The sequence below is a fragment of the Vibrio qingdaonensis genome, assembly GCF_026191675.1.
GTDB classification, from domain to species: domain Bacteria; phylum Pseudomonadota; class Gammaproteobacteria; order Enterobacterales; family Vibrionaceae; genus Vibrio; species Vibrio qingdaonensis.
The window spans coordinates 115344-173014 of record NZ_JAKRRY010000003.1; the positions used below are offsets into that span (position 1 = coordinate 115344).

Consider the following 57671-nt stretch of genomic DNA (forward strand, 5'->3'; position numbering starts at 1 on the left):
CAATCATTAATGGCATTTGGTCGTGGTAACTTGATGGGGCAAGGGCTAGGTAACTCCATTCAAAAGTTGGAATATTTACCAGAAGCGCATACCGATTTTGTTTTTGCAGTCTTGGCTGAGGAGTTGGGCTATATCGGCGTAGTATTAGTCTTGATGTTAGTCTTTGGCTTGGTAATTAAAGCGCTATTTATTGGTAAGAGAGCCTTTGAAAAACAAGAACTTTTTGGTGGTTATCTCTCTTTTGCTATTGGTATCTGGTTTGCATTTCAAACCCTTGTTAATGTGGGAGCCGCCGCTGGCATGGTGCCGACGAAAGGCTTAACACTGCCGCTGATTAGTTATGGTGGTTCGAGTTTGATTATTATGTCCGTGGCAGTGTCAATTTTACTGAGAATTGACCACGAATGCCGTCTATTACCGGATAGTGTTGAGGCTAAGAAACCGCAAAAAGCGCCAGAAGAAAAAGTAGTGAATAATGAAGATAAATAAACGATTAATGGTGATGGCTGGTGGTACTGGCGGTCACGTCTTTCCTGGTCTCGCTGTAGCGACAAGACTTCAGGAGCAGGGATGGGATATTCGCTGGCTTGGTACGGCGGACAGAATGGAAGCCGAGCTTGTCCCGAAACATGGTATTGAAATTGATTTCATTAAAGTTAAAGGGTTACGTGGTCAAGGTATTGCAAAGTTGATCAAGGCCCCGTTCCAGATCTTTAGTGCGATTTTACAAGCCAGAGCTCATCTTAAAAACTGGCAGCCTGATGCGGTACTTGGCATGGGAGGATACGTCAGTGGTCCCGGGGGGATTGCCGCTTGGAGCTTAGGAATTCCGGTCGTATTACATGAACAAAATGGCGTAGCAGGTTTAACGAATAGCTGGTTATCCAAGATTGCTAAAAAGGTCTTTCAAGCGTTTCCTGGTGCATTTCCTAATGCAGAAGTGGTGGGAAATCCGGTCAGACAAGATTTATTGAATATTGAACCACCAGAGGCACGTCTTGCTCATCGAGAAGGGGATATTCGCGTTCTTGTAATGGGTGGTAGCCAAGGCGCTCAGATTCTCAACAAAACGCTTCCTCCAGTATTGCAAGCGTTGGGGGACGGTTATGAGGTTCGCCATCAAGCGGGCAAAGGAAATCAAGAGTCGGTGAGTCGTGAGTATCAACAATGTGGTGTATCGCGTGCGACCGTTAGCGATTTTATTGATGATGTATCCGCCGCGTACCAATGGGCCGATTTAGTGGTATGCCGTTCAGGTGCCTTAACGGTATCGGAATTGGCCGCAGTTGGCGTTGGTGCTATTTTTGTACCATTTATGCATAAAGATCGACAACAAGCGCTTAATGGCGATCATCTTGTGAATAGTGGTGCTGCGTATATGATTGAGCAACCTGATTTAACGGTGGACGCTCTCGCAGAACAAATTCGCGTTCTAGATCGAGTGCAGTTGGTTAGTTTGGCGATAAATGCTCGAAAAGCCGCTAAACTTGACGCAGATACGCGCGTAGCCAACGAAATTATAGAATTAACAAATTAGATTAATGAGACGTTTTTAATGACACAGCAGCACAAACAAGATTTAGCACAAATTCGTGCTTTAGTACCGGAAATGCGACGAGTGAAAACCATTCACTTCGTTGGTATCGGTGGCGCAGGAATGAGTGGGATTGCCGAGGTATTACTCAATGAGGGGTATCAAATTACCGGCTCTGACCTTGGAAGTAATGCCGTGACCGAACGCTTGCTCGAAAAAGGCGCAACGATCTATCTTGGTCATCAAGCAAGCAATATCGATCAGGCGAGTGTTGTTGTTGTATCAACGGCTATTAATGCCGATAACCCTGAGTTGATGGCGGCAAAAGAGTTGCGTATACCAGTAGTGCAGCGAGCGGAAATGTTGGCTGAACTGATGCGTTTCCGCCATGGTATCGCAGTCGCGGGGACACATGGTAAAACGACCACCACAGCCTTAGTGACACAGATCTATTCTGAAGCAGGCATGGATCCGACGTTTGTGAATGGTGGTTTGGTGAAAAGCGCTGGAACCAATGCACGCCTTGGTTCAAGCCGTATTTTAATTGCTGAAGCCGATGAAAGTGATGCGTCTTTCCTTCACCTTCAACCCATGGTCAGTATTGTCACTAATATTGAGGCAGACCACATGGATACCTACGGTGGAGATTTTGATACGCTGAAACAGACGTTTATCGATTTTCTGCATAATTTGCCATTTTATGGTCAAGCGGTGGTTTGTGTCGATGATCCCGTTGTGCGAGAGCTCATTCCTCGTATCAGCCGCCAAGTGATTACTTACGGGTTTTCTGATGATGCCGACGTTCGTATTGAAAATTACCGTCAAGAAGGGCAGCAAGGTAAGTTTACTGTTGTCAGAAAAGACCGAGATAACCTAGATATTACGCTCAATATACCTGGTGAGCATAATGCTCTGAACGCATCCGCGGCGATTGCAGTTGCAACGGAAGATAATATTTCTGACGAGGCGATAGTCAAAGCTATGCTGGGTACTGAGGGGACGGGTCGTCGCTTTGAGCACTTGGGTGAATTTGATACCGGTAATGGCAATGTCATGCTAGTGGATGACTATGGGCATCACCCTACAGAAGTTGACGTGACCATTAAAGCGGCACGCAATGGGTGGAGTGATAAGCGCCTTGTCATGGTATTTCAACCCCACCGTTACAGCCGGACTCGTGACTTGTATGAAGACTTTGCCAATGTACTGGAACAGGTCGATGTATTAGTGATGTTGGATGTGTATTCTGCGGGCGAAGCGCCAATTGTAGGTGCCGATGGTCGAGCCCTGTGTCGGACTATACGTACGCGAGGGAAATTAGATCCTGTTTTTGTTCCAGAAATTAACAGTTTACCCTCGGTTTTATCCAATCTTTTGCAAGATGGAGACTTAGTGCTGACGCAAGGTGCAGGTGATATCGGTAAAGTAGCGAAACAACTACAAGCGATGGAGCTAAGCATCAAAACGATGCAAAATAGCGATTGCTAGTTATTGTGTATTCTGTTAAATAAAAGTACGCTGTACGGCTTGGTTTTAACTTATAAAGTTGCCCAAGCCGATTTTTTACGGATTTCCAGCTCAAATCATCAGATTTATGTGGTTCAGTGTTTGATAGTTTGATATTCGTTAGTATAATCCTAAGGTTATAGACAATAGAATAGACGCTTACTCGGCAATCTTAAAAGGTGAAGAGACTAATTAGGGACCAATAGGTTTGACAGAAGCTTCTGCGAGCAGCGCAACATACAAAAAATCCGCCACTTTGCTAAAACAACCCGTCACGTTGTTGAAGCAAAACAGTTTAGGTTTGGCATTTTTGTTTATTGTCATTATTACTATCGGCTCTATGCTCTACGCCACTATAAGTTGGATGTGGGACGATCAACGACTTCCTTTGTCTAAAATTGTATTGCAGGGTGAACTGACTCACGTGTCGGCAAAAGACGTGCAAGATGCGTTTGCTCACCTTGATCATATAGGTACATTCATGTCTCAGGACATTAATGTATTGCAAGCCAGTGTTGAGAATATCGAGTGGGTATCTCAAGCTTCCGTAAGAAAGCAGTGGCCAGATACTGTTAAAGTATTCTTAACGGAATATCAAGCCAGTGCTATTTGGAATGGCATTGAAATGCTGGATGCTTCCGGTGTGATCTTTAATGGCGATGTTTCGCAAATTGAAGAAGAAAAAGTGAAACTGTATGGGCCGGCAGGAACACAGCTCAAAGTGTTGAACGCTTATAGAGAAAGCAATAAAAAATTGTCGGCATTAGGGCTATCGATTTCATCTTTAGTATTAAATGAGCGCCGTGCTTGGCAGGTGATTTTAGATAATGGAATTCGAGTCGAGCTCGGTAAAGATGCACTGAACGACCGTTTGCAGCGATTTATTTTCTTATATCAACGACTCGGTGAGAAGGTATCTCAAGTGAGTTATATTGATTTGCGATACGATACCGGTGCGGCTGTGGGTTGGTTTCCTGATGCTGAAGTGATGGAAAGCAATGGTAGCGCCAAGAATATAGCAAGTTAACGACTGACATTATGTATCGATATTTTGAGTGTTGATACATAAATTCAGTCTTGCGATTAAGTCTCTTTATCGGTGAAATTATTGATCTGGTGGAGAAACTTAAATGGTAATTGAAACTTTACAATAAGAGAGTACAGATGACTAAGACCATGGATGACAATTTAATTGTCGGTCTTGATATAGGCACTGCTACCGTGTCGGCCTTGGTAGGAGAGATTTTACCAGACGGTCAGGTGAATATTATTGGTGCTGGATCCAGTCCATCTAGAGGGATGGATAAGGGTGGTGTCAACGATCTTGAGTCTGTCGTTAAGTCAGTCCAGCGTGCGATTGATCAAGCCGAATTAATGGCTGAATGTAAGATCACCAATGTCTTTATCTCTCTGTCAGGTCGTCATATTGCCAGCCGTATCGAAAAAGGTATGGGAACCATTTCTGAAGAAGAAGTGTCACAAGATGATATGGACCGAGCGATTCATACCGCTAAATCTATAAAAATTGGTGATGAACAACGTATTCTGCATGTAATTCCGCAAGAATTTACCATAGACTATCAAGAAGGTATAAAAAACCCTCTCGGTTTATCCGGTGTTCGAATGGAGGTCAGTGTCCATTTGATTTCTTGCCATAACGATATGGCACGGAATATCATTAAGGCAGTAGAGCGTTGTGACTTAAAAGTCGAGCAGCTTGTTTTTTCTGGCTTGGCATCAAGTAATGCTGTCATTACTGAAGATGAGCGAGAGCTTGGCGTTTGTGTGGTTGATATCGGTGCTGGCACGATGGATGTGTCTATCTGGACTGGCGGAGCGTTACGACACACAGAAGTGTTTTCATACGCAGGTAACGCCGTGACTAGCGATATCGCGTTTGCGTTCGGTACACCATTAAGTGATGCTGAAGAGATTAAAGTTAAACACGGCTGCGCATTAAGTGAGTTAGTCAGTAAAGACGACACGGTTAATGTCCCAAGTGTTGGTGGACGTCCTTCTCGTAGTTTACAGCGTCAAACGCTGGCGGAAGTGATTGAACCACGCTATACAGAGTTAATGGGGTTGGTAAATCAGACCATTGATAATGTACAGGTTAAATTAAGAGAGAGTGGTGTTAAACACCATCTCGCTGCCGGAGTCGTCTTAACAGGTGGCGCCGCGCAAATTGAAGGGGTTGTTGAATGCGCAGAACGTGTTTTTCGCAACCAGGTCCGTGTTGGCAAACCTCTCGAGGTTAGTGGCCTTACGGACTACGTTAAAGAGCCGTATCATTCGACGGCTGTAGGATTACTTCATTACGCAAGAGATAGTCAGATTAATGACGACAATGATTATAACGAACCAAAACGTCAATCGGTGTCGACACTATTCGGAAAATTGCGTAATTGGATACAAAAAGAGTTTTAACCTGAGTTGCAGGGAAACGGAGATAACAAATGTTTGAACCGATGATGGAAATGTCTGACGAAGCGGTAATCAAGGTAGTTGGAGTTGGCGGTGGCGGTGGTAACGCTGTTGAACACATGGTGCGCGAATCAATCGAAGGGGTTGATTTCATCAGTGTAAATACAGACGCACAAGCGCTTCGCAAAACGAGTATTAACCACGTCATTCAAATTGGTGGTGATATCACAAAAGGCTTGGGTGCGGGTGCAAACCCACAAGTTGGACGTGATGCAGCTCTAGAAGATAAAGAAAGAATTAAAGAAAGCATTACTGGCGCCGATATGGTGTTTATCGCAGCAGGTATGGGCGGTGGCACAGGTACTGGTGCGGCGCCTGTGATTGCTGAAGTGGCGAAAGAACTGGGCATCTTAACCGTTGCCGTAGTAACGAAACCATTTAGCTTTGAAGGTAAAAAACGTTTGGCGTTTGCTGAGCAAGGAATTGAAGAGCTTTCTAAGCATGTTGATTCTTTGATTACAATCCCGAACGAAAAGCTTCTCAAGGTGCTAGGTCGCGGTGTGACTTTACTTGAAGCCTTTGCAAGTGCGAACGACGTACTTAAAAACGCGGTTCAAGGTATTGCTGAGTTGATTACTCGCCCTGGTATGATTAACGTCGATTTCGCCGATGTTCGTACCGTGATGTCTGAAATGGGACATGCAATGATGGGTAGTGGTGTCGCGAAAGGTGAAGACCGAGCGGAAGAGGCGGCTGAAATGGCCATTTCTAGCCCACTTCTTGAAGACATTGATCTTGCTGGTGCTCGTGGTGTTCTTGTGAACATTACTGCTGGTCTAGACATGCGCTTGGACGAGTTTGAAACGGTTGGTAACACGGTTAAGGCATTTGCTTCTGATAATGCAACGGTTGTTATTGGTACGTCTCTTGACCCAGATATGAGCGATGAAATTCGAGTAACGGTTGTTGCTACAGGTATTGGCAATGAACGTAAACCTGATATTACTTTAGTTGCTGGTGGTAAAGCCCCCGTTGCAACTGCTCAGCCACAGTCGGCACCACAAACTCAAGCTGCGAAAGTTGAAGAGAAAGTGGCACCAAATGTGCATGTAAATACTCAGAAGCCAGAGGTTAAACAGCAACCTGCACCATCGGCAAGCGCGCCGGCGAGTTCAGCAAACAACGCTGTACCAAAACCTGAAAAGGAAAATGGCTACTTAGATATTCCAGCATTTTTGCGTCGTCAAGCGGACTAATAAATCCGCTTGAATTTGACATAGCTCAAAATTCTGGTAGGATTCGCGGTTGCTTACATTATCAACAGTGATATGTAACGTAGATTAAGAGGTTTGCAGATGATCAAACAACGTACGCTGAAAGAAATAGTGACTACAGTGGGGGTGGGCCTCCACTCTGGCCGTAAAGTAACACTAACTCTACGACCAGCTGCGGCTAACACTGGTGTGATTTACCGTCGTACAGACGTAAACCCTCCTGTTGATTTTCCTGCAGACCCATTGTCAGTGCGCGACACAATGCTTTGTACCGCACTGGTGAACGACGAAGGTATCCGTATCTCTACTGTTGAGCACCTTAGTGCTGCGTTAGCGGGTATGGGTATTGATAACATTATTGTTGAAGTTGATGCGCCTGAGATTCCAATTATGGATGGCAGTGCAAGTCCGTTTGTTTACCTACTTCAACAAGCGGGTATTGAAGTGCAAAATGCACCGAAGCGTTTTATTCGCATCAAAAAGCCAGTGCGCTTTGAAGATGAAGATAAATGGGCAGAACTACGCCCATACAACGGTTTCCGCATGGACTTTGAAATTGAGTTCAACCACCCTGCAATTGATTCAGATGAGCAGCGACTGAAGTTTGATTTCTCATCTCAAGGTTTTGTGAAAGAAATTTCACGTGCTCGTACTTTTGGTTTTATGCGTGATATTGAGTACCTTCAATCTCAAAATCTATGCTTAGGCGGTAGTTTCAACTGCGCCATCGTACTTGATGAGTACCGAATCTTAAATGAAGAAGGTCTTCGTTTTGAGAATGAATTTGTCACTCATAAAGTACTGGATGCCATTGGTGACTTATACATGGCAGGACATGCCATTGTTGGTGAGTTCTCTGCTTATAAGTCAGGACACGGCCTCAATAACCAGTTATTGCGTGCGGTTCTAGCGGACCAAGAAGCCTGGGAGTGGGCAACATTCGAAGAAGAAGTTGGATCACCGGTTGCTTTTGCTGACCCGGCAATGGTTCTAGCATAATAAGAATCTAAATGAAAAATCAGGCCTAGCGCCTGATTTTTTTCGTTTAAGCGACTCACTTTTTCCACTTCTCACTAAACGTGACATGACTAAGCTCTCTTGCCTATCTATCAATAACCACGGCAAATTCTTGCCCTTTGTTAACCTATTTTTCGTAAACTCTAATCGATATTGCCGTGTTATGGCGTTTGTAGGTGACTCGGATGAGACTGGGGAGCGTATTGCTGCATGTTTAGATTGCATTTTTAACCGAGACTACCGGTATCCTCATCGCGCTATTTCGGCGACAATTTTGTTTTTTAAACACTCAAATTGCAAAAACTTCCAAATACATCAAACAAATTGAGGTTAGTTTGCCTAGTTACTTGGTTGTTAGGACAAAAATTCCTTACACTATGGCCATTAATTGGTAAGTCTGCCTTGAAATTTTTAAGTTTGAACTCAATATCAGCTTATATAGATTTTATCTCTGTTAGGTCAATAGACCCTAGTCGAGACGGAAGGCAATTTTAATAGGTCAGTATGATCTAATGGTAGAGAGAAAAAATTCACAATGATTACTAAGCTACTGACGAAGGTCATTGGTAGTCGCAATGATAGAACATTGCGTCGACTAAAAAAAATTGTTAAACAGATTAACGACTTTGAACCTCAATTTGAGTCACTATCGGATGAAGATTTAAAAGCGAAAACGATAGAGTTCCGTGAGAGACTGGATAAAGGTGAAGACCTAGACCGCATCTTGCCAGAAGCATTTGCAACGGTACGTGAAGCATCGAAACGTGTATTCGGCATGCGTCACTTTGATGTGCAGCTCATTGGTGGCATGGTACTGAACTCAGGTCAAATCGCTGAAATGAGAACAGGTGAAGGTAAAACACTGACAGCAACACTCCCAGCTTACTTGAATGCTCTGCCAGGCAAAGGTGTTCATATCGTTACCGTCAACGATTACCTAGCAAAACGTGATGCTGAAACAAACCGAGCGTTGTTTGAATTCCTGGGCATGACCGTTGGTGTCAACGTTCCCAATATGCATCCCCAAGAGAAAAAAGAAGCCTACCAAGCGGACATTTTGTACGGAACAAATAACGAATTTGGTTTCGACTACCTACGCGACAATATGGCGTTCCGCGAAGAAGATCGCGTACAACGCGCTCGTTTCTTTGCTGTTGTCGATGAAGTGGATTCTATCTTGATTGATGAAGCGCGTACGCCGCTTATCATTTCAGGTCCAGCAGAAGATAGCTCAGAGCTTTATACTCGCATCAACACGTTAATCCCACACCTTCAGGTGCAAGAGCAGGAAGACTCGGAAGAGTACCGCGGCGACGGCCACTATACTGTTGATGAAAAATCAAAACAGGTTCATTTGACTGAGACTGGTCAGGAGTTCGTTGAAGAACTACTGATTAAAAATGGCATGATGGAAGAAGGAGATACTCTGTATTCTCCAACCAACATTAGCTTACTGCATCACGTGAATGCCGCGTTGCGTGCTCATGTGTTGTTTGAAGTTAACGTTGACTATATCGTTACCGAAGAAGGTGAGGTCGTCATTGTTGATGAGCACACTGGCCGTACTATGCCGGGTCGTCGTTGGTCTGAAGGTCTCCACCAAGCTGTGGAAGCCAAAGAAGGCGTTAAGATTCAAAATGAAAACCAAACGCTGGCTTCGATTACTTTCCAAAACTTCTTCCGTTTGTATGAAAAACTGTCAGGCATGACAGGTACTGCTGATACGGAAGCGTTTGAATTCCAGTCTATCTATGGATTGGAAACAGTCGTTATCCCAACCAATAAACCAATGGTTCGTGATGACATGCCAGATGTGGTTTATCGTACTGAAGCAGAAAAATTCAACGCTATCATTGAAGATATCAAAGTACGTGCTGCGAATGGTCAACCGATTCTTGTGGGTACTGTGTCGATTGAAAAATCGGAATTGCTGTCTAATGCTTTGAAAGAAGCAAAAGTAAAACACAATGTACTGAATGCGAAATTCCATGAAAGAGAAGCTGAAATTGTTGCCGAAGCGGGTACACCAGGCGCGGTAACTATTGCAACTAACATGGCAGGTCGTGGTACGGATATTGTGTTAGGCGGCAGCTGGCAATCTCAAGTTGAAGCGCTAGGTAATGCGACGCAAGAACAAATTGATGCGATCAAAGCAGACTGGCGAGTAGTGCACGATAAAGTATTAGAGTCAGGTGGTTTGCACATTATTGGTACGGAACGTCACGAATCACGTCGTATCGATAACCAATTACGTGGTCGTTCTGGTCGTCAGGGCGATGCAGGTTCTTCACGTTTCTATCTCTCTATGGAAGATCAGCTACTGCGTATCTTCACTTCTGATCGTATGGCGGGCTTGATTCAAAGTGGTATGGATGAAGGTGAGGCTATTGAAAGTAAGATGTTGTCTCGCTCGATTGAAAAAGCGCAACGTAAAGTGGAAGGACGCAACTTCGATATTCGTAAGCAACTACTTGAATTCGATGATGTTGCCAACGATCAACGTAAAGTCGTTTACGAGCTTCGTGATGAGTTAATGACGGCGGAAGATATTCGCGAAATGCTTGAGCATAATCGCGCAGATGTCTTTACGTCGGTCATTGATGAGTATATCGCCCCGCAATCTCTGGAAGATATGTGGGATGTGAAAGGTCTTCAAGAGCGCCTGAAAAACGACTTCGACTTAGATCTTCCTCTTACTACATGGCTAGAAGAAGATGACAAGCTGTATGAAGAAGCACTTCGAGAGAAGATTCTAGAGACCGCCGTTACGGTTTATAACCAAAAAGAAGAAACGGTTGGAGCTTCTGTACTGCGCAATTTCGAAAAGTCAGTCATGTTGCAAACGCTCGATACATTGTGGAAAGAGCACTTGGCTGCAATGGATCATCTACGTCAAGGTATCCATTTACGTGGTTACGCACAGAAGAACCCGAAACAAGAGTATAAGCGTGAATCATTTGAACTGTTTGAACAGTTACTTGAGTCACTTAAGCTGGATGTGATTACCATCTTGTCTAAAGTTCGAGTTCAGCAGCAAGAAGAAGTTGAGCGTATGGAAGCTCAGCGTCAAGCTCAAGCAGAAGAAGCGGCGCGCCGTGCTAAGCCTCAACATGCAAGTGCTGAAAATCAACTCGCTGACCACAGTGACGAAGAGCAAAACGATGCTCACCAGCCAGTTGTTCGTGAAGAGCGTAAAGTTGGCCGTAATGAGCCTTGTCCATGCGGATCGGGTAAGAAGTACAAGCAGTGTCATGGTCAGATTAATTAAATAATGATGTAATTAAAAAGAGCCGCTTTCGCGGCTCTTTTTTTAAGGAAAATTTACAATGAAACGGGTACATATTGTCGCTGCTATTATATTTAACGCTGACAAATCACAAATCTACATTACTAAGCGTCCCGACAAAGCACATCAAGGTGGGCTGTGGGAGTTTCCTGGTGGTAAAGTTGAAATTGATGAGCAGGCAGAAGATGCGCTAAAGCGTGAGCTTTATGAAGAGATTGATATTGAGGTGACAGAGCTAGCGTTGTTTGAGCATTTACTTCATGACTACACCGATAAATCATTGTCGTTCGATTTTTTTGAAGTGACGGCATTTGATCGCCAACCTTACGGTAAGGAAGGGCAGCAAGGTGCTTGGGTTAACATTACTGAGCTTGCCGACTATGCTTTCCCTGAAGCAAATGTACCAATATTAAATAAAGTCATCGAAAAATACCGCTAACCAGAGTTAGCCTATAGCGAGTAGAAATACTTTACGTTACATTGGTAGCAAATAATCAACGGAGAATGACGCAATGGTTAGAATTGCGATTGCAGGAGCAGCGGGCCGCATGGGTCGCAACTTAGTAAAAGCAACATTTCATAATGAAGGGGCGACAGTAGGTGCGGGTTCAGAAAGACCAGAATCATCACTGGTCGGCGTCGATGTCGGTGAATTGTGTGGTGAAGGGCGCTTTGATGTCGCGTTAGTCGATGACTTAACGAAGTCGATTGATAAGTTTGATGTCATTATCGATTTTACGGCACCGAAAAGTACCCTAGCAAATCTTGCGTTATGCCAGCAATATGGCAAAAAAATGATTATCGGTACGACTGGATTCTCAGATGAAGAGAAACTACAAATCGATGAAGCTGCGAAAGTGGTTCCGTTAGTGATGGCACCAAACTATAGCGTAGGTGTAAACCTCGTTTTCAAGTTGCTTGAAAAGGCGGCGAAAGTGATGGGTGACTATTGTGATGTTGAGATCGTCGAGGCTCACCACCGCCACAAAGTTGATGCCCCTTCTGGTACGGCTATTGGTATGGGTGAGGCGATTGCCGGCGCGATGGGTAACGAGTTAAGTGATGTGGCTGTTTATGCTCGTGAAGGGATTACTGGCGAACGTAGCCGAGATGAAATTGGCTTTGCCACGATTCGAGCCGGTGACATTATAGGTGAGCATACTGCAATGTTTGCTGATATCGGTGAGCGAGTTGAGATCACGCATAAGGCGACCGATAGGATGACCTTTGCGAATGGTGCTGTGAGAGCGGCGGTTTGGTTAGATGATAAACCCGCGGGGCTTTATACCATGACCGAAGTTTTGGGATTAGACCAAATTTAAATGAAAAAGCACTTCATAATGAAGTGCTTTTTTTTCGTTTAAAAAAGGCGATATTAGAGTGAGCTAAGCTACATAGTTATGCTCAAATGCAGACTTAGTACTAAGTGTGGATATTCAGCGCGATAAAAATGTGTAATGAGTGAATTTTAGCCGCAATTTAAGTTTTTTAATGGTGTTAATGACCATCTTGTTGGGTTTGCGTTGTTTTTGCGTTGTTTTTGCAAGTTAACCTTGCTTGGTTAACGTTTGCTTTCCTATATGTAAAATAATGATAACTCAGATAGGAAAATGTGGTCTATCAAATAAATGCAATTCGCTAACCGATTGAATTTTGATCTTTAAATGTACTTTTTTGAGGCTTTAGCTTAAAAACGTGCTCAGATGCAATAAAAGTTAGCTTATTTTTTATCTTGTTGTTGACACTCGTCACAGTGCTAATTAGAATACCGCCAATTTGTCTGTACTACCTCATGGTGCTTTTAAGCCGTATGTAGGGTGTCAGCATTGATATTTTATTTATATTTTTTGCATCTTTATTCTGGAGGTTATCTTGAGTAAACCAGCACTGTTAGTCCTAGAAGATGGGACTGTGTTCCACGGTATTTCCATTGGAGCAGACGGGTTGTCCGTTGGTGAAGTTGTTTTTAATACCTCGATGACGGGGTACCAAGAAATCCTCACTGATCCTTCCTATTCTCAGCAAATCGTTACTCTTACTTACCCTCACATTGGCAATACCGGAACCAATTCCGAAGATGAAGAATCTTCTTCAATCCACGCTCAAGGCCTTGTGATTCGCGATCTTCCTCTTATCGCTTCTAACTTCCGTAATGAACAATCTCTTTCTGATTATCTAAAATCGCAAAATATTGTGGGTATCGCCGATATCGATACACGTAAGCTGACACGTATTTTACGTGAGAAAGGCGCTCAAAACGGTTGTGTTGTTGCGGGTCACAATATTGATGAAGCTCTAGCGCTAGCTAAAGCAAAAGAATTCCCAGGCCTAAAAGGTATGGATCTTGCGAAAGAAGTGACGACAAAAGAAGCGTATCAATGGAAACAAGGTTCGTGGACGCTCACGGGTGGACTTCCTGAGGCGAAAGCAGACAGTGAATTGCCATTCCACGTTGTTGCTTATGACTTCGGTGCAAAAAGAAACATCCTACGCATGCTGGTTGACCGTGGTTGCCGCTTAACCGTAGTTCCTGCTGAAACGTCTGCAGAAGAAGTGCTTGCACTTAACCCTGACGGCGTATTCCTTTCAAATGGCCCTGGTGACCCGGAACCGTGTACTTACGCTATCGAAGCGACAAAAGTGTTCCTAGAGAAAGGTCTACCAATCTTTGGCATTTGTTTAGGTCACCAAATTCTAGCTTTAGCATCCGGTGCTAAAACGGTAAAAATGAAATTTGGTCACCATGGTGCTAACCACCCTGTAAAAGATTTGGATCGTGATGTTGTGATGATTACCTCACAAAACCACGGCTTTGCGGCTGATGAAGCGACGCTTCCAGAGAATCTACGTGCGACGCACAAGTCACTGTTTGACGGTTCTCTACAAGGTATTCACCGTACCGACAAGCCAGCATTTAGCTTCCAGGGGCACCCTGAAGCAAGCCCAGGTCCTGAAGACGCAGCGCCGTTATTCGACCACTTCATTGAACTAATTAAACAGCACAACGCTTAATCCGGAGTAGTAGAGAATGCCAAAACGTACTGACATTAAAAGTATTCTAATTTTAGGTGCTGGCCCGATCGTAATCGGTCAAGCATGTGAGTTTGATTACTCTGGTGCTCAAGCTTGTAAAGCGCTTCGCGAAGAAGGTTACCGAGTTATTCTTGTTAACTCTAACCCAGCGACAATCATGACTGACCCTGACATGGCCGATGCCACTTACATCGAACCAATCCAGTGGGAAGTCGTTCGCAACATTATTGCGAAAGAAAAGCCAGATGCGGTTCTCCCAACGATGGGTGGTCAAACGGCGCTTAACTGTGCACTAGACCTAGAAAAGCACGGCGTTCTTGAAGAGTTCGGCGTAGAAATGATTGGTGCAACGGCAGACGCGATTGATAAAGCAGAAGACCGTTCACGCTTTGATAAAGCAATGAAGTCGATTGGTCTTGAGTGTCCTACCGCGGATACGGCGAAAACGATGGAAGAAGCTTACAAAGTTTTAGACATGGTTGGCTTCCCTTGTATCATTCGTCCATCGTTTACGATGGGTGGTACGGGCGGCGGTATCGCTTACAACAAAGAAGAATTTGAAGAAATCTGTCGTCGTGGTTTGGACTTATCTCCAACTAATGAACTTCTTATCGATGAATCACTTATCGGTTGGAAAGAATACGAGATGGAAGTGGTTCGTGACAAAAACGACAACTGCATCATCGTATGTGCGATTGAAAACTTTGACCCAATGGGTATTCACACAGGTGACTCAATCACTGTGGCGCCAGCTCAAACGCTGACAGACAAAGAATACCAACTCATGCGTAACGCATCTCTAGCAGTACTGCGTGAGATTGGTGTTGAAACAGGTGGTTCAAACGTACAGTTTGGTATCAACCCGAAAGATGGCCGTATGGTTATCATCGAGATGAACCCACGTGTATCTCGCTCTTCTGCACTAGCATCTAAAGCAACAGGTTTCCCAATCGCTAAGATTGCAGCGAAACTGGCTGTTGGCTTCACGCTAGACGAGCTAATGAATGACATCACTGGCGGCGCAACGCCAGCATCGTTCGAACCAACAATCGACTACGTAGTCACTAAGATTCCTCGTTTTAACTTCGAGAAATTTGCCGGTGCTAACGACCGTCTAACGACACAAATGAAGTCGGTTGGTGAAGTAATGGCGATCGGCCGTAACCAACAAGAATCGCTACAAAAAGCACTTCGCGGCCTAGAAGTAGGCGCAACGGGTTTTGACGAAATGGTAGACCTAGATGCACCTGATGCGCTAACCACTATCCGTCATGAGCTGAAAGAAGCGGGCGCAGAGCGCATTTGGTACATCGCTGACGCATTCCGTGCTGGTATGTCGGTAGATGGTGTATTCAACCTAACGCAAATCGACCGTTGGTTCCTCGTTCAAATCGAAGACATTGTTAAGTTAGAGCAAGAACTGAAAGCGAAAGGTTTTGCTGGTCTAAACAAAGACGAGTTAAACAAGCTCAAACGTAAAGGTTTTGCCGATGCGCGCCTATCTAAGATTCTAGGTGTAGCGGAAAGCGAAATTCGTCGTCTACGTGACCAATACGATATCCACCCGGTATACAAGCGTGTGGATACGTGTGCCGCTGAGTTCTCATCAGATACGGCTTACATGTACTCATCTTACGATGATGAGTGTGAAGCGAACCCAACAGACAAAGAAAAAATCATGATTCTAGGCGGCGGTCCAAACCGTATCGGCCAAGGTATTGAATTTGACTACTGTTGTGTACACGCATCACTAGCACTACGTGAAGATGGCTACGAAACTATCATGGTTAACTGTAACCCTGAGACTGTTTCTACAGACTACGATACGTCTGACCGTTTGTACTTCGAGCCAGTAACACTGGAAGACGTACTTGCAATCGCTCGCGTTGAGAAGCCAAAAGGCGTTATCGTTCAGTACGGTGGTCAAACGCCACTTAAACTGGCTCGCGCTCTTGAAGCGGCTGGCGTACCTATTATCGGTACTAGCCCTGACGCCATCGACCGTGCAGAAGACCGTGAGCGTTTCCAAGTGGCAGTAGACCGTCTAGGTCTGCTTCAGCCAGAGAACGCGACAGTGACTACCATGGAGCAAGCAGTAGAGAAATCTCGCGAAATCGGCTTCCCATTGGTTGTACGTCCTTCTTACGTACTTGGTGGTCGTGCGATGGAAATCGTATACGATGAGCAAGACTTACGCCGCTACTTCAACGAAGCAGTAAGCGTATCAAACGAATCTCCAGTACTACTTGATAGCTTCTTAGATGACGCGATTGAAGTGGACGTTGATGCGATTTGTGATGGTGAGCGTGTTGTTATCGGCGGTATCATGGAGCACATTGAGCAAGCGGGTGTTCACTCAGGTGACTCAGCATGTTCTCTTCCTGCCTACACGCTAAGCCAAGAAATCCAAGACGTCATGCGCGAGCAAGTTGAAAAGCTAGCATTTGAGTTAGGTGTCCGTGGCCTGATGAATACGCAGTTTGCTGTTAAGAACAACGAAGTGTACCTCATCGAGGTGAACCCTCGTGCAGCGCGTACGGTTCCGTTTGTATCGAAAGCAACAGGCGCACCAATCGCTAAGATTGCGGCACGTGTCATGGCGGGTCAATCTCTAGAGTCTCAAGGCTTCACTAAAGAGATCATTCCGCCATACTACTCAGTGAAAGAAGTAGTACTGCCATTCAACAAGTTCCCTGGCGTTGACCCACTATTAGGCCCAGAAATGCGCTCTACTGGTGAAGTTATGGGTGTTGGGGCAACATTTGCTGAAGCTTACTCAAAAGCTGAATTAGGTTGTGGTCACATCTACCCTGAGGGTGGTCGTGCACTACTTTCTGTTCGTGAAGGCGATAAAGAGCGCGTCGTTGACCTTGCTTCTAAGCTAACGAAACTGGGTTACCAGTTGGATGCGACTCACGGTACGGCAGTGATTCTGGGCGAAGCGGGCATCAATCCACGTCTAGTGAACAAAGTGCATGAAGGCCGTCCTCACATTCTTGACCGTATCAAGAACAATGAGTACACCTACATTGTGAACACGGCGGCTGGTCGTCAAGCGATTGAAGATTCTAAAGTCCTTCGTCGCGGCGCTTTGGCTGAGAAAGTGAACTACACCACTACGCTAAATGCAGCGTTTGCAACGTGTATGGCTCACACGGCTGATGCGAAAACATCAGTGACCTCAGTTCAAGAACTGCATGCTCAAGTGAACGCAGCGAAAGCTTAAAGCTCACGAAGCACCAGTTACTAGCTAAGTTCTAATGGATAACTAAGCTCTAGTTCTAGCTGAGCTCTAGTTTAAAAAATCCCGCTTTCGAGCGGGATTTTTTTATTTGTAATATAAGTAAGAATCACGTTCCACACTGTTTCCTAATTGGAATAGGTTGTTATCCATTGTTTCGCTTTAATTTATGGTATGAACCCGTACAATTTTGTTTAATTTGATGCAGGTGAGTGGAGTTCATGGACGTTACTTTCGACATATTGATGATGCTATTTTTTGTAGCTGGTTTGGCTGGTTTTATTGATGCAATGGCAGGAGGGGGCGGACTCTTAACGTTGCCAGCACTTTTGTCTGTTGGGGTGCCCCCAACACAAGCGTTAGCGACCAACAAATTGCAAAGCTCATTTGGGAGCTTTTCAGCCACGTGGTATTTCGTTCGAAACGGTATTGTTGATATTAAAGAAATGCGCTTAGCGATTGCGTGTACTTTTATTGGCTCAGCGGTGGGGGCTGAGCTGGTTCAACATATTGATGCTGGTATCTTGACGAGTCTTATTCCGGTCTTACTACTGGGTATTTCGTTATACTTTTTGCTAGCACCTCAAGCTGGAGAGGGCGGGGGTAAGCCAAAGCTGTCTGAGACCATGTTTGCCTTTTCTGTTGGGACTGGTGTCGGGTTTTATGATGGTTTTTTTGGTCCAGGAACGGGTTCTATTTTTACGATTTGTTTTGTCGCCATTGCCCAACTTTCTATTGTGCACGCCACGGCGCGAACCAAGGTTCTGAACTTTACCTCAAATATAGCCGCGTTATTATTCTTTGTTTTGGCTGGCCTCCCTGTGTGGGAAATCGGTTTAGTGATGGCCATAGGCGGCTTCATTGGCGCGCGTATGGGAGCCAAAATGGTGGTCACAAAGGGCAAGAAGTTCATCCGCCCGTTGGTGGTCATCATGTCAATGGTGATGGCGATAAAACTACTCTTGGAACAGCATCCTCAATGGTTTCAATCACTGTTTTAGCTCGATTATTCTTTAATGCCGTTGGTCGGTAAATCAGGTGTATTGGCCGAGTAAGAGCGGATAAAAAGGCAAAGTCAAAACACAGCGCCTCATCAATATGTAATGTCTTAATAATGGACATCGGTACGAGAGCCGGTCCCGCCCCTTTGATCGCAAGCTGGGCGGCGGCCGTGTACGAATCCATTTGCATGCAAGGAACAATTTGGGATTGCTGCAGTAAGGCGGCTTGGTATGTGTTAGCTGGGTTATTGAGATCGTTGGTGATTAGAGTTTTTGGCGCACAGTTTAAAGGTTGATGACTAACAATTTTAAACGGTTCATCAAATAAGTGAGTCGCGTGTAGTCCTAATTTTGCACTGAGGTGCCCCGCACAGAAACCAATCATGGCATCACCCGAACGGACATGCTCAACAATTCTTGGAGTGTGATTAGTCGTGATGGTGAGGTATGGGTCTTGAGCCAGTAATGGGCTAATAAACTCGCTAAGGTAGCCAGCAACGAGCGTTTCAGAGCAGTCAATACGAATCAGGGTTTGATCGCTATGTTGCTGCTCTTCTGATATCAGTCCTTTCAGTTCATTAACGCTGGTGCCAATGCGCTCAATGAGATCTAACGCATCTGGTGTGAGCTTTATCTGTCGACCGTCCGGTTCGATGAGCTTCTTTCCTAAACGTTTTTCTAAGTTAGCAATACGCTTACTCACCGCAGACTGGCCGATGTAAAGTCGGCTGCCTGTACGGCTCATGGTTTTTTCTTGCGACAAGACCAAGAGTGTTTCAATACCTTCAAGTAGCATGGCTATCAATGAAATATGGGAATGGATAATGTCTAGGTTATCACGATTTTAGTGGTTGTGTAGTGAAAGGCAGTGTGCGAGACGTTGGCCAAAGTAGTAAGCGGTGGCAAGGTCGTTGTCATCAACTAAACTGGAGTCGGGTAAGGTACTGGCAACGAGTCCAATAGACGAACCTGTTCTATTAAGCTTAAGTTGGTCGTTGTGCTGTGAGGTGTCTAAACCCGCCCAAAGCATGGCATGCTGGCAGGCTAGGGTGAAAAAGCTAAGCAAGGTTTGCTGTTGCTCTCCATTGAGGCTTCCTCCAACAGTGAAGCCTGCTGCCAACTTATTTCGCCATGCCAGGTCGACGTAATCATTGCTACTGGCATCCATGAATGCTTTAAATTGCGCTGCGGCAGACCCCATATAAGTGGGGCTACCAAACACAATGGCGTCTTGCTGCTGCAAGACGTTAAAGATGTCCTGACGGATATAGCGACCTTCAACAATGTCGCTAGATAGAATCTCAATCTGAGTAGTGGTCACTCCGGCAGCAGTGGATCCCGCGGATATTCTTTCTGCCAGCATTCTCGTTGCGCCAGTGTGAGAAAAATACACGATAGCCATTTTCTTACTCATCAGTGACCTTAGCCTTGTTGGTGATTTTTATTTGATAGCCATCTTCTTGGAGGTTAGGAATAAAATCAACAAAGTTCTGGATACTGTCTAGCGTATCTTCGGTGTAATGCGAGACGTATAACAGTTGGCTAAGGTTCTCTTTGGCAATCATGTTGAGCGCGTTCATAACCAGTTTTCTACCAAGGTAATCAAGTCCTTGATACGGTTCATCTAGAATGAGAATAGTCGGTTGTTTTATAATGGCTCGGGCAATTAATAGTAGCCGTTGTTGGCTGTATTCAAGCGCCTTAAATGAGGATTGGGCAAGGTGTGCCATGTGCAGTAAGGTCAACCATTCTTTTGCGGTATCAATTTGTTTTTTTGTGGGCTTATCGTAGAGCCCTATCGAGTCAAAAAAGCCAGAGAGCAATACATCAAGCGCATTGCAACTGACTCGATATTGCAAGTGTAGTGAGGATGACACCATCCCAGTATGTTGTTTGATGTCCCACACGGTTTCACCACTGCCGCGTTTCATGCCATAAATTTGAATATCGTTGCTGTAACACTGTGGGTGGTCGCCAAAAATCAGACCCAGCAGGGTACTTTTCCCACATCCATTAGGGCCTCGGACTTGCCAGTGCTCACCATGATTGATCTGCCAATTAACATTGGAAAATATCTTTTGGTCAACGTATTCGACACAACCATTGGTAATTTGAATGAGCGGGTCACTAAATGCAGAGGTATGTTGGTGCTTACGGATTAATTCCATCCACTGTTCACTCTGAATCGCGGATTGAGACAGCAATTGGGCGATCAGGGGATGGCAGGCCCATTGCTGGTAACTGAGTTCTTCTTTTAGTGTCCCGTTTTCAAATAAGGCAATATGATTAACCCACGTTGGAATTTCATCTTCTCGTGAGGTAATGAGAATGAGTTGTACATGAGCGGAGAGATCGTAAAGGTAGTCGGCGAGTATTTTTCTGTGGGCATGATCGAGACCAACAAAAGGCTCATCAAGGACGAGGACTTGTGGCGAAGAGGAGAGTGCACGAGCCAACATCACGCGACGAGTTTCACCGGTTGAAAGCTGTTTGAAGCCGCGGTCCTTTAAGTGCAGTAAGTCTAACTCCTGCAGCAGCTGCTCTATGATCACGGGGTTGTCGCACTGTTCAGAAATCAGCTGTATCACACTCCGGCCATGATCGATTCTGTCTAAGAAGTCAGTGTCATCGTTGGCATGTTCTAATTCGAGCAGTCGTTGTTGTTCGGCCAGTGAGACCTGAGCAATGTGGCAGTGGTTGGTATCGACACTGCCCGTATTAGGCTCGATTTCTTGACAGAGTAGATCTCCAATCACGGACCCAACATTACCTTGGGTCTCAAAGACACCCCAGTGCTCTTTATGCTTAAGTTGCCAAAAAGGAATACATAGCGTTTGAGATTGATTGAATTGAACTTGATTGAACGTGATCGCCATGAGATCTCCTTATCTCGAATAAATCCATCTTTCCGCATTACTTGAATAAAAAACGGTCAGGTATTCAACATACTAGAGCAATAAGGAAAATTGAAGTATGAATGTCAGAGAATGGCGCAACTCTGACATTCATATTGTGAGAACGGGCTATTTATCGAGTGCAAACGTTGGTAGAGAGAGTTGCCAGCGAATGGCACCAAGCCGAATGATGAGCGTGGTAATGACACAACTTAAAAAGGCACTTTCTGGCGTCGCACCGAGCATGAGCGTCGTGGTGTAAAAGGCTCCGCCAATAATACAGGCAGTCGCGTAGACTTCGCGGCGTAAAATCATCGGAATTTCTCGGGCGAGGACATCTCGAATAATACCGCCGCCACAGCCTGTTATCACCCCCATAATAATGGCGACTAAGGCCGAGTCTTGATAATTCAGTGCTTTCTCTACTCCGATACCAACAAAAACGGCCAGTCCGATAGCATCTGAGACAGGGAGTACCCACCATGGCAGTCGGCGAGGGTGTCTGATGAGCATCATCGTGAGTAAGCATGTGACAATAATGACCCATAGGTAGGTGGTATCGGTGATCCAGAAGACGGGTGTCGCGCCCAACGACATATCTCGGATGGTGCCACCACCGATTGCAGTGACGCTGCCCAATACCATAACGCCAAAAGGATCCATCCTTAGTCTTCCTGCGAGAATCACGCCTGATATCGCAAATACCATTGTGCCGAATAGATCGACTAAATAGAGCATGGAGTCCACGTTAAATACTCATTGAAAAATGTCTTATTAAAAGTGCGGCAATTTTACGGTAATTATAGACGCTTCGCACCTGATCTTGTCATAGTGCGAGCGAATTCTTATTGAGACTGCCTAACGGTATCGAAATGCTGGCAAACTTGTTCGATGGCCAACAAAGTACGGGGGGTTGGTCGGTTGAGCCAGTCAGACGTCAGTGTCCACATATGCTTTTTCTCGACAGCGGGGAGTTCTGCAGACCACTTCTGCCACATACCGCCATCTTTAATGGCGTGCTCTGACGTGAAAATAGCGTCTGGTTGGCGAACAATAATTTGCTCTGGGCTGACCTGAGGGTAAGGTGCTTTACTGTTGGCAAAGATATTTTCCCCGCCGCAGAAGCGAAAGACTTCACTTGGCCAGCTGCCTTGTGCCAGAGTAATGATTGGTTTTTCACTCAGTTGATAAAAATAACGAACGGGTTTATCGGTTTGTGAGGCTGATTTTAGCGAGTCTAATCGTTGTCGAAAATCGGCGGCAGCGCTTTGGCCGATAGTAGGGTCGTTAGCATAAGCACTGAGCGCTTCGATATTATCAGCGATATTCTCAAGTGTTTTGGTTTTTGAATAGACAAGGTTAAAGCCAAGTTGGCGAAGTTTATCTAACTCACGGGCAGGGTTCCCTGCTGGCCAAACGAGTATTAAGTCAGGTTGCAGTGCGACGATACGTTCGAGTTTAATGCCTTGATAGTTAGCCACACGCTCGAGTTTTTTTGCCGCTTCCGGATAGTCACTGTATTCACTAACAGCAATGAGTTGTTCGCCTAAGCCTGCCGCATAAGCCAGTTCAGTGGCGTGAGGGGCAAGGCTAATGACTCGCTGTGCTGTGGCTAGTGCAGGTGAGGAAAGGCACGCCATAATCATGACTGCCAGAATATGTTTCATCGATTAAAATCCTTTATGAATCATCATCATGATGGTGCTTTGTAGCATTAACCAAATATAGATCCGCCACGCGATATCTTTCTGTAAGACGGCGAGGTGATACGCCGATGGGACTATTTTCCCGCCAATTCGGGCGCGTTGATACTTCGTTGAGTCGTACATCGCAGGCCCACCGAACGAAAGCCCAAACTTGTTTGCGTACCCACATAGCAGCCAATTGGTGATTGGGTTGTGCCAAGTCCGGCTTTGTTCTATGGCTGAAGTAATACTTTGTCGTGATGCGCCTATCATGATAAGCAGTGCGAACAGTTTTTGTGGTGCGGCATCAAGCAAGGAAAAGGCGACAAGAGCAGGCTTACCAAAATGTTGATAGTGAGGTTGAGCAGGGCTCCAACTGCGGGCTAATTCCATCGCCAATCGGTAGATGAGCGCGCCGATTCCACCAAGCAGACCATACCAAAACAGCACGCCAATGACGCGTCGAGAGTAGCCCAATATGAGTGTTTCTGCGGAGGCTTTACCTAATCCAATCAAAGACAAAGGTGATGTTTCTCTATTTACACTCGTTTGTAATGTGGTGCGCACATAGGCTTTATCTTCTTTGGATAAACCGCGTATGAGCAGCTGCGTTAAGGTCTCATTGCCTCGCCAGTCCAATGCTAAAAGTAGCAGTGCTAGTTGATAAAACTGCGCTTGCCAAGCCAATGATTGCATGGCGAGTAATACTGCAATGGTAGGAAGGATAAAAAGTGCCCATGCTAGCAATCCGGAAAACGCTTGTTGGGGCGCGGTGCTAGTTGGCTGATTGACTTTACCTGCGACGGCTATCGCTAAGCGCCGCCAGTAATAAATAGGGTGAGCACTTTGGGGAATAGGAATCAACAGGTGAAAAATAAGTGCGCCCCACATCACGAGAAGCGCACCATTGGCATAGAAACTCTCTAGAAAAGAGTTCATTAACGAATCCTTGTTATTCTAATTAACTCGTCCTTGCAATTTGGTTCTTGTTATCAAATCTTTGTTGACAGCAGAACCCAAGATCAAGCTTGAGCTTATTTGAGTAAGCTGACCATTTTCACAACCATTTCAGATGAGCTTTGTGCTGCTAATGGTAGAAATTCTTCAAAGCTCATTGGTGATTCTTTATCGGCAACATCAGAAATCGCACGAACAACCACAAACGGCGTGTTGAATTGATGACAAGTTTGAGCAATCGCAGACGCTTCCATCTCAACCGCAATGACGCCAGGGAAGTTAGCGCGGATCGCTGCTTGGCGCTCTGGGCGACATACAAATTCGTCACCAGTACAGATAAGACCACGTACCGCGTGTTTATCTTGCATCTGAGCCAGCGCTTGTTCAGCAATGTCCATTAGCTTTTTATCAGCAGTGAATGCCGCTGGTTGACCTGCCATTTGTCCGATTTCGTAGCCAAAAGCCGTGACGTCAGCATCGTGGTGACGAACTTCAGTTGAGATAACCACATCACCTAGGTTAAGCGATGATTCAAAGCCACCTGCAGAACCGGTGTTGATAACGACGTCAGGTTGATAGTCACTAAGAAGAACCGTGGTGCCAACCGCTGCTGCCACTTTACCGATACCCGATTGAAGTAACACAACGTCTGCACCATTGAGTTGTCCCGTGAAAAAGGTACAGCCGCCTTTTTTCACTTCGACTAAATTTTCTAGAGCAGATTTAAGGATAGAAACTTCTTGTTCCATTGCGCCAATTACGCCGATTTTCATAGAGACTCTCTCAAGTTGGAAAACGTATTCGGCGTGCAGTATAGCAATAGTCTTGGTTCACCCCAACTATCTTCTATCAGCCTATTTACCTTCGCTTACCTCTTACAATCAAGGTTGTACTATGAGACCCGTTTCGATGAGTTTGGCTCTAAATGCTTCGACTCGCTTTCTATTCACCTTGAAATCGTAGTAGCCGATACGAGCTTCTGAGCGCACGAGTAGCTGGCCGTCTTCGATTTTTAATTCCATATCGTCAACATAGCGAAAGACTTTCGATTTATATTCTATGCGTAGGTAGTTACCTTCTTTTGCGGCCACGCTTGAACGAGGAAAGCTTAACGCGACGGTTTCTATTTGGTCAATATTCGTGCCGTTGGTGAGTTCAAATGGCGCAATATTGAAGTCTTCACGGTCATCTTGAGTGGAGACACAGCGAGGGCTGTCACCACATGGTAGATGGGAACGGTCGGTCATAGTAGTAGTCCCTGCACCGCATGCGGTGAGTAATAAAAGAGAGAGGGAGACGATAGTGATGTTGTTCATTAATCTTCCTTGTCATGCATGGTCTTTCGTGAGTGCACGTTGAGTGTATAGACACTGCCAATACTCACTTTATGTCGTGATGGTTAACACTGACAAGTCGCAACGTTAAGGTCACCCTTGCTTTCAAGGGTGACGACAGTAGTACGTGTTAACAAAGCATTTAGACTTCTAAGAAGTCTAGTATACCTTCTGCGCCCTTACGTCCTTCATCTATTGCTGTGACAACCAAATCGGATCCTCTTACGGCATCGCCGCCAGCAAAGATCTTTTTATTCGTCGTTTGATACATAAACTCTTGTGTCGACGGGGCTTTAATTCGTCCCCATTGGTCAAGCTCGACACCAAAAGGTTCCAACCATGTCATTTGGTGAGGCTGAAAACCAAACGCCATTATTACAACCTCAGCGGCTAACACATGTTCGCTGCCTTCAACTGGTTCAGGTCGGCGTCTGCCAGCTTCATCCGGCTCGCCTAGCGCAGTTTTGACAACCTTGACGCCGCAGGTATTGCCGTTGCTATCGATCTCTATGCCGAGCGGTTGTAGGTTGAACATGAAGTTAACACCTTCTTCTTTGGCGTTTTTCACTTCGCGTCGGGAGCCTGGCATGTTTATTTCGTCACGGCGGTAGGCACAGACGACGTTGTTCGCTCCTTGGCGAATGGAGGTTCGTACACAGTCCATCGCAGTATCACCGCCGCCTAACACCACGACATTTTTCCCGGCCATGTTCATAAACGGCTGAGTAGTGGGAAGGTCCATGACCTTGTAGGTGTTGGATATCAAAAAGGGCAGCGCATCGTAAACGCCGGGCGCATTCTCATTGTCCAACCCAGCGCGCATGTTTTTGTAAGTCCCCACCCCTAAGAACACGGCGTCATAGTCGCTGACTAACTCTGACATTTTAACGTCTTTTCCTACTTCAGTATTGAGTCTAAATTCGACCCCCATGTCGCTAAAAATTCGGCGACGATTGGTCATGACGTCTTTCTCTAGTTTGAATGACGGGATGCCGAAGGTAAGGAGTCCGCCAATTTCAGGGTAGCGGTCGAAGACAACGGGTGTGACGCCATTGCGAACGAGTACGTCTGCCGCGGCGAGGCCGGCAGGTCCTGCACCAATGATGGCGACTTTTTTATCCGTCCATTCAACGTGAGAAATATCCGGCTTCCACCCCATTTCAAACGCTTTATCGGTGATGTATTTTTCCACATTGCCAATCGTTACTGCACCAAAGTCATCATTTAAGGTACAGGCGCCTTCACATAGCCTATCTTGTGGGCATACCCTTCCACACACTTCCGGTAGACTATTCGTTTGGTGAGAGAGCTCGACGGCTTCAATAATTCGCCCTTCATTGGCAAGCTTTAACCATTGAGGAATATAATTGTGGACCGGGCATTTCCATTCACAATAAGGATTCCCACAGTCTAGACATCGATCGGCTTGAGCGGTGGCTTGCTGCTTGGTAAAGGGTTCGTAAATTTCAACAAATTCAATTTTACGAATCTTGATCGGTTTCTTTGCCGGATCCACACGACTGACATCGATAAATTGGTAAACGTTCTGGCTCATAATTTTAGCTCCTTGCCATTATTGGGCTTGAACGCGCAGTTCGGCGGCGCTTCGGCTTTGGTGACCCAGCAGCGTACGCAAATCCGCAGCTTTTGGTTTAACTAGGTAGAATTTCGGAATCCATTCATCAAAATTCGCTAGAATATTCTCGGCGTGCACCGACCCCGTTTCTTCAAGGTGCTCTGCAATTAGACCTCTTAAATGTTCTTGGTGAATGTAAAGGTCAGCCAGAGCAAGCGCTTCAACAGATTCTTCGTTGACGCGACCATTGAAGTCTTCATTCGCGTCAAGAACATAAGCAAATCCGCCGGTCATACCAGCACCAAAGTTCACGCCTGTTGATCCTAAGATAGCGACAATACCTCCAGTCATGTATTCACAGGCATTATCTCCCGCCCCTTCTATTACCGTGATGGTGCCAGAATTACGTACACCAAAACGTTCGCCGGCTGTACCTGCCGCAAACAGTTTACCGCCAGTGGCGCCATACAGGCAGGTGTTACCAATGATAGTGGCTTCGTTACAGATAAAGGTGGTGCCGACATGAGGCTTAATGACAATTTTGCCACCCGCCATGCCTTTTCCTACGTAGTCATTCGCATCCCCAGTTAGGGTAATATCCACCCCGCCCGCATTCCAAACCCCTAGAGACTGGCCCGCCGTTCCATCTAGGTGAAGTTGAATGGGGCTGCTTGCCATTCCTTGGTTGCCATAACGCTTGGCAATTTCACCCGACAAGCGTGCACCGAGGGAGCGGTCTGTATTTCGTACGTTGTAAAATAAGCGGGTGGATTGTCTTTTTTCCACGGCTGTGAGTGCATCTTCTACAATTTTGCTATTGAGTTCGGCTTTATCAAACGGGTTGTTGGGTTGAGTCCAGTACAATGGGAAATTCTGTGGCGATATCGGGGCTTCCAATATTGGCGATAAATCCAGTTTACTTTGCTTGGCTGTTAACCCTTCCACTGCTTGCAGTAGGTCCGTACGTCCGATGAGATCGGTGAGTTTTTCGACACCCAGCTGCGCTAGGAGCGAACGTACTTCATCGGCTAAGCCTGTGAAGTAGTTAACCACCATGTCTGGCAGCCCTTTAAAGTACTCTTTTCGCAAGGTTTCGTCTTGAGTCGCCACCCCTGTAGCGCAGTTGTTTAAGTGACAGATTCTTAAAAATTTACAGCCCATTGCCACCATGGGAGCTGTGCCAAACCCAAAGCTTTCCGCGCCTAAAATAGCCGCCTTCACCACATCAAGCCCTGTCTTTAATCCGCCATCAACTTGTAGGCGAATCTTATGACGTAAACTATTGGCGACTAACGCTTGTTGCGTTTCTGCAAGCCCTAACTCCCACGGGCAACCAGCGTATTTAACCGAGGTCAGCGGACTGGCTGCGGTGCCACCATCATAGCCTGAAATGGTAATAAGATCGGCGTAGGCTTTGGCAACTCCAGTGGCAATGGTCCCGACACCGGGTTCAGAAACCAGCTTGACTGAAACCAGTGCATTCGGGTTCACTTGCTTAAGGTCGAAAATAAGCTGAGCAAGATCCTCAATGGAGTAAATGTCATGATGAGGGGGAGGGGAAATTAACGTCACCCCTTGTACGGAGTAACGTAGCTTAGCGATTTCTGCGGTGACTTTATGGCCCGGTAGTTGCCCGCCTTCTCCCGGCTTGGCTCCTTGTGCCACTTTGATTTGTAGTACGTCTGCATTACATAAATAATGCGGAGTCACCCCAAATCGCCCAGAGGCAATTTGCTTGATTCTTGAGTTTCGGTTGGTACCAAAGCGTCTTGGATCTTCTCCCCCTTCGCCTGAGTTAGAATACCCACCAAGTTGATTCATCGCCATGGCGAGCGCTTCATGTGCCTCAGGGCTTAGCGCACCAATAGACATGGCAGCAGAATCAAAACGTTTGAATAGATCGCTAGCAGGCTCAACTTGCGATAAGGAAAGTGGAGACACAGATGTTTTCAAAGTCATGAGATCGCGCAACATGGCGACTGGGCGAGTATTCACTTGCGTGGCAAAGGATTGATAGTCTTGTGTGTCACCCGTCTTAACGGCTTGTTGTAAGGTGCCAACCACGTCAGGGTTATAGGCATGATACTCTCCGCCGTGGACATATTTTAATAGACCACCGTGTTCGGTTGGTTTGCGTTTTGTCCAAGCTTTGCGTGATAAATTGAAAATATCTTGCTGGAAATCTTCAAAGCTCGCGCCTTGAATTCGGGCCGTCACGCCTTTGAAGCAGAGCTCAACCACGTCATCATGGAGTCCGACGGCTTCGAAAAGCTGTGAGCATCGATAGGAGGCGATGGTTGAAATGCCCATTTTCGACATGATTTTATACAGGCCTTTATTAATGCCGTTTTGATAGTTTTGCATGGCAACGCGATAGCTTTTGTCGAGTACGCCATCTTCGACCATTTTACTGAGTGTTTCATAGGCAAGGTAAGGGTAGACCGCCGTTGCCCCAAAGCCTAATAGAACAGCAAATTGATGAGGATCCCTTGCCGTGGCGGTTTCCACTAATAGATTGGTGTCGCAACGTACGTTGGCGTTTATCAGTTGTGTTTGTACTGCGCCAACCGCCATAGCCGCGGGAATCGGTAAGCGGCCTTTCGTGAGTTCTCGATCAGAAAGCACCAGCAACACAGTTCCGGCTTTAACCACTTCTTCCGCTCGGACACATAAATCGACAATGGCTTGCTTAAGGTCTTTTTGCTGCGGGTCAAAGTTGATGTCCAGAACGGTGTGTCGATAATGCTCTTTACTTAGGTTAAGGAGTTGCTGCATGTCTGAGTAAAGCAGAACTGGTGAGTTAAAAGCGACGCGGTAGGCATGTCCATCTGTTTCACAAAAAACATTCATCTCTTGCCCTACGCTGGTAGCCAGTGACATGACATGCTTTTCGCGTAGCGGATCGATGGGTGGGTTGGTGACTTGAGCAAACTTCTGCCTGAAGTAGTCAGTAATGAGACGCTCTTTTGAGGACAGGACTGCCATCGGCGTATCATCACCCATGGACCCCACCGCCTCTTGACCCATATCACCTAATACCCGTAGTACTTGATCGGTTTCTTCATTGCTCATGGCAAATTGTTTCTGATACGTACTTAATTGTGTAGCATCGAAACTGCGTTTACCCACTTCATCGTCCGACAACTCAGAAAAAGGCGTTAACTTATGGACATTATTCTCCATCCACTCTCGATAAGGGTGGCGACTTTTTAGATCGTCATCAATTTCATTTGAATGCCATAATTTGCCATCTTGAGTATCGACAACTAATAGTTCTCCGGGTCCGACTCGTCCTTTTTCTGCAACTTCATCTGGGGCGTAATCCCAAATGCCCACTTCAGAAGCAAGAGTAATAAGGTTGTCTTTAGTGATGACATAGCGGGCAGGTCTTAACCCGTTGCGGTCAAGGTTACACGCTGCGTAGCGTCCATCAGAAAGTACAATACCTGCAGGACCGTCCCACGGTTCCATATGTTTTGAATTAAAATCATAAAATGCGCGAAGGTCGGGATCCATATCAGGGTGGTTTTGCCACGCGGGTGGCACGAGCATTCGCATCGCTCTGAATATATCCATCCCTCCCGATAAAAATAGATCGAGCATATTATCTAGGCTTGAAGAGTCTGAACCTGTTTCGTTAACAAATGGTGCGGCGGTTTGTAAATCAGGCAGCAGAGGAGAAGCAAATTTGTATGCGCGCGCTTTTGCCCATTGACGGTTACCTTCAATAGTGTTGATTTCACCATTATGAGCAAGATAGCGAAAGGGTTGTGCCAGTGGCCAACGAGGCTGGGTATTCGTAGAAAATCGCTGGTGGAATAAACAGATCGCTGACTCCATTCTAAGATCGGCAAGATCAAGGTAGAAGCGCGGAAGATCCGCAGGCATACAGAGGCCTTTGTAGACAATAACCTGTGTGGATAAGCTACAAATATAGAACTCTGAGTCGTCAGCGGTGGCTTGCTCAATGCGTCTTCTAGCAATGTAAAGGCGACGCTCAACATCTTGCTCACGCCAGCCTGCTGGTGCTGAGACAAAACATTGCACTATGTTAGGCAGTGATTCTGCTGCGATGGGGCCTAGCACGTCCGGGTTGACTGGAACTGTGCGCCATCCTGAAATAGTTAAGGTTTCTTGCGCGAGTTCTTTGGTGATAGTGTCTTTGGTTGCCTGTGCTTTGACAGGATCATTGGATAGAAACAGCATGCCGACAGCGTATTGTTTACTCAGATTCCATTGATTTTCTTGTGCGAGAAGACGAAAGTAAGTGTCTGGTTTTTGCAGTAGTAGACCGCAACCATCGCCTGTTTTTCCATCGGCAGCGATACCACCACGGTGTGTCATGCGATCGAGCGCAGAGATGGCGGTACGAACTAATTTGTGGCTGGGCTGGCCTTGCATATGTGCGATAAGGCCAAATCCGCAGTTGTCCTTCTCAAGACTTGGGTCATAAAGAGCCATTGCCTTTCTCCCTTTGAGCGTGCTGTCTTCCTGACAGTAAATTGATGCTTTTTAATGATTTTTCTTTTTATAAGAATCAAAAATCCATGAGTTATATTTTTAACAAATAGTGCGAATTTTATTTGCACCAACTTCACAACGTATAGCTTATGGTTGTAAACGTCAAGTATTCAGCATGTCATCATGTAGAACTGAGAAAAACCATGCATTTACCTGAATCGTCAGGTGGTGTTGCAGCGAATATTGAAACATGGCAGGAAAAATGACGGGGAATGCATAGGAAAAAGCGACAAAAAAGGCCAGCAAGTGCTGGCCAAATTAGGAAGGAATGTGCTGGCTGCTTATTGATGCAGCCATGCATTTATTGCTAAGCGGAAAGCATTAATGAATTAGCCTTCGCTTCAAGGTTGGTGTTACCCATTAGGTATTCATCGATAGAACGTGCACACTCACGTCCTTCGTTGATACAACGTACCACTAAAGATTGACCGGTACGCATGTCCCCAGCAGCAAACACGCCTTGTTGATTCGTTTGGAAGTCTTGCGTTGCCACATTGCCACGATCATCAAGTTTCACGTCCAATTGTGCCAGTACGCCTGTTGGTTCAGGGTGTAGGAAGCCCATAGCAAGGAACGCTAAATCACATGGAATAACACGCTCGCTGCCCGCGACTTCATCAAAGCCAGGACGCTCGCCTGGTTTTGCGTCTTGCCATACGATGTCGGCAATACGTAAACCCGTGACTTCGCCTTTATCATTACCAATAAATTCTTTGGTTAAGATATTCCAATGACGCTCACAGCCTTCTTCATGCGAGGTCGTGGTTTTCATGATCATTGGGTATTGAGGCCAAGGCATATTTGCAGGACGCTTCTCTGGTGGAATCGGCATGATTTCCACTTGAGTGATGCTGCTGGCTTTGTGGCGGTTAGAAGTACCAACACAGTCGGAACCAGTGTCACCACCACCGATAACCACAACATGCTTATCTTTTGCATGAATTTCTTTGGTTTTCAAATCCATATCGTTAGCACGACGGTTGTTCTGACCTAAGAATTCCATGGCAAAATGGACGCCTTGTAGCTCGCGGCCGGGGATAGGTAAATCGCGAGGTACCGTTGAGCCACCTGTGAGCAGAACCACATCGAAGTCTTGGCGTAGCTGTTGTGCATTGATGTCGACACCGATATGCGCATTGACTTCAAATTTAACGCCAGCATCGGCCATTAAGTTGATCTTACGATCAATGATGTCCATGCCCAGTTTGAAGTCAGGGATACCAAAGCGAAGTAAACCACCGACTTTTTCATCACGCTCAAAAACCGTCACAGAGTGACCTGCGCTATTAAGCTGTTCGGCTGCAGCAAGTCCTGCAGGGCCTGAGCCAATGATCGCGACCGTTTTTCCACTGCGAATGCGCGGTTTTTTCGGCTTGGCGTAGCCTTCGCGATACGCTGTTTCAACGATGGTTTTTTCGATATTACAAATGGTAATAGGGTCTTGGTTGATCCCCAGTACACAAGCACTTTCGCAAGGAGCAGGGCAGACACGGCCAGTAAACTCCGGGAAGTTATTGGTCGAGCTTAGAATGTTCCATGCTTCTTCCCAGCTGTCACGAAAAACCGCGTCATTGAACTCTGGGATGATGTTACCGATTGGGCAACCGTTATGACAAAACGGCACGCCACAATCCATACAACGAGATGCTTGAGTATTGATTTTTGAACCAAACTCTTCATTGAGAACAAATTCTTTGTTGTTTTCAATACGAACCGACGGGTCAAGCTTGTTTGGCAGCTCGCGACCGTGCTCTAAAAATCCAGTAGGCTTACCCATTATACTGCCTCCACTTCTTCCGATTGTGCTTGTTGTGCTTCAGCTTTGCGCTTTTGAAGAACCGCTTTGTAGTCACGCGGCATCACCTTAACCAAAGAGGTTAGGCTGGTTTCAAAATTAGCAAGGAAAGACTGAGCAACTTCACTTCCTGTGAATTCAACGTGCTTAGTTAGCATATCAAGTAGAAGATCTTTATCTTCTTGCTCGATTGGATCGAGGTCGACCAATTCTGGGTTAAGCTTGGTTTCAAAATCACCCGCTCTATCCCAAACGTAAGCCACACCACCACTCATACCCGCCGCAAAGTTGCGGCCTGTTGAGCCGAGGATAATAGCCACACCGCCAGTCATGTATTCACAACCGTGGTCACCGACACCCTCAACAACAACCTTCGCACCTGAGTTACGAACACAGAAACGTTCGCCAGCCAACCCGCGAATGAAGGATTCGCCTGAGGTGGCACCGTAGAAACAGACGTTGCCCACCACGATGTTATCTTCAGCAACGATAGATGATTTCGCATCTGGATACAGCACTAGCGTACCGCCAGATAGACCTTTACCCCAGTAATCGTTCGCGTCGCCTTCGACTTCGAATTTCACGCCTTTCGCAAGGAAGGCACCGAAAGATTGGCCAGCACTACCGTGGAACTTGACGTTCATTGGTTGTGGTAAACCTTGGTCTTTGTAAACCTTCGAGATTTCGTTCGACAGCATGGTACCCGCAGAGCGGTCTGTGTTGATGATAGGGAAGGTCGCGTTAACGGCTTCGCCTTTCTCAAGCGCTGGAATAGCGGCTTGAATCAACTTGCGGTCTAGAACCTCTTCTAGGTTATGGTTTTGTTGTGTCTGGTTATAGATCCCGTCTTCTGCACGAGCCTGTTCAATATGCAGAACTGGTGTGAGATCGAGGTTCTTGTATTTCCAGTGACCGATGTCATCACGAACTTTAAGTTTGTGAGATTGCCCCACCATTTCGTTAATAGAACGGTAACCTAGCTCAGCCATGACTTCACGTAGACCTTCCGCCATGTACTGGAAGAACGTCACGACGTCTTCTACGCGGCCGTCGAAACGCTCACGCAGTGTTTTGTTCTGTGTTGCGATACCAACAGGACAAGTATTCTTGTGACACTTACGCATCATGATACAGCCTTCAACAACCAGTGCTGCGGTTGCTACGCCCCATTCTTCTGCGCCAAGTAACGTCGCTACTGCAAGGTCACGTGGGGTTTTCATCTGACCATCAGACTGAACCACGATACGGTTACGTAGGCCGTTTTTCAGTAGTGTTTGGTGAGTTTCTGCTAGACCAAGTTCCCAAGGCAGGCCTGTGTGACGGATAGAAGACATTGGAGACGCGCCCGTACCGCCATCAAAACCAGCGATAAGTACCACGTCCGCTTTCGCTTTCGCTACACCTGATGCAATCGTACCTACGCCGGCTTCTGAAACGAGCTTCACGTTTACACGGCCATTACGGTTGGCATTTTTCAGATCGTAGATCAGCTGAGCCAAATCTTCGATTGAGTAGATATCGTGATGTGGCGGTGGCGAGATAAGACCGACGCCCGGAGTCGAGTGACGTGTTGCACCAATCCAATCATCGACCTTATCACCCGGTAGTTGACCACCTTCACCAGGCTTCGCGCCTTGAGCCATCTTAATTTGTAGCTCATCAGCGTTAGATAGGTAGTAAGACGTGACACCAAAGCGACCAGAAGCCACTTGTTTGATAGCCGAGCGTTCCCAGTCACCGTTTTCTTTGCGTTCGAATCGAGCTGGATCTTCACCACCTTCACCCGAGTTTGATTTCGCGCCAATGCGGTTCATGGCAACAGCCAGTGTTGAGTGAGCCTCGTGCGAGATGGAACCAAAGCTCATTGCGCCAGTGGCAAAACGCTTAAGGATGTTCTCGATCGGTTCAACTTCTTCCAGAGGAATAGAGCCTGCTGGATTCTTGATGAAATCCAGTTGACTACGTAGCGTTGCTGCGTTGTCGCCTTGGTCATCAACCGCTTTAGCGTACTTCTTGAACTGACCGTAATCTTTGTTACGCGTTGATTCTTGAAGTAGAGAAATGGTTTCTGGATTGAAGAGGTGCTTCTCACCACGTTGTTTCCACTGGTAAACACCGCCAACATCAAGGATTTGAGCTGGGATTTCACGAGCAGGGTAACCAACGCGGTGACGAACTAGAACTTCACGTGCGATATCGTCAATCGTTAGACCTTGGATACGAGATACAGTACCAGTGAAGTATTTCTCAACCACTGATTTGCTGATACCAAGTGCTTCAAAGATTTGTGCACCGTGGTAAGACTGCAGCGTAGAGATGCCCATCTTAGAGAAAATTTTCAGTAGACCGCCATTGACGCCTTTACGGTAGTTGTCGAACAACTCGCGAGGGTGAAGGCTTGGGTCTAGCTTTTTAGTGCGCTGCAACTCAACGATGGTTTCAATAACCAAGTATGGGTTGACGGCATTCGCACCGTAGCCAATTAATGTTGCAAAGTGGTGCGTTTCACGAGCATCGCCCGTTTCAACCACGATGTCACACTTAGCACGTAAGCCTTTACGGATCAGGTGGTGGTGAACAGCACCAACAGCCAGCATAGCTGGAATAGCGGCGTGGTTAGAGTTCACCGCACGGTCTGTCAGTAGAATAATGGAGTAACCATCAATCACTGCGTCTTCGGCATACTGGCAAATACGTTTCAGTGCACGTTCTAACTTACCTGGCTCTTCGTTTGCTTGGAATACGATATCCAACGTCTTCGCTTGCAGGTGCTCATTATCAATAGCACGTAGCTTTTCTAGCTCAGAGTTAGAAAGAACCGGTGACTCAAGCTCTACTTTTTGACAGTGTTCAGGGGTTTCAGCAAGGAGGTTCTGATCTTTACCTAGGTAAGTGTTCAGAGACATGACCATGCGTTCACGAATCGGGTCGATTGGTGGGTTAGTTACCTGAGCAAAAAGTTGCTTGAAGTAGTTTGAAAGGTGCTGCGATTGATGAGAAAGAATCGCGAGCGGCCAGTCAGCACCCATGGCAGAAAGTGGCTCGTAGCCTGTTTTCGCCAGAGGGAGAATGATTTCGTTCACTTCTTCAGAGCTGACACCAAACGATTGTTGTTTGTGTAGCAGTTTTTCTGGAGAAGGTTGGCTAAATTCGTTGCTCGCATCGGGTAGCTTTTTCAAGCTCAGTAGGTTTTCTTCAACCCACTTTTCGTAAGGCTGTGCTTTAGCGATACCATCTTTCACTTCTTCATCCGAAATGATGCGGCCTTGCTCAAGATCAGCAACGAAGATACGACCAGGTTGTAGACGACCACGGTACTCTACGTTTTCTGGTGCGATTTCAACAACGCCAGATTCAGATGCCATGACTAGGAAGTCATCTTTAGTCACGGTGTAGCGAGATGGGCGCAGACCGTTACGGTCTAGTGTCGCACCTACTTGAACGCCATCAGTGAAACACACAGAAGCCGGACCATCCCATGGTTCCATGACGTTGGCATGATATTGATAAAATGCGCGACGTGTTGGGTCCATGTTTTTGTTTTCTTGCCATGCTTCCGGAATCATCATCATTAATGCATGTGGCAAAGTGCGACCAGACAGAACTAGCAGCTCTAACGCCATATCAAAGTTTGATGAATCTGAGCTACCTTCCTGACAGATAGGCAACAGCATGTCGATTTCAGCTTGTGTAAACAGATCCGATTCAAGGATCGCTTCACGTGCTTTCATCCAGTTTAGGTTGCCTCGTACCGTATTGATTTCACCATTGTGGGCGATGTAACGGAAAGGCTGTGCTAAACGCCAGCGAGGGAAAGTATTGGTAGAGAAGCGAGAGTGCACGAGTGCAAGCGCAGTTACCATGGTTGGGTTTTGTAGATCTAAGAAGTACTGAGGGACTTGCTCGGTGGTTAGTTGACCTTTATAGACCAATGTCTTGTATGACATTGAGTTGATGTAAAAGTCATCACCGATGTTAGAAATACTTTCTAAACATACACGTACCGTGTAGTTACGCAGTACATAAAGCTTACGCTCTAATTCTTCAGGTGTGCAACCTGGACCGCCTGATACAAATACATGCTCAAATTGCGGCTCTGTGCTTAGAGGGTCTGCACCAATCATGGAGTTATCTGTTGGCAATACGCGGTAGCCAATGACTTCAAGGTCAAGGCGTTGAGCATTACGCTCTAAGATATCGCGACATTGTGCGCGTTTGTGCTCGTCCTTAGGGAATAGAACAACACCAACACCGTATTTTTCAAAAGAAGGTAACTTGATACCAAGTTTTACCGCTTCTTCTAAAAGAAATTCATGGGGCTTTTGCAGTAAGATGCCAGCGCCGTCGCCACTGCATGGATCGCAGCCTTGACCGCCACGGTGTTCCATACGCGCAAGCATATCGAGGGCTTGTGTGACTACATCATGCGATTTACGGTTTTTAAGGTGAGCAACAAAACCGATACCACAAGCGTCATGCTCCAGTTCTGGAGTATACAGACCTTGTGTATTCTGCTCTCTATCTACCATAGATACTTCCTTCCAGTTAAATCCAGGCACAACAAAAGTGTGTGGTTGTGCCTTGTCCTTTGTAATTTTGATTCTTGACTGCCAGAGGGGGCAGTGTCGATTCCATTCTGCATCTCGCAGGAAAAGTATTGCGAGAAAAACAATCCGTGGTGATATTCCGCAACGTCTACTCACTTTCTAGTGAATTATTTTGGTGGGAAAGGAATATCGCCTTTATTCTACTAATCTGAGCTGTAATCCTAACAGCAGAATCAGAAGAATTGTGTAAGTATCCTACAATTTTGTTCTCGGTAATTCCAACTAAAGTTTCTTCTGTAACCCATTTTTTTTATTTGAAATTGAATACAATTGGTAACATAACGCTAACATTCGGCGCTTTTTTCTTGTTTTTGTGCATATTTATTGATTTTGATTAAGTTGAAAGTAGGCGGGTATTGCTACTGTGCCTGGTTTTATTTTGCAGGGATGTAATTTAGTTTCAAAAATTAGAGTGATAGTCATTCTTATTTAATCGAGTTTGTTTGATATGCAGTTACACGAATTAGTTAATACCATTGGTCAAGATCTTCAGCGTCGCTATGGCGAAAAAGTCCATAAGCTGACGTTACATGGTGGATTTAGCTGCCCAAATAGAGACGGTACTATTGGGCGCGGTGGGTGCACTTTTTGTAATGTTGCCTCGTTTGCCAATGAAAATACCAGAATACAATCTATCCATGAGCAATTGACCGATCGAGCTGGCGAGGTCAAACGAGCAAAAAAATATCTGGCTTACTTCCAAGCCTATACAAACACCTACGCCGAAGTGCAAGTCCTTAAAAGCATGTATGAAGAGGCATTAAAATATGCCGACATCGTCGGGTTATGCGTGGGCACTCGTCCAGATTGTGTCCCTGATGCTGTACTAGATTTATTGGCCGATTATGTCAAGCAAGGCTATGAAATATGGTTAGAGCTGGGTCTGCAAACCGCAAACAATCAGACGTTAAAGCGTATTAATCGTGGTCATGACTTTGAGGTATATGATGCTATTACCAAACGCGCACGGGCGCTAGGTATTAAGGTTTGTACTCACCTTATTGTTGGGCTGCCGAAAGAAAGTAAGCAAGACAACCTCGATACGCTAGATAAAGTATTGCTAACGGGGACGGACGGGATAAAACTGCATGGTTTGCATATTGTTGAAGGCAGTACCATGGCTAAAGCATGGCATGCTGGTCGGCTAGAAGCGCCAACATTAGATTTTTATCTCGATGTCGCAGGTGAAATGATTCGCCGCACGCCATCAGACATTGTTTTCCATCGTGTGGCATCTTCTGCGCGAAGACCAACACTGCTAGCGCCGCTATGGTGTGAAAATCGCTGGTTAGCGATGACGGAATTAGGGAGAAAACTGTGTCTTGAGGGACCACAAGGCTCACTGCTTGATAATCCTTTCGTTTATCACAAACCTATACTCAAATAGTCGAGCATTCGTGCATGGCAACTAGGCGAAGTGATACACTTAGCTGAGTAACCATGCACGGAGTGCTGAATGAAACCCATCAAAAACCTCGCTCAATATTATGTCGATCTCTTAGTGAGACTTGGCATTGTTCGTTTCTCTATTCTACTCGCTCTTGCGCTCGTGGCTCTAGCCGTGGTTGTGCAGGTCGGTATTACCTTAGTATTAAATGGTCGAGTGGATGATATCGATATCGTTCGCTCGGTATTCTTTGGTCTCATCATCACCCCTTGGGCGGTCTATTTCTTGTCAGTGGTCGTCGATCAGTTGGAAGAGTCGCGACAACGATTAGCTAAAATGGTATCCAAACTTAAGGATATGCGTTCTCGTGACCAAGAGATGAACATCAAGCTGCAGCAAAACATCAGTAAGCTGAACTTAGAAATTGAAGAACGGGAAAAAGCTGAAGATGCACGCAAAGAGGCGATGAAGGACCTTGAGAATGAGGTGTATCAGCGTGAGCGAACTCAGCTAGAACTTGCTGAACGAACAGCACTGCTTCGGTCGTTTATTGATGCTTCTCCGGATTTGATCTATTACCGAAATGCAGAAGGCGTGTTCTCTGGCTGCAACAAAGCGATGGAAGACCTAACCGGTAAAAAAGAAAAAGAGTTGGTGGGGTTAACTCCGTGGGATGTTTACTCGGAAGAAATTGCTGAGCAAGTGGTTGAAACCGACCATAAAGTCATGAGCAATAACCAAGCACTGACGTATGAACAATGGTTAGAGTACCCCGATGGTAAGAAATGTTACTACGAGCTGCGTAAAGTCCCCTTCTACAGTAAAGATGGACGCCACCTTGGCCTCGTTGGTTTTGGACGCGACATCACCGAACGCAAACGCCATCAAGAGTCACTAGAGAAAGCCAGTCGAGATAAAACGACGTTTATCTCGACAATTAGCCATGAATTGAGAACGCCGCTAAATGGTATTGTGGGCCTTAGCCGCATGTTACTCGAGAGTCCACTCGACAAAGAACAGCGTAGTCACATGCAAACGATCAATGTGAGTGCAATAACGCTGGGTCATATCTTTAATGACATTATCGATATGGATAAATTTGACCGACGTAAACTGGAGCTCTATCCAGAGCCACTTAAATTTGATGATTTCATTGTTGAAATTGAGAGCATTTCAGCATTAATGGCAGAGCAAAAAGGCTTACGCTTTGATTTAGAAAGATTAACGGAACTGCCTGAAGGGATCTGCGTGGATGCGACGCGATTACGGCAGGTGATATGGAACCTTGTTAGTAATGCGATGAAATTTACTAAGCAAGGTGGCGTAGTGATGACGGTCAGTGCTGATGTCATCGATGGTATTGCTCACATCGTTATTGAGGTGGAAGATACTGGTGTGGGTATCCCACAAACTGAGGTCGATAAGATTTTTGCCATGTATTACCAGGTAAAATCGAAAACGGACAATTTGCATGCTGTCGGTACTGGTATTGGGTTAGCGGTGTCTCAACAGTTAATTCACATGATGGATGGAGAGATCACCGTTGATAGTGAAGAAGGGTTCGGTAGCACCTTTACTATCTCGATCAATGTGCCTTGTGCTGACGAAGGACAATTGGTTGTCGAGCCAGTACGTTCCCCACAGGGGCTACGAATATTCATGCTTGAGGATATTGAATTAAATATTACCGTGGCACGTAGTCTACTGGAGAGCCTAGGGCATACCGTGACGGTGGCAATGACAGGTAAAGAAGCGATAAGTGTTTTTCAGCCACAAGACTACGATTTAGCATTATTGGATATTCAGTTACCTGATATGACGGGTTTTGACGTCGCCCAGTATTATCGAAACCATTACGAACAACTGCCTCCGCTTGTTGCATTGACAGCGAATGTGGTTAAGAACAAGCAAGATTACCTTGAGCAAGGAATGGATGATGCGCTCAGCAAGCCACTCAATGTGAAGGCTCTGACCGAAGTGATCAATGACTTCTCATCTTCGATGGAACCGAAGTCAGTCATGATACCTAATGAAAAGGATGAAGAGTTAATGAATGCTAATCGTGATTTATACGAACGCTTACTTGATATTGGGATGCTAGACTCGTACGTTGATATCGTGGGAACGAAGCCAGTACTCGATAGTATCACCATGTTTGAAGACATGATGCCGGATTACATGGAGATCCTTCAATCCAACATGACGGCCCGGGATCAGCCAGGAATTACGTCTGAAGCTCATAAAATTAAAGGCGCGGCAGGGTCTATCGGTCTGAAGCGAATTCAATCTGTGGCGCAACAAGCACAATCTCCAGATTTACCGGCGTGGTGGGAAAATATAGAAGACTGGATTGAAGAAATAGAGAACGAATATCGTAACGATATCCAAGTCTTAAAATCTTGGTTAGAAAGTAAGGGTTCATAATGAAAAGAATGATCACAACAATGGCATTGGCTATTGCGCTTGGTGGGTGCGTTACATCATCGAATAACCACCTCGATGCATGGAGTGCAAGTGACACCGCGGCTGTTGAGCAACAATCGATCTTATTGGCATCAAATTTGTGGATCGATATGATGCCAAAGGTGGGTGAAACGTTGCCATTGATGAAGGAACAAACGATCCATGGGGCGCTGAATCTTAGCAGCAAGGGTCAGCTACCGGCGGATATGGACGCATTGAAAGTGGTCTTAAAGCAAGGTGATGAGGTATGGGAGCTAAGTGCTGATGACTTTGAGCTACGTAACCATAGTGAACAGCAGTGGGAAGTGGCCTTTCAGTGGCAACTAGAGTTCAATAACTCAGAACCGATGGATGTGGCACTATTGCTGGTGAATCAAGGTAAAGAAACATGGTTGCTCAATAAGCAGGTACCGGTAGATACCGTTTACTAAGCGAACTGAGGCAATAAAAATGATAATCAATAAAAAGGGACGCTGATGCGTCCCTTTTTTACAATCATGTTGTGATTATTCTTCTAGATCGCCACAGAAGCGGTAGCCTTCACCGTGAATAGTCGCGATGATCTCTGGCGTACCAGAGACAGACTCAAAGTGCTTACGGATACGACGAATAGTCACATCAACAGTACGATCGTGAGGCTTAAGCTCACGGCCTGTCATTTTTTTCAAAAGGTCGGCGCGAGTTTGAATCTTGCCTGGGTTTTCACAGAAGTGAAGCAGGGCACGGAACTCTGAGCGTGGTAGTTTGTAACCTTCACCGCTAGGGCTTACAAGTGAACGGCTGTTGATATCAAGTACCCAACCATTAAACTCGTACTTCTCAACACTGCGTTTCTCTTCTTGAGATACGTTGCTGCTCATAGAGCGAGTAAGAAGGTTGCGCGCACGAATCGTTAGTTCACGTGGGTTAAATGGCTTAGTGATGTAATCATCTGCGCCGATCTCTAAACCAAGAATTTTATCCACTTCATTGTCACGTCCCGTCAAGAACATAAGGGCAACATTTGCCTGCTCTCTAAGTTCACGAGCGAGAAGTAGACCGTTCTTACCTGGAAGGTTGATATCCATGATAACAAGGTTTACTGAGTTGTCAGACAAGACCTGATGCATTTCTTGACCATCGCTGGCCTCAAATACAGCATATCCTTCTGCTTCAAAAATGCTCTTAAGAGTGTTACGTGTTACTTGCTCATCTTCAACAATAAGAATTTGCGGGCTTTGCATTGGCTGTACCTAAATTAAACTTGTGATAAATCGGGCTGTAGTAGAATAAATTCTAGGCAATAAGTTAACATATAGGTAATGTTTCTTGGATGTTCTGCTTACAATCAGAGAAACAGTTACGATATGCGTCGCCATCCATGAAGCTGCCAGCTAACGAGAAATCCCTTAAATCTCTTATTATTCCGCTAGGTCATTGAGGCGAATTCTAATATGTTAACAGCATGCTAACAATGGTCAAATGTTAATTCCTTGCAGTTTGTTGATTTAAATCAATAGCTGACTTGTAACAAATATTAATAGTAATAGGTAAATCGGGAGCGGTAATCAATATGTGTGTTAATGCGCAGTTATGGGCTTCTTATGCAAATGCTTGCTTTAGGTTTGAACGAGCATGGTCAGTTGAACAGTACGCGATTATCACGGCATGGAACCCTAGAAGCGTTTGGGTGTCTAATGAACGTAACCTTATTAAAAACAAAGAGTTAAATTTAGATCTTGGCCATAAATTAAGATTAAAGGTTATCGTTGGCGACGCCACTTTTGATTGGTATGAAGAGAGCTATGCTGTTGAAATGACGCTTTCTGAAGCGTGTGACTTAGGACAAAAATATCATCAAAATGCCATTTATTTTGTCGACAATGGTGTACTGTTTTTGGTGCCTTGTGATGGTGATCGCCAACCAAAAAATTTAGGTTTATTGGGTGAGTATGTGGCTGATTAGCTACAAACTGCTGGGTAGATGAAAAGGATTTTTAATTTAATGCTCTCTAAAGGTACGCCTATTGAGTAGAATTCATGGAGGAAAGATGAGAGATATCACACCTGATATTTGTGACCAACACGAAGATAAAGTGATGCTGCTGAATGTACCGCTGCAAAACTTTGGTCAAAGGGCCGCTTTTTGGGGAGAGATAGTGACGATTCGTTGCTATCACGATAACTCAAAAGTGCGTGAAATACTGGCGACAAATGGCGCAGGAAAAGTCCTTTTCGTTGACGGTAACGGTTCTTGCCAAAAAGCGTTGCTCGGTGACCAGCTTGCTATCATGGCGATAGAAAACGGTTGGGAGGGCGTTATTGTCAATGGTGCCATTCGAGATGTTGCAGCAATGTCTGAAATGGACTTAGGCGTTAAGGCGTTGGGGGCGTGCCCGTTTAAGACCGAAAAGCGTGGCGCAGGGGAAGTGAATGTTACCCTTACGATGAACAACCAGATAGTTCAGCCGGGACATTATATTTACTCAGATTGGAATGGTATATTAATCGCCAAGGAAGCATTGTCGTTTTAATTACACGCTAAAAACGAAAGCCTAGACCGACTTCGATGCCTTGTTGAACTTTCTCAAAGTCAAAGGTGGCGTGTACGTCTAGGTTTTCTGTTAGCCGCATTCGGCTTGATATTTCCGCCGCCATCCCCGCTTGTTTCACATCATTTTCTTCATACTGGTAGCCGCGTAGTATACTTTTTACCGAAATTCGTTCGGAAATTTGATAGCTCATGCCGCTGAGAAACCCTCTATCGCTTGATTCTAGAGAATTATTAAGGCGCGCACCGATATAGACATCGACGGAGTCGAAGACTGAGTAGGCGTACCCACTGTCGACATTCCACTGATCTAAATTATTACCTGATGACTTACTGTCAGACGAAAGGAAAAAATTATGGGGTGAGGCGTCATGCTGAGAGGGCAATGTAGGGAGCTCAGCCGCTCGTGCGGTGTTTAATGACAATAATACGAACAAAGTAGACACAATTATTGCCTTCATAGCACCACTCCTTGTTCATTATTATTGTTTTTTATTTGTCCACTAATTAAAGCACAATATCTAAGCAAAAAGTTGTAAATCGATATAGCATTTAACGATTTACTCATAACCTAATGACATATATCTACAATAAATGTCATTTTTCGGTGATTGACCCGAATAACGCTCTTGATTTAAGAAAAGTACAAATTTTGATTGACTAGTCTACAAGAAGTGCGGTAAACGTATGGGTAAGCACATAAGAAAGTTTGTAGATAACCCTATGTATAGAAGCCAGCTAGTAGTAATGACCACCACGATTATTATTACCGACATGACCAATGTTGGAGCAGGCTGGTAGACGGAAGAAATTCAAAAAACAAGGCCTGTATCACCAAGATACGGGCCTTTTTTTTTACCTGTTTTGAGTATTTCGGGAGGAAAGGATGCGAGTACTAAAATTTGGCGGCTCATCATTAGCCGATGCAGATCGCTTTTTACGAGCGGCAGATATCATTGCCAACAACGCCCAACAAGAAAATTTAGCCGTGGTGCTATCTGCGCCAGGGAAGACAACCAATAAGCTCGTTGCTGTCATTGATGCGGCACTAAAAAATAGTGAAGTCGAACTGCAGATTTCGGAGCTGGAGGCATCATTCAAAGCATTGTTTGCCAGTATCCAATCGGTTCTTCCCAATATTCAAAGTACAGACTTTGACAATCAGGTAAAAACCTCTTTGTTTCAACTGCACCAATTTGTACATGGTATCCGTTTACTTGGCACCTGCCCTGATCATGTGAATGCTCGCATCATCTCGAAGGGTGAACGCATCTCTATTCAATTGATGAAGGCGGTACTTGAAGCCAAAGGCCAAGCGGCGGCATTAATTGACCCTGTGAAATACCTGTATGCAAATGGTGACTATCTTGAAGCGATGGTTGATGTGGGTGTGTCTACTCAAAATTTTCAAGCTAGCCCATTAGAGGAAGGCGTTGTTCACATCATGCCAGGCTTTACGGCAGGCAATGCAAAAGGTGAGTTGGTCACATTGGGTCGTAATGGCTCTGATTACTCTGCAGCAGTACTTGCTGCCTGTTTACGAGCGGACTGCTGCGAAATTTGGACAGATGTAGATGGCGTTTACAACTGTGACCCGCGTTTAGTTGATGATGCGCGTTTGCTCAAATCATTGAGTTATCAAGAAGCAATGGAGCTATCGTATTTCGGTGCCTCAGTTCTTCACCCTAAAACAATTGCACCTATTGCTCAATTCCATATTCCATGCCTTATCAAAAACTCATTTAACCCTCAGGGGGCGGGTACTTTGATTGGGCAAGATACCGGTGAAGACAACCTACCAATTAAAGGCATTACCACGTTATCTAACTTAATCATGGTTAACGTATCCGGTCCAGGCATGAAGGGCATGGTCGGCATGGCGAGCCGTGTGTTTGGGGCTATGTCTTCGGCTGGGGTTTCAATTGTGCTAATCACTCAATCATCTTCGGAATACAGCATTAGTTTCTGTATTGAAGAAGAAGACCGAGTAAAAGCGGCGTTGATTTTAGAAGAAACCTTTGAGCTAGAACTGAAAAATGGCTTACTTGAGCCAGTAGAGTTTATGGATGATGTGGCGATTGTAACGCTAGTGGGTGATGGAATGAGAACATCACGCGGTGTGGCATCTCAGTTCTTCCTATCGTTGGCGGAAGTGAATGTCAACATTGTAGCGATCGCACAAGGCTCTTCAGAGCGCGCTATTTCTGCTGTGATTCCGGAAGATAAAATCTCAGAAGCGATCAAGGCTTGCCATGAAAACCTGTTCAACTCTAAGCACTTCTTGGATGTGTTTGTGGTTGGTGTTGGTGGTGTTGGTGGTGAACTGGTCGATCAAATTCAACGTCAGCAAGTAAAGTTGGCGGAAAAAGGCATCATCATTCGTGTTTGTGGTCTTGCGAATAGTAAAGGGGTACTTCTCGACGGTCAGGGCTTACCTCTTGAGCAATGGCGAGATCGCATGAATGATGTCACGGAACGGTTCAGTGTCGCTGGATTAGCGGCATTGGTTCAACGTAATCACATCATTAACCCTGTACTCGTAGACTGTACATCGAGTGAAACTATCGCGAACCAGTACGCTGAGTTTTTAGCGGCCGGATTCCATGTGGTGACCCCGAATAAAAAGGCCAACACCTCCAGCATGGCTTATTACCATCAGCTTCGTGATGTGGCGCGTAGCTCACGTCGTAAACTGATGTATGAAACAACGGTAGGTGCAGGTCTACCTGTTATTGAAAACCTACAGAACTTAATTTCTGCCGGTGACGAATTGGAAAAATTCAACGGTATTTTATCCGGTTCCTTGTCATTTATTTTTGGTAAATTAGATGAAGGTCTTACGCTGAGTCAGGCGACGAATGTTGCCAAAGACAAAGGGTTTACGGAACCAGATCCACGAGATGACTTATCCGGAATGGATGTGGCTCGGAAGCTGCTAATATTGGCTCGAGAAGCTGGCATGGCGCTGGAGCTTGAAGATGTGGAAGTGGATCAAGCATTGCCACCTGGCTTTGATGATTCCGGTTCAATTGAAGACTTTATGGCTCGCTTACCTGAAGCCGATGCGCACTTCTCTAAACTTGTTGCTGACGCAGCAGAAGAAGGTAAAGTGCTGCGTTATGTTGGTGAAATTGCCGATGGTAAGTGTCGAGTTCGTATCGCGTCTGTTGATGAAAATGACCCTATGTTTAAGATCAAAGATGGTGAAAATGCGCTGGCTTTCTACAGTCGTTATTATCAACCAATCCCTCTTGTACTACGTGGCTACGGCGCTGGTACGGAAGTGACCGCTGCTGGTGTCTTCTCTGATGTGATGCGTACACTTGGATGGAAATTAGGAGTATAAAATGAGTCAAAAAGTCGTGGTTTATGCTCCCGCGTCTATCGGCAACGTGAGCGTTGGTTTTGATGTGTTAGGGGCAGCAGTGTCGCCTATTGATGGCACATTACTGGGTGATTGTGTGGAAATTAAAGCCAGTGATGTCGCTTTCGAGCTCACAACGAAAGGCCGATTTGTCGATAAGTTACCATCCGATCCACAAGAAAATATTGTTTATGATTGTTGGAAAGTGTTTGCTAGAGAGCTAGATAAAAAAGGCGTACCACTTAAGCCGATTCATATGACGCTTGAAAAGAACATGCCAATTGGCTCAGGGCTAGGCTCAAGTGCTTGCTCTATTGTGGCTGCATTGGACGCGCTCAATCAATATCATGGTAATCCACTGGATGAAATGGCCCTGCTCGCTCTAATGGGTGAAATGGAAGGGCAAATTTCTGGTGGTATCCATTATGACAATGTGGCACCTTGCTATCTAGGCGGCGTGCAACTGATGCTTGAAGAGCTTGGTATTATTAGCCAAGAGGTCCCTTGTTTTGATGATTGGTACTGGGTCATGGCGTATCCAGGAATCAAAGTTTCGACGGCGGAAGCAAGAGAAATTTTACCTTCTCAATATCGTCGACAAGATATCATCGCCCATGGTCGTCATCTTGCTGGCTTCATTCATGCGTGCCACTCTGGTCAGCCTGAATTAGCCGCGAAGATGATCAAAGATGTGATCGCTGAACCCTATCGCGCCAAATTGCTACCTGGCTTTAGCCAAGCAAGAGAGTATGCAAAGGCGGCGGGTGCGTTAGCAACCGGTATCTCCGGTAGTGGACCAACGCTGTTTAGTATCTGCAAAGAAAAAGACGTGGCAGAGCGCGTTGCTCGATGGTTAGAAGAAAATTACGTACAGAATAACGAAGGATTCGTGCATGTTTGTCGTTTGGACAAGCAAGGCTCGAAAGTAACAGGAAGTGAGCAATGAAGCTTTACAATATCAAAGAAAACGATGAACAAGTCTCTTTTGGTCAGGCCGTCCGTCAAGGGCTAGGCCGTAACCAAGGGCTATTCTTTCCCTCTGAACTACCAAAGTTTGAGGATATCGATGCGCTATTAGCGGAAGATTTTGTATCCCGCAGCGCAAAAATTCTCTCGGCACTGATTGGGGATGAGCTTCCAAAAGAGAAAGTGACGGAAATGGTGGATGCCGCGTTCCAATTCTCTGCACCAATCAAAGAAGTGAAAGAGGGCGTGTATGCGTTAGAGCTTTTTCACGGCCCGACGCTAGCGTTTAAAGATTTTGGTGGCCGCTTTATGGCTAACTCCCTTGCTGCGGTATCGGATGGCGGAAAAATCACGATCTTAACGGCAACGTCTGGTGATACTGGCGCTGCTGTTGCTCATGCTTTTTATGGTATGGAAGACATTAATGTCGTCATTTTGTATCCAAAAGGGAAAATCAGCCCACTGCAAGAGAAGCTATTTTGCACGCTAGGTAAAAACATCCACACCGTGGCGATTGATGGCGATTTTGATGCCTGTCAGGCGTTAGTGAAGCAAGCCTTTGATGATGCGGAGTTGCGAAAAGAAATTGGTCTTAACTCGGCAAACTCAATCAACATTAGCCGATTAATGGCGCAGATTTGTTACTACTTTGAAGCGGCGTCACAGCTAAGCAAAGCACAGCGTGAAAACCTGGTTATCTCAGTGCCAAGTGGTAACTTTGGTAACTTGACCGCGGGTTTGCTTGCCAAAGCACTGGGTCTGCCAATTAAACGCTTTATTGCGGCAACCAACGCCAATGATACCGTACCACGTTACCTAGAAACGGGGCAGTGGGATCCTAAACCGACCGTGGCGACAACATCTAATGCCATGGATGTGAGTCAGCCGAATAACTGGCCACGTATTGAAGAGCTATGTCAGCTGAAAGGCTGGGGGCTTGATACGCTAGGCAAAGGCGCAGTGACTGATGAGCAAAGTGCTGCGTCAGTACGTGAACTCAATACATTAGGTTACCTGTGCGAGCCACATGGTGCGATCGCGTATCGCGTTCTAGATGAGCAACTGCAAGAGGGTGAGACCGGCCTATTCTTGTGTACCGCGCATCCGGCAAAATTTAAAGAAGTCGTTGATGACATTCTAGGCACTGATATTGAACTGCCAGCTCCCCTTGCAAAGCATGCAGCAATGGAATTGTTATCTGAAGATCTGAACAATGATTTCGAAGCGCTAAAAGTGGTGTTAAGACGCGTTCAATAGGGCGTTTAGCCTATCTGAATGTAGAACGGCGAACGTAAACGCTTGAGTATGAATCACTCTTACCGCTAAGTGAGTTAGCAAGGGAAAGTGACGTCATATTTGAGCGTTTTTTTGTATCCGCGTAGTATCAATCAGCAATCACCAATGAGCTATTCGCATTTTACTGGTTAGGGAAGCCAACAATGATGACGTCAATCCAACTTAATCAATATCTCTCTAAGCTAGGTGTTGCTTGTCACATCACTGTCGATCTAGACGGTTTGCGTAAGCTGCACAAGTGTCAACATCGTAGGATACCGTTTGAGAACTTTGATGTTGCCGCTGGACGTGCGATTCGTTTGGGGCTAGATAACCTTTTCGAGAAGTTAGTTTTAAGTGAACGGGGCGGCTATTGCTTTGAAGTGAACGGTTTATTGCTCCATGTATTACAAGCGGTTGGTTTTGATGGCAGGGCATTGCTCGCACGTGTTCACCTTTCTGGTGAGCCGTCGGGTAGAACGCATCAGGTTTCTTTAATCACATTGAACGACCAACGCTGGATTGTTGATGCTGGCTTTGGCTCTCAGACGCCTAGGCAGCCTTTATTACTTGAAGTAGGGCAAGAGCAGCATATTGATTATCAAACGTTTCGGTTTATTGCAGAAGAGCGCTATGGCTTTATGTTACAAGTTAAGCGTGATAATGAATGGTTCGATTTATATAGCCTCGATCTTTCCTTTGTGTGTCAGGGGGACATCGAATGTGGCAATCACTATACGTCAACCAGTCAACACTCGGTATTTACATCGGCGACAATAGCGGCGCTTCCTATCGAAAATGGAATGATTACTTTGCTCGATAACACACTAAAAATCACCCAAGGTGATAGCGTGGTGAGTATTGAGGCCCCCTTCGACGATCGCTACGCGGAACAAGTAAAAAAGCACTTTAACATTGACATGGAAGCCCATTCTCTCAAAGAGCAGTAGCAGACCGGGAGCTCACCAGAATTATGGCCTAGTCGATGACCGATTAGAGTGACAACTAGGCCGAACTTTTATGGTGTTTTGTTTGCTATAAACCCTGCGGTGGTGGCGGGTTGCCAAGTCTGTCCGTTATCAGAGCTGACAAGCAACACTGGATCGTGTTGATAAGCTTGACTATATCGGTTGGAGTTACCTGCCAGCTCTTCATTGGACCAACGCTGATAATGTACTTGATAGGCGTTGATGCAATCCTGGCTTGATGTGGCCAGCGCGCACTCTTCAGCATTGCTATATGAACGTCGCGCTTGCGTGTTGAACCAAGTGCTTTCTTTGAAGTTTTGAATCTCATAGGTATAGAGTAAAAATAGATTACCGCGCTTATCTTGATGCAGCTTCTGGGTGTAGTTTGAATACTGCTGCCAGTTTGGCATCACCACTACGCCTTGGTCTTGCCATTGGTATTCTCCAGAATCTTCTAACGAGCCTTTAACCCACTCTAAACGATAGCCTTGTGGTGCCACTGTATTTGGCGCGGTGTTTCTCATCGCTAAGTAGATATCATCGTTGTTTGTTAAGGCTGCGTGGATGTAGGTGTAGCGCCCATAAGGTTGCCCTACATAATTTACAGTATCGGAAAGAGGTTTATCTTCTGGGTATCGACCAAATGCTTCATTAGGTCCAGTGGAAAATTTATCATTCGCCTCTACCGTATTCCCCCATAGGTTATGATCGCTGTTCCAATCTGTATCGGTGACTGGTTGCAGAGAGTAGCGATGCCAAATCTGATGATTGTGCGCCCCAGAAATGTAGTGCAAACGCTTGTGACTATCGATAAGAATAATCGGTTGGTTATGTGAGTCAGGCGTCGCTTGTGACGTTGAGCCACTCCAGCCCATAAACAGCACATCTGCCGCTTCACTACCTAATTGGTAGCGGACATAGTATTGCCCAGTATTGTACGACTGTCGGTTATTGTCATCGCTTTCAAAGCTAATAGCCGCGATATGAAGCGTATTGCCTTCCCATACAATCGGATGACTACCTCGGTATAGACCAAGTGATAGCGGTAGCGTTAAGGTTTCTTGTTGCCACTCGAGCGTATCATTCCCTTGTTCGACCAAGCGTAAGATGGTGTAGGTGCTGTCTTTGGAACGGACAAATAAAGGGGCGTCCTGTCCGTTGCCAACCATTTCGGTTTGCGCGATCCAGTGCTGTGAGTAACCTTGCCATGTATTGGTTGCGGCTTGGTAACGAACAACGCCATGATCGAGCTTAAAAAAGACATCGCCATTGTCTCGGAAATATACCTGTTCAATATAGCGGTAGCGATAGCCGTCAAGCCCATCGGCATTTTGTCTAAAACCAAACTCTTGCTCTAACCCTCTTAAAGAAATGGAAACCCACTCCCCATTCGCCGTTAGTCGCACTAGGTGAGAGTCGCAATCAGTACACTCGGTACCACTAGGATATAGCGATGAATAGACACGATCATCATAGGTGAGTGCGTGCAGCGGCTTCCCGGTTTTCTCTAAGGTAATCGGGTCTTGATGATGACCCGGTTGATCGTCCCCGCGATTGAACTGATTCATATTATTGACAATCATCCAAGGAAGATTGTTAGCATCAAAGTAGGGGCGACCTGGAATAAAACGTGGGTTATAGCCGTAGAGCTCTCTTTCTCGGTCAAAAATGTTTTGGTAGTTCAGTGACTGGTTCGCGGTTTGATCGGCTTTTATATTGGGGAAGTTAGTGTTCACTTCACTGCAATTGTGATCATAGCGAGAGCGTTGCCATGTGCGATTGAGGTGTTGGAATTCAGTTTGCCAGTTCACTTTACAATCGGTAACTGGTGGCTTTGGTTGTGCGGCCGGAGACGATTTTTTTGAGTTACACCCTGCGAGTAACAACACGCTCAACAAAGAAATTGCAAGCACACGAGAGAAAATAATACACATGATAAATCGCTAAATAGTTAAGAAAGGTAAAAATTAGTTTCAACAGAGAAAAGGGGCTTTACTCAGTGAGTGTTTTTGGTATTCTAGCGCCGCTATCGAGTCGATAGCTTTTTCGGAGATACCTATGAACAATACCGACCATCCTCCTAGTATCAAAGGAGAAAAGTAACACTTTTTCGGTATTTTGCGATCTTCGTTCCTGCCGTCAAGGTGGGAGGCTATTTATCTATATTCCTTTCTTATTTTTCTCCTTTTCTACTATTGTGCAAATGAATGCCAACCGAGTTTGGTAGGCGGATATTTGTGACAATTGATGGTCGTTACCAACGCTAATCGGGAGATTCGCCATGACGGTAATGAGCAACACTTATATTGAAAACACGCCTCGTTTCTCAGAAGAAGAGATCAGTGCGGCAACCAAAGCTTTCTTGCAGTACGACGACGATCAGCAACTCAATTTATTGACAGTAATGCCAATTGATGAGGCGGTAGGCGTGTTGCAACACTGTGCGTTTGGACAAGTCCAACACCTGATTCAACAGCTAGATTTACAGGGGCATGATAAACGGGCACGACATTTCGCCCACCAACTTGGTTTTATTCACTCAGAAGCAGAAACCACACAAGGGTATTTAACGACGGGAGTGCTAGAGCACGTTAAACAGCGTATTGGCTGGATTATAACTCTTGCTTTAATGGGGATTGTCTCCGGGCTTATTATTGCCCAGTATGAAGATATACTCAGCCAGCTAGTATTACTGGCGGTGTACATGCCTGTTATCGCTGCTGCGGGTGGAAATACCGGAACACAGGCAGCAACGTTGGTGATACGTGCTTTGGCAACCGGTGAGTTGAGAAAGCGGCAGTGGTTAGATGTGCTTTGGAAAGAGAGCCGAGTCGCTATTTGCCTTGCGTCTGCAGTGGCTTTAGTCATGGTGGCCAGAATTTTATTGTTTAGCCACCCCGATGCCGGAAATGGCTTTGATTTAAATACCATTGCATTGTCGATTGCGGTGGCATTATTTATTCAGGTGACGATTTCTACCACGCTTGGTGGCGTGCTGCCGATTATTGCGCGAGTATTCCGCTTAGACCCAGCGGTGCTAGTGAGTCCAGTATTGGCTTCCATTGTGGATATATCTGGTATGTGGATTTATTTTACGGTTGTGAACTACTTCCTAGGGTTAGCGTAACGCGTCGTACAATGAGCAATCAGTAAATCATAATCCAGTGAACCAATAATCCAGTGAACGACAAAGCACAGCTACGGCTGTGCTTTGTCGTTTGAGCGCTCTAGAGCGTTACTATAATCGATGATCTGCTGATACAAGGTTTGCTCAAAATTGGTCAATGGTGATATCACGGGTTTCGCTGTCTGTGATTTGTCCAAATGGTAATCGGTTACCAGTTGCACGAAAATAGTTTCTACCTTGCCTTGGGAGTTAAGCCCGTAGCCCATCATGTTGTAGGTTCCGAATAAAGACCCGCTTTTCGCGGATAGCGCGCCTTTAATTGGCGGCTTTCTCATACTTTGACGGTACTTCAAGGTGCCATTATTGCCGGATATCGGTAACAAAGTAATCAGATCGAGAGTGGCGTCGTGGCGATAGACATAATGGAGCACATCGGCCATTTGCGTAGCCGTAACGCGATTGTTACGTGAAAGTCCTGAGCCATCTTCTAATACCGCACTGTCGATATCAATATTGGCTTGTTGCTTTAAAATCGCTTTTACAGCAGCGGTCCCGTTATTAAAAGATCCCGGTTGTTTGAAGTGTGTTGCCCCAATCGTTTTAAGGATGTTGTCAGCGTAAAGGTTATTGGAATCACGCAGCATCGTGGCGAGTAGTTCAGGTAAAGGCGCGGATTGGTGGCTCACTCGTTCAATGAATTCGGTATTTTCGGGTGCGCCAATGCTGATACTACCCGTGATCGTCACGCCAAGTTTATCCATTTCATCTCGAATGACGGCTTGAGTAAATGTAGCCGGAGAGGAGACCGAAAAATTTAGTGGCAGAGGAGACTGACGTTGTACCACACAGCCATCAAGGGAATAACGATTCTCAGGTGTGGTTCTCAGCTCAAGATCGCAATGCTGGTCTTGTTGTTGTTGCTTGGTCACGCTGCGGGCGGTTGACATTGCTACTATGGGTTGATGCGCAGGGATATGGATGCGTGTCGTTCCATCGTTATTGGTATACAGCGCGCCTTGGACGCAATTTCCGTCTAGTGTGATTGCCGATGCGGGAGCACTGTAGCACACACCTAATATGTCCCAAGGCCACCCCACCGCGCGGTTGTAGCCAGAAAAGGCGCGGTTATCGAGCCAGACAGAATGGATCTTACTTCCCGTGGATGCTTTTACTTTGCGTAGCATGGCACGGAGATCTTTCCTTGAAAATGATGGGTCTCCAGAGTAGCGAATGATGACGTCATTTCCTGCTGTAGAGAGCGTTGTTTTGAAACGAAACTCATCGCCAAGGGAGAGCTTTGCTGCTAGGGCGGTGACGACCTTCAGTGTGCTAGCTGGTGGAAAGTAATCTTGAGTGTGTTGGTTGATCAAAGGTGAAGACGTTTGTTCGATAGAGTCTAGGTAAACACTCGCGCGGCTCCCCGCAGGGAGTAATGTACTGACATCAGCGGCATAGATGAGTGGTGAAACAATAGACAAAGTAAGTGCGACTAGCGTGTGCTTGATGGTCATAACCGTTGAGTCAGTCTTAAGGGGTGTTGCTGTAGGCTAGCAACCAATATTCCTGAGATAAAGCGCTAATTAAGAAACTTTGGGTTAAATTTACTTAGATAGCTGAGTCGCCATATGTTGAACAAAAAAACTGTGCACGATCCCGAACGTTTCTGTTTCTGTTGAACTTGCAGCAACAGAGATTTCTGCGTTATATTGATTGGCTGTTAGGTGCCTAATCAGGCATGTTGACGTGATCTCATTGTTATAAAGTCAGTAGGTTAAAGTTCAATATAGATACAACATCGCATCAAGTTATGAATTTCGATGATTTGTATCCATAGATTGATTACACTAGGCTTAATCCAGTTATTTTTAAATTGTACTCAAGCTTTGTTTGAGTAGGGTTTTTTTGTCCAAAGTAAAATTTGGAAAAGAGGTTGTTAAAATGGAAAAGGTTCCAATGACCGCTCGCGGTGAGCTTAAATTACGTGAAGAACTAGAGCGACTACTTAAACTTCGTCCTCTTATTTCTCAAGCAATAGCGGAAGCGCGTGAGCTTGGTGATTTAAAAGAAAATGCTGAATACCATGCCGCGCGTGAAGAGCAAGGTATTTGCGAAGCTCAGATTCGTGACATCGAATACAAGCTTTCTGTCGCACAAGTGATTGATGTGACAAAAATGGATAACAATGGAAAAATCATCTTCGGTACTACCGTTACCTTGATTGATGTTGATACTGACGAAGAAAAGACGTATCAGATCGTTGGTGATGATGAGGCGGATATTAAAGCGGGTCGTATTTCGGTCAGTTCTCCAATTGCACGTGGTTTGATTGGCAAAATGGAAGGTGATGAAGTGACGATCACAACGCCAGGTGGTCAAAAAGATTTTGATATCGACAAAGTCGCATACATCTAAATCTTCACTTATGATAAAAAGTCGCGTTGCGCGGCTTTTTTTATACGTTGTATCGTTGGTGTGTACGGTTCGTGCATACCATTAGTGAGTAAGATGTTTTCGCCACGGTCAAAAAAGGCCGCATTACACGACCTTTTTAAGTTGAAACGAAATGTTTCAACAATGTGACGAATAGAGTACTCGTTACTTACGAGGTAATTCGATTTTCTTTTGCTCTGATTGGCGATAAAGAACAAGTGTCTTACCGATAACTTGTACTTTTTCTGCTTTTGTCTCACGGATAATCGCATCAACAATCAATAGCTTAGTTTCACGGTCTTCCGAAGCCACTTTAACTTTAATTAGTTCGTGGTGGTCAAGAGCGATTTCGATTTCCGCTAGAACAGCCTCTGTTAGTCCATTTGCGCCTAGAAGCACAACGGGTTTCAGTGCGTGTGCTAGGCCTTTTAGGTGCTGTTTTTGTTTCGTGCTTAAGTTCATAACGCGGCCAAATTTATTTAGTGTTAGGGTTGAAAAGTCGTATTTTAACGCCATCTAATGACGAAGACTATACTTTATTCTAAGGGTTTGCCCTTGTTACGTTGGATTTTGAATGAGTAAGCAAAAACACTCGGCCAGTTCAGGCCGTTGGTTGAAGGAGCATTTTGATGATAAATATGCGAATGAAGCCAGAAGAAAAGGGTATCGATCTCGTGCTATCTTTAAAATTGAAGAGATTCAAAACAAAGATAAGTTACTGAAACCTGGAATGACTGTGGTCGATTTGGGTGCAGCACCTGGAGGTTGGTCACAGTATGCCGCTAAAGTTGTCGGTGACGAAGGACAGGTCATTGCTTGTGACTTATTGCCGATGGATTCGATTGCTGGAGTCAGTTTTTTACAGGGTGACTTTAGAGATGAAGCGGTACTGGATGCACTGTTGGAAAAAATACAACCAGATATGGTCGATGTTGTGATGTCAGATATGGCACCAAACATGGCTGGAAATTTATCTGTTGATCAACCTAGAGCAATGTATCTTGTTGAACTAGCATTAGATATGTGTAGACAAGCCTTGGCTCCTGGAGGCAGTTTTGTCGTCAAAGTGTTTCAGGGCGAAGGGTTTGATCAGTACGTAAAAGAAGTGCGCGAAATGTTCAAAGTTGTGAAGATTCGCAAACCGGACTCATCTAGAGCTCGCTCTCGTGAGGTATTTATTGTAGCTAATGGATACAAAGGCTGAACATTAGTTTACAAAGAGAAAATTAACATTGTAGCTACAGCTGAAAAACTGTAGTACCCTACCTTTAATTACAATTAGTTATCGAGGACTGACACCTTGAGTGACATGGCAAAGAATTTAATTTTGTGGTTAGTCATCGCCGTTGTGTTGATGTCGGTATTCCAAAGCTTTGGACCTGGCGAGAGCAATGGTCGAGCGGTAGATTACACCACGTTCGTACAGGAAGTTGGCAATGGCCAGATTCAAGAAGCGCAGTTTAAAGACAGCGAGAT

At 45.5% G+C, this 57671-nt stretch carries 43 protein-coding genes and 1 other annotated feature (2 of these 44 cut by a window edge); of the genes, 26 read left to right on the forward strand and 17 right to left on the reverse strand.

Annotated elements, in window-relative coordinates; all coding sequences use genetic code 11:
* The 13 genes from ftsW to MD535_RS04210 form a co-directional block, all read left to right on the forward strand.
* Positions 1–489, forward strand: partial view of a cell division protein FtsW gene (gene ftsW, locus MD535_RS04150; protein ID WP_265673672.1) — the end only. The gene continues 732 nt to the left of window position 1, outside the view; 489 of the gene's 1221 nt are visible here — the last part of the coding sequence; the start codon falls outside the window, past its left edge; it ends in the stop codon at positions 487–489.
* Entirely contained in the window at positions 476–1537 is a 1062-nt protein-coding gene (gene murG / locus MD535_RS04155) for an undecaprenyldiphospho-muramoylpentapeptide beta-N-acetylglucosaminyltransferase (RefSeq protein ID WP_265673673.1), read from the forward strand. Before ftsW ends, murG begins: the two co-directional genes overlap by 14 nt.
* An 18-nt stretch (positions 1538–1555) precedes the next feature.
* Entirely contained in the window at positions 1556–3022 is a 1467-nt protein-coding gene (gene murC, locus MD535_RS04160) for a UDP-N-acetylmuramate--L-alanine ligase (protein WP_265673674.1), read from the forward strand.
* Between the two features lie 274 nt (positions 3023–3296).
* The gene (locus tag MD535_RS04165) at positions 3297–4067 is read left to right on the forward strand and encodes a cell division protein FtsQ/DivIB (RefSeq protein ID WP_265673812.1); all 771 of its coding nucleotides are present in this window, start codon (positions 3297–3299) and stop codon (positions 4065–4067) included.
* Positions 4068–4204: 137 nt separating this feature from the next.
* Entirely contained in the window at positions 4205–5467 is a 1263-nt protein-coding gene (gene ftsA, locus MD535_RS04170; protein ID WP_265673675.1) for a cell division protein FtsA, read from the forward strand.
* Positions 5468–5496: 29 nt separating this feature from the next.
* Positions 5497–6720: a cell division protein FtsZ gene (gene ftsZ / locus MD535_RS04175; protein WP_265673676.1), complete on the forward strand. Its 1224-nt coding sequence runs from the start codon at positions 5497–5499 to the stop codon at positions 6718–6720.
* Positions 6721–6819: 99 nt separating this feature from the next.
* On the forward strand, positions 6820–7737 hold the full coding sequence (gene lpxC / locus MD535_RS04180; RefSeq protein ID WP_265673677.1) for a UDP-3-O-acyl-N-acetylglucosamine deacetylase: 918 nt from the start codon (positions 6820–6822) through the stop codon (positions 7735–7737).
* Positions 7738–8290: 553 nt separating this feature from the next.
* The gene (gene secA / locus MD535_RS04185) at positions 8291–11023 is read left to right on the forward strand and encodes a preprotein translocase subunit SecA (protein ID WP_265673678.1); all 2733 of its coding nucleotides are present in this window, start codon (positions 8291–8293) and stop codon (positions 11021–11023) included.
* Between the two features lie 58 nt (positions 11024–11081).
* The gene (gene mutT / locus MD535_RS04190) at positions 11082–11480 is read left to right on the forward strand and encodes an 8-oxo-dGTP diphosphatase MutT (RefSeq protein ID WP_265673679.1); all 399 of its coding nucleotides are present in this window, start codon (positions 11082–11084) and stop codon (positions 11478–11480) included.
* Positions 11481–11553: 73 nt separating this feature from the next.
* Positions 11554–12363, forward strand: coding sequence for a 4-hydroxy-tetrahydrodipicolinate reductase (dapB, locus tag MD535_RS04195; RefSeq protein ID WP_265673680.1), 810 nt, complete (start codon positions 11554–11556; stop codon positions 12361–12363).
* Between the two features lie 550 nt (positions 12364–12913).
* Positions 12914–14053: a glutamine-hydrolyzing carbamoyl-phosphate synthase small subunit gene (gene carA / locus MD535_RS04200; RefSeq protein ID WP_265673681.1), complete on the forward strand. Its 1140-nt coding sequence runs from the start codon at positions 12914–12916 to the stop codon at positions 14051–14053.
* A gap of 16 nt (positions 14054–14069) precedes the next feature.
* Positions 14070–17300, forward strand: coding sequence for a carbamoyl-phosphate synthase large subunit (carB, locus tag MD535_RS04205; RefSeq protein ID WP_265673682.1), 3231 nt, complete (start codon positions 14070–14072; stop codon positions 17298–17300).
* A gap of 236 nt (positions 17301–17536) precedes the next feature.
* Positions 17537–18316 carry a TSUP family transporter gene (locus tag MD535_RS04210; RefSeq protein ID WP_265673683.1) on the forward strand — a complete coding sequence of 260 codons (780 nt, stop codon included), beginning with the start codon at positions 17537–17539 and terminating at the stop codon, positions 18314–18316.
* Here MD535_RS04210 and MD535_RS04215 read toward each other — a convergent pair.
* From MD535_RS04215 to gltB (MD535_RS04270), 12 genes are all read right to left on the reverse strand, one after another.
* A complete protein-coding gene (locus MD535_RS04215) occupies positions 18246–19112 on the reverse strand; it encodes a LysR family transcriptional regulator (RefSeq protein WP_265673684.1) in 867 nt (288 codons plus the stop codon). The two genes, MD535_RS04210 and MD535_RS04215, sit on opposite strands and share 71 nt — an antisense overlap.
* A gap of 48 nt (positions 19113–19160) precedes the next feature.
* Positions 19161–19733 (reverse strand): flavodoxin family protein, encoded by a 573-nt coding sequence (locus MD535_RS04220; protein WP_265673813.1) that lies wholly within the window; start codon positions 19731–19733, stop codon positions 19161–19163.
* A complete protein-coding gene (gene modF, locus MD535_RS04225; RefSeq protein WP_265673685.1) occupies positions 19723–21192 on the reverse strand; it encodes a molybdate ABC transporter ATP-binding protein ModF in 1470 nt (489 codons plus the stop codon). The genes MD535_RS04220 and modF overlap by 11 nt, the downstream gene beginning before the upstream one ends.
* A 147-nt stretch (positions 21193–21339) precedes the next feature.
* Positions 21340–21957, reverse strand: coding sequence for a TRIC cation channel family protein (locus MD535_RS04230; RefSeq protein ID WP_265673686.1), 618 nt, complete (start codon positions 21955–21957; stop codon positions 21340–21342).
* A 98-nt stretch (positions 21958–22055) separates the two neighbouring features.
* Complete coding sequence (gene btuF, locus MD535_RS04235) at positions 22056–22877, reverse strand: vitamin B12 ABC transporter substrate-binding protein BtuF (RefSeq protein ID WP_265673687.1); 822 nt, start codon at positions 22875–22877, stop codon at positions 22056–22058.
* Positions 22878–22880: 3 nt separating this feature from the next.
* Entirely contained in the window at positions 22881–23834 is a 954-nt protein-coding gene (locus tag MD535_RS04240; RefSeq protein ID WP_265673688.1) for a cobalamin biosynthesis family protein, read from the reverse strand.
* A gap of 95 nt (positions 23835–23929) precedes the next feature.
* Complete coding sequence (gene mtnN / locus MD535_RS04245) at positions 23930–24625, reverse strand: 5'-methylthioadenosine/S-adenosylhomocysteine nucleosidase (RefSeq protein ID WP_265673689.1); 696 nt, start codon at positions 24623–24625, stop codon at positions 23930–23932.
* Positions 24626–24733: 108 nt separating this feature from the next.
* Positions 24734–25168 (reverse strand): DUF1499 domain-containing protein, encoded by a 435-nt coding sequence (locus MD535_RS04250; protein ID WP_265673690.1) that lies wholly within the window; start codon positions 25166–25168, stop codon positions 24734–24736.
* 160 nt (positions 25169–25328) lie between these two features.
* On the reverse strand, positions 25329–26741 hold the full coding sequence (locus MD535_RS04255; protein WP_265673691.1) for an FAD-dependent oxidoreductase: 1413 nt from the start codon (positions 26739–26741) through the stop codon (positions 25329–25331).
* A gap of 18 nt (positions 26742–26759) precedes the next feature.
* Entirely contained in the window at positions 26760–31223 is a 4464-nt protein-coding gene (gene gltB / locus MD535_RS04260; protein WP_265673692.1) for a glutamate synthase large subunit, read from the reverse strand.
* A gap of 367 nt (positions 31224–31590) precedes the next feature.
* Positions 31591–33060 (reverse strand): glutamate synthase subunit beta, encoded by a 1470-nt coding sequence (locus MD535_RS04265; protein ID WP_265673693.1) that lies wholly within the window; start codon positions 33058–33060, stop codon positions 31591–31593.
* Positions 33060–37607, reverse strand: a complete 4548-nt coding sequence (gltB, locus tag MD535_RS04270) for a glutamate synthase large subunit (protein WP_265673694.1) — start codon at positions 37605–37607, stop codon at positions 33060–33062. Before gltB (MD535_RS04270) ends, MD535_RS04265 begins: the two co-directional genes overlap by 1 nt.
* Positions 37608–38133: 526 nt before the next feature.
* Here gltB (MD535_RS04270) and MD535_RS04275 point away from each other — a divergent pair.
* The 3 genes from MD535_RS04275 to MD535_RS04285 all read left to right on the forward strand — a co-directional run bounded on the left by MD535_RS04275 (position 38134) and on the right by MD535_RS04285 (position 41966).
* Positions 38134–39072 carry a TIGR01212 family radical SAM protein gene (locus tag MD535_RS04275; protein ID WP_265673695.1) on the forward strand — a complete coding sequence of 313 codons (939 nt, stop codon included), beginning with the start codon at positions 38134–38136 and terminating at the stop codon, positions 39070–39072.
* A 69-nt stretch (positions 39073–39141) separates the two neighbouring features.
* Positions 39142–41496, forward strand: a complete 2355-nt coding sequence (arcB, locus tag MD535_RS04280; protein ID WP_265673696.1) for an aerobic respiration two-component sensor histidine kinase ArcB — start codon at positions 39142–39144, stop codon at positions 41494–41496.
* A complete protein-coding gene (locus MD535_RS04285) occupies positions 41496–41966 on the forward strand; it encodes a hypothetical protein (protein ID WP_265673697.1) in 471 nt (156 codons plus the stop codon). Before arcB ends, MD535_RS04285 begins: the two co-directional genes overlap by 1 nt.
* A 75-nt stretch (positions 41967–42041) precedes the next feature.
* On the opposite strand, the gene arcA is transcribed toward MD535_RS04285, so the two are convergent.
* Positions 42042–42758 carry a two-component system response regulator ArcA gene (arcA, locus tag MD535_RS04290; RefSeq protein ID WP_265673698.1) on the reverse strand — a complete coding sequence of 239 codons (717 nt, stop codon included), beginning with the start codon at positions 42756–42758 and terminating at the stop codon, positions 42042–42044.
* Positions 42759–43087: 329 nt separating this feature from the next.
* Between arcA and MD535_RS04295 the strand changes: the two genes are divergently transcribed.
* Both MD535_RS04295 and MD535_RS04300 read left to right on the forward strand, forming a co-directional pair.
* Positions 43088–43480, forward strand: a complete 393-nt coding sequence (locus MD535_RS04295; protein ID WP_265673699.1) for a DUF3293 domain-containing protein — start codon at positions 43088–43090, stop codon at positions 43478–43480.
* Positions 43481–43565: 85 nt separating this feature from the next.
* Positions 43566–44048 (forward strand): putative 4-hydroxy-4-methyl-2-oxoglutarate aldolase, encoded by a 483-nt coding sequence (locus MD535_RS04300; protein WP_265673700.1) that lies wholly within the window; start codon positions 43566–43568, stop codon positions 44046–44048.
* A 7-nt stretch (positions 44049–44055) separates the two neighbouring features.
* Here MD535_RS04300 and MD535_RS04305 read toward each other — a convergent pair whose 3' ends face one another.
* Positions 44056–44526, reverse strand: a complete 471-nt coding sequence (locus MD535_RS04305; RefSeq protein ID WP_265673701.1) for a ribonuclease regulator — start codon at positions 44524–44526, stop codon at positions 44056–44058.
* A gap of 277 nt (positions 44527–44803) precedes the next feature.
* Positions 44804–44921, forward strand: a sequence feature (Thr leader region).
* 30 nt (positions 44922–44951) lie between these two features.
* On the opposite strand from MD535_RS04305, the gene thrA reads away from it, so the two are divergent.
* The 4 genes from thrA (at position 44952) to MD535_RS04325 (ending at position 50620) form a co-directional block, all read left to right on the forward strand.
* Positions 44952–47411, forward strand: a complete 2460-nt coding sequence (gene thrA / locus MD535_RS04310; protein ID WP_265673702.1) for a bifunctional aspartate kinase/homoserine dehydrogenase I — start codon at positions 44952–44954, stop codon at positions 47409–47411.
* A 1-nt stretch (position 47412) separates the two neighbouring features.
* Positions 47413–48375 carry a homoserine kinase gene (thrB, locus tag MD535_RS04315; RefSeq protein ID WP_265673703.1) on the forward strand — a complete coding sequence of 321 codons (963 nt, stop codon included), beginning with the start codon at positions 47413–47415 and terminating at the stop codon, positions 48373–48375.
* Positions 48372–49652, forward strand: a complete 1281-nt coding sequence (thrC, locus tag MD535_RS04320) for a threonine synthase (RefSeq protein ID WP_265673704.1) — start codon at positions 48372–48374, stop codon at positions 49650–49652. The genes thrB and thrC overlap by 4 nt, the downstream gene beginning before the upstream one ends.
* A 182-nt stretch (positions 49653–49834) precedes the next feature.
* On the forward strand, positions 49835–50620 hold the full coding sequence (locus tag MD535_RS04325) for an arylamine N-acetyltransferase family protein (RefSeq protein WP_265673705.1): 786 nt from the start codon (positions 49835–49837) through the stop codon (positions 50618–50620).
* Positions 50621–50688: 68 nt separating this feature from the next.
* Here the strand turns inward: MD535_RS04325 and MD535_RS04330 are convergent, their stop codons facing one another.
* The gene (locus MD535_RS04330; protein ID WP_265673706.1) at positions 50689–52572 is read right to left on the reverse strand and encodes a BNR-4 repeat-containing protein; all 1884 of its coding nucleotides are present in this window, start codon (positions 52570–52572) and stop codon (positions 50689–50691) included.
* Positions 52573–52919: 347 nt separating this feature from the next.
* Between MD535_RS04330 and MD535_RS04335 the strand changes: the two genes are divergently transcribed.
* Positions 52920–53765 (forward strand): magnesium transporter, encoded by an 846-nt coding sequence (locus tag MD535_RS04335; protein ID WP_265673707.1) that lies wholly within the window; start codon positions 52920–52922, stop codon positions 53763–53765.
* Positions 53766–53836: 71 nt separating this feature from the next.
* Here MD535_RS04335 and dacB read toward each other — a convergent pair whose 3' ends face one another.
* Complete coding sequence (gene dacB / locus MD535_RS04340; protein ID WP_265673708.1) at positions 53837–55276, reverse strand: serine-type D-Ala-D-Ala carboxypeptidase; 1440 nt, start codon at positions 55274–55276, stop codon at positions 53837–53839.
* A gap of 427 nt (positions 55277–55703) precedes the next feature.
* On the opposite strand from dacB, the gene greA reads away from it, so the two are divergent.
* On the forward strand, positions 55704–56177 hold the full coding sequence (gene greA, locus MD535_RS04345) for a transcription elongation factor GreA (protein ID WP_265673709.1): 474 nt from the start codon (positions 55704–55706) through the stop codon (positions 56175–56177).
* A 183-nt stretch (positions 56178–56360) separates the two neighbouring features.
* On the opposite strand, the gene yhbY is transcribed toward greA, so the two are convergent.
* A complete protein-coding gene (gene yhbY / locus MD535_RS04350) occupies positions 56361–56657 on the reverse strand; it encodes a ribosome assembly RNA-binding protein YhbY (RefSeq protein ID WP_250615712.1) in 297 nt (98 codons plus the stop codon).
* Between the two features lie 112 nt (positions 56658–56769).
* Here yhbY and rlmE point away from each other — a divergent pair, with 112 nt between their 5' ends.
* Both rlmE and ftsH read left to right on the forward strand, forming a co-directional pair.
* Positions 56770–57399 carry a 23S rRNA (uridine(2552)-2'-O)-methyltransferase RlmE gene (rlmE, locus tag MD535_RS04355; RefSeq protein WP_265673710.1) on the forward strand — a complete coding sequence of 210 codons (630 nt, stop codon included), beginning with the start codon at positions 56770–56772 and terminating at the stop codon, positions 57397–57399.
* 105 nt (positions 57400–57504) lie between these two features.
* A protein-coding gene (ftsH, locus tag MD535_RS04360) for an ATP-dependent zinc metalloprotease FtsH (RefSeq protein WP_265673711.1) crosses the window boundary here: on the forward strand, positions 57505–57671 show its beginning. Its footprint extends 1834 nt past the window's final position; only the first 167 of its 2001 coding nucleotides appear in the window; it begins with the start codon at positions 57505–57507; its stop codon lies off the right edge, out of view.

Bases quoted from the DNA above. Each gene is read 5' to 3' on its own strand.
- murG (WP_265673673.1), top strand. From the start codon at position 476: ATGAAGATAAATAAACGATTAATGGTGATGGCTGGTGGTACTGGCGGT.
- murC (WP_265673674.1), top strand. From the start codon at position 1,556: ATGACACAGCAGCACAAACAAGATTTAGCACAAATTCGTGCTTTAGTA.
- ftsA (WP_265673675.1), top strand. From the start codon at position 4,205: ATGACTAAGACCATGGATGACAATTTAATTGTCGGTCTTGATATAGGC.
- ftsZ (WP_265673676.1), top strand. From the start codon at position 5,497: ATGTTTGAACCGATGATGGAAATGTCTGACGAAGCGGTAATCAAGGTA.
- lpxC (WP_265673677.1), top strand. From the start codon at position 6,820: ATGATCAAACAACGTACGCTGAAAGAAATAGTGACTACAGTGGGGGTG.
- secA (WP_265673678.1), top strand. From the start codon at position 8,291: ATGATTACTAAGCTACTGACGAAGGTCATTGGTAGTCGCAATGATAGA.
- mutT (WP_265673679.1), top strand. From the start codon at position 11,082: ATGAAACGGGTACATATTGTCGCTGCTATTATATTTAACGCTGACAAA.
- dapB (WP_265673680.1), top strand. From the start codon at position 11,554: ATGGTTAGAATTGCGATTGCAGGAGCAGCGGGCCGCATGGGTCGCAAC.
- carB (WP_265673682.1), top strand. From the start codon at position 14,070: ATGCCAAAACGTACTGACATTAAAAGTATTCTAATTTTAGGTGCTGGC.
- MD535_RS04210 (WP_265673683.1), top strand. From the start codon at position 17,537: ATGGACGTTACTTTCGACATATTGATGATGCTATTTTTTGTAGCTGGT.
- MD535_RS04215 (WP_265673684.1), bottom strand. From the start codon at position 19,112: ATGCTACTTGAAGGTATTGAAACACTCTTGGTCTTGTCGCAAGAAAAA.
- modF (WP_265673685.1), bottom strand. From the start codon at position 21,192: ATGGCGATCACGTTCAATCAAGTTCAATTCAATCAATCTCAAACGCTA.
- btuF (WP_265673687.1), bottom strand. From the start codon at position 22,877: ATGAAACATATTCTGGCAGTCATGATTATGGCGTGCCTTTCCTCACCT.
- MD535_RS04240 (WP_265673688.1), bottom strand. From the start codon at position 23,834: ATGAACTCTTTTCTAGAGAGTTTCTATGCCAATGGTGCGCTTCTCGTG.
- mtnN (WP_265673689.1), bottom strand. From the start codon at position 24,625: ATGAAAATCGGCGTAATTGGCGCAATGGAACAAGAAGTTTCTATCCTT.
- MD535_RS04250 (WP_265673690.1), bottom strand. From the start codon at position 25,168: ATGAACAACATCACTATCGTCTCCCTCTCTCTTTTATTACTCACCGCA.
- MD535_RS04255 (WP_265673691.1), bottom strand. From the start codon at position 26,741: ATGAGCCAGAACGTTTACCAATTTATCGATGTCAGTCGTGTGGATCCG.
- gltB (WP_265673692.1), bottom strand. From the start codon at position 31,223: ATGGCTCTTTATGACCCAAGTCTTGAGAAGGACAACTGCGGATTTGGC.
- MD535_RS04265 (WP_265673693.1), bottom strand. From the start codon at position 33,060: ATGGGTAAGCCTACTGGATTTTTAGAGCACGGTCGCGAGCTGCCAAAC.
- gltB (WP_265673694.1), bottom strand. From the start codon at position 37,607: ATGGTAGATAGAGAGCAGAATACACAAGGTCTGTATACTCCAGAACTG.
- MD535_RS04275 (WP_265673695.1), top strand. From the start codon at position 38,134: ATGCAGTTACACGAATTAGTTAATACCATTGGTCAAGATCTTCAGCGT.
- arcB (WP_265673696.1), top strand. From the start codon at position 39,142: ATGAAACCCATCAAAAACCTCGCTCAATATTATGTCGATCTCTTAGTG.
- MD535_RS04285 (WP_265673697.1), top strand. From the start codon at position 41,496: ATGAAAAGAATGATCACAACAATGGCATTGGCTATTGCGCTTGGTGGG.
- arcA (WP_265673698.1), bottom strand. From the start codon at position 42,758: ATGCAAAGCCCGCAAATTCTTATTGTTGAAGATGAGCAAGTAACACGT.
- MD535_RS04295 (WP_265673699.1), top strand. From the start codon at position 43,088: ATGTGTGTTAATGCGCAGTTATGGGCTTCTTATGCAAATGCTTGCTTT.
- MD535_RS04300 (WP_265673700.1), top strand. From the start codon at position 43,566: ATGAGAGATATCACACCTGATATTTGTGACCAACACGAAGATAAAGTG.
- MD535_RS04305 (WP_265673701.1), bottom strand. From the start codon at position 44,526: ATGAAGGCAATAATTGTGTCTACTTTGTTCGTATTATTGTCATTAAAC.
- thrA (WP_265673702.1), top strand. From the start codon at position 44,952: ATGCGAGTACTAAAATTTGGCGGCTCATCATTAGCCGATGCAGATCGC.
- thrB (WP_265673703.1), top strand. From the start codon at position 47,413: ATGAGTCAAAAAGTCGTGGTTTATGCTCCCGCGTCTATCGGCAACGTG.
- thrC (WP_265673704.1), top strand. From the start codon at position 48,372: ATGAAGCTTTACAATATCAAAGAAAACGATGAACAAGTCTCTTTTGGT.
- MD535_RS04325 (WP_265673705.1), top strand. From the start codon at position 49,835: ATGATGACGTCAATCCAACTTAATCAATATCTCTCTAAGCTAGGTGTT.
- MD535_RS04330 (WP_265673706.1), bottom strand. From the start codon at position 52,572: ATGTGTATTATTTTCTCTCGTGTGCTTGCAATTTCTTTGTTGAGCGTG.
- MD535_RS04335 (WP_265673707.1), top strand. From the start codon at position 52,920: ATGACGGTAATGAGCAACACTTATATTGAAAACACGCCTCGTTTCTCA.
- dacB (WP_265673708.1), bottom strand. From the start codon at position 55,276: ATGACCATCAAGCACACGCTAGTCGCACTTACTTTGTCTATTGTTTCA.
- greA (WP_265673709.1), top strand. From the start codon at position 55,704: ATGGAAAAGGTTCCAATGACCGCTCGCGGTGAGCTTAAATTACGTGAA.
- yhbY (WP_250615712.1), bottom strand. From the start codon at position 56,657: ATGAACTTAAGCACGAAACAAAAACAGCACCTAAAAGGCCTAGCACAC.
- rlmE (WP_265673710.1), top strand. From the start codon at position 56,770: ATGAGTAAGCAAAAACACTCGGCCAGTTCAGGCCGTTGGTTGAAGGAG.